Origin of the sequence: Holdemania sp. 1001302B_160321_E10, assembly GCF_015552275.1 — a bacterium.
Classification (GTDB): domain Bacteria; phylum Bacillota_I; class Bacilli_A; order Erysipelotrichales; family Erysipelotrichaceae; genus Holdemania.
Genome location: NZ_JADNEM010000003.1, coordinates 1 through 57,412, shown reverse-complemented (window position 1 = coordinate 57,412; position 57,412 = coordinate 1). Strand labels below are relative to the sequence as shown.

Annotated in this window: 56 protein-coding genes, 1 other RNA gene, 1 pseudogene and 1 other annotated feature (1 of these 59 cut by a window edge); of the genes and pseudogenes, 36 read left to right on the top strand and 22 right to left on the bottom strand. The window is 48.4% G+C overall.

Features of this window, described 5'->3' with window-relative positions; all coding sequences use genetic code 11:
* The 19 genes from mnmG to dnaA all read right to left on the bottom strand — a co-directional run.
* A protein-coding gene (mnmG, locus tag I2D94_RS02500; RefSeq protein WP_195395493.1) for a tRNA uridine-5-carboxymethylaminomethyl(34) synthesis enzyme MnmG crosses the window boundary here: on the bottom strand, positions 1–1,480 show its 5' portion. Its footprint begins 389 nt before the window's first position; the window shows 1,480 of its 1,869 coding nt (coding positions 1–1,480); its start codon is at positions 1,478–1,480; its stop codon lies beyond the left edge, outside the window.
* A 6-nt stretch (positions 1,481–1,486) separates the two neighbouring features.
* Positions 1,487–2,437 (bottom strand): hypothetical protein, encoded by a 951-nt coding sequence (locus I2D94_RS02495; protein WP_195395492.1) that lies wholly within the window; start codon positions 2,435–2,437, stop codon positions 1,487–1,489.
* Positions 2,438–2,769: 332 nt separating this feature from the next.
* Positions 2,770–4,437, bottom strand: coding sequence for a formate--tetrahydrofolate ligase (locus tag I2D94_RS02490; RefSeq protein ID WP_072685166.1), 1,668 nt, complete (start codon positions 4,435–4,437; stop codon positions 2,770–2,772).
* A 16-nt stretch (positions 4,438–4,453) separates the two neighbouring features.
* Positions 4,454–5,047 carry a recombination mediator RecR gene (gene recR, locus I2D94_RS02485; RefSeq protein ID WP_072685167.1) on the bottom strand — a complete coding sequence of 198 codons (594 nt, stop codon included), beginning with the start codon at positions 5,045–5,047 and terminating at the stop codon, positions 4,454–4,456.
* A gap of 4 nt (positions 5,048–5,051) precedes the next feature.
* Positions 5,052–5,360, bottom strand: coding sequence for a YbaB/EbfC family nucleoid-associated protein (locus tag I2D94_RS02480; RefSeq protein ID WP_072685168.1), 309 nt, complete (start codon positions 5,358–5,360; stop codon positions 5,052–5,054).
* 3 nt (positions 5,361–5,363) lie between these two features.
* Positions 5,364–7,205 carry a DNA polymerase III subunit gamma/tau gene (gene dnaX / locus I2D94_RS02475; RefSeq protein ID WP_072685169.1) on the bottom strand — a complete coding sequence of 614 codons (1,842 nt, stop codon included), beginning with the start codon at positions 7,203–7,205 and terminating at the stop codon, positions 5,364–5,366.
* Positions 7,206–7,295: 90 nt separating this feature from the next.
* Entirely contained in the window at positions 7,296–7,841 is a 546-nt protein-coding gene (gene tadA / locus I2D94_RS02470) for a tRNA adenosine(34) deaminase TadA (RefSeq protein WP_072685170.1), read from the bottom strand.
* A gap of 16 nt (positions 7,842–7,857) precedes the next feature.
* Positions 7,858–7,955: signal recognition particle sRNA small type (ffs, locus tag I2D94_RS02465), an RNA gene on the bottom strand.
* A gap of 185 nt (positions 7,956–8,140) precedes the next feature.
* The gene (locus I2D94_RS02460; protein ID WP_072685171.1) at positions 8,141–8,440 is read right to left on the bottom strand and encodes a hypothetical protein; all 300 of its coding nucleotides are present in this window, start codon (positions 8,438–8,440) and stop codon (positions 8,141–8,143) included.
* Positions 8,441–8,574: 134 nt separating this feature from the next.
* The gene (locus I2D94_RS02455) at positions 8,575–9,564 is read right to left on the bottom strand and encodes a C45 family autoproteolytic acyltransferase/hydolase (RefSeq protein WP_195395491.1); all 990 of its coding nucleotides are present in this window, start codon (positions 9,562–9,564) and stop codon (positions 8,575–8,577) included.
* Positions 9,565–9,749: 185 nt separating this feature from the next.
* Positions 9,750–10,175 carry a GNAT family N-acetyltransferase gene (locus I2D94_RS02450; protein WP_195395490.1) on the bottom strand — a complete coding sequence of 142 codons (426 nt, stop codon included), beginning with the start codon at positions 10,173–10,175 and terminating at the stop codon, positions 9,750–9,752.
* Between the two features lie 47 nt (positions 10,176–10,222).
* On the bottom strand, positions 10,223–11,506 hold the full coding sequence (gene serS / locus I2D94_RS02445; protein WP_072685174.1) for a serine--tRNA ligase: 1,284 nt from the start codon (positions 11,504–11,506) through the stop codon (positions 10,223–10,225).
* A 38-nt stretch (positions 11,507–11,544) separates the two neighbouring features.
* Positions 11,545–11,746 (bottom strand) — a binding site (T-box leader).
* Positions 11,747–11,887: 141 nt separating this feature from the next.
* Complete coding sequence (locus I2D94_RS02440; RefSeq protein WP_229056726.1) at positions 11,888–12,781, bottom strand: helix-turn-helix transcriptional regulator; 894 nt, start codon at positions 12,779–12,781, stop codon at positions 11,888–11,890.
* A gap of 368 nt (positions 12,782–13,149) precedes the next feature.
* Complete coding sequence (gyrA, locus tag I2D94_RS02435) at positions 13,150–15,711, bottom strand: DNA gyrase subunit A (RefSeq protein WP_195395489.1); 2,562 nt, start codon at positions 15,709–15,711, stop codon at positions 13,150–13,152.
* A 12-nt stretch (positions 15,712–15,723) separates the two neighbouring features.
* Positions 15,724–17,652 (bottom strand): DNA topoisomerase (ATP-hydrolyzing) subunit B, encoded by a 1,929-nt coding sequence (gene gyrB, locus I2D94_RS02430; RefSeq protein WP_072685177.1) that lies wholly within the window; start codon positions 17,650–17,652, stop codon positions 15,724–15,726.
* A gap of 2 nt (positions 17,653–17,654) precedes the next feature.
* The gene (gene recF, locus I2D94_RS02425; protein WP_072685178.1) at positions 17,655–18,761 is read right to left on the bottom strand and encodes a DNA replication/repair protein RecF; all 1,107 of its coding nucleotides are present in this window, start codon (positions 18,759–18,761) and stop codon (positions 17,655–17,657) included.
* Positions 18,758–18,961 carry a S4 domain-containing protein YaaA gene (yaaA, locus tag I2D94_RS02420; protein ID WP_072685179.1) on the bottom strand — a complete coding sequence of 68 codons (204 nt, stop codon included), beginning with the start codon at positions 18,959–18,961 and terminating at the stop codon, positions 18,758–18,760. The genes recF and yaaA overlap by 4 nt, the downstream gene beginning before the upstream one ends.
* A gap of 101 nt (positions 18,962–19,062) precedes the next feature.
* Positions 19,063–20,184 carry a DNA polymerase III subunit beta gene (gene dnaN, locus I2D94_RS02415; RefSeq protein ID WP_072685180.1) on the bottom strand — a complete coding sequence of 374 codons (1,122 nt, stop codon included), beginning with the start codon at positions 20,182–20,184 and terminating at the stop codon, positions 19,063–19,065.
* Between the two features lie 146 nt (positions 20,185–20,330).
* Positions 20,331–21,707, bottom strand: a complete 1,377-nt coding sequence (gene dnaA, locus I2D94_RS02410) for a chromosomal replication initiator protein DnaA (protein ID WP_072685181.1) — start codon at positions 21,705–21,707, stop codon at positions 20,331–20,333.
* 511 nt (positions 21,708–22,218) lie between these two features.
* Between dnaA and I2D94_RS02405 the strand changes: the two genes are divergently transcribed.
* The 3 genes from I2D94_RS02405 (at position 22,219) to I2D94_RS02395 (ending at position 24,680) form a co-directional block, all read left to right on the top strand.
* Positions 22,219–23,052, top strand: coding sequence for an HAD family hydrolase (locus tag I2D94_RS02405; RefSeq protein WP_195395488.1), 834 nt, complete (start codon positions 22,219–22,221; stop codon positions 23,050–23,052).
* Positions 23,046–23,813: a M15 family metallopeptidase gene (locus I2D94_RS02400; protein WP_195395487.1), complete on the top strand. Its 768-nt coding sequence runs from the start codon at positions 23,046–23,048 to the stop codon at positions 23,811–23,813. The genes I2D94_RS02405 and I2D94_RS02400 overlap by 7 nt, the downstream gene beginning before the upstream one ends.
* A gap of 72 nt (positions 23,814–23,885) precedes the next feature.
* Complete coding sequence (locus I2D94_RS02395) at positions 23,886–24,680, top strand: HAD family hydrolase (RefSeq protein WP_195395486.1); 795 nt, start codon at positions 23,886–23,888, stop codon at positions 24,678–24,680.
* A 378-nt stretch (positions 24,681–25,058) separates the two neighbouring features.
* On the opposite strand, the gene I2D94_RS02390 is transcribed toward I2D94_RS02395, so the two are convergent.
* Positions 25,059–26,975 carry a sensor domain-containing diguanylate cyclase gene (locus I2D94_RS02390; RefSeq protein WP_195395485.1) on the bottom strand — a complete coding sequence of 639 codons (1,917 nt, stop codon included), beginning with the start codon at positions 26,973–26,975 and terminating at the stop codon, positions 25,059–25,061.
* Positions 26,976–27,493: 518 nt separating this feature from the next.
* On the opposite strand from I2D94_RS02390, the gene rpmH reads away from it, so the two are divergent.
* The 19 genes from rpmH (at position 27,494) to I2D94_RS02295 (ending at position 44,549) form a co-directional block, all read left to right on the top strand.
* Positions 27,494–27,628: a 50S ribosomal protein L34 gene (gene rpmH / locus I2D94_RS02385; RefSeq protein WP_072685186.1), complete on the top strand. Its 135-nt coding sequence runs from the start codon at positions 27,494–27,496 to the stop codon at positions 27,626–27,628.
* A 37-nt stretch (positions 27,629–27,665) separates the two neighbouring features.
* A complete protein-coding gene (gene rnpA, locus I2D94_RS02380) occupies positions 27,666–28,004 on the top strand; it encodes a ribonuclease P protein component (protein ID WP_072685187.1) in 339 nt (112 codons plus the stop codon).
* 22 nt (positions 28,005–28,026) lie between these two features.
* Entirely contained in the window at positions 28,027–28,896 is an 870-nt protein-coding gene (gene yidC, locus I2D94_RS02375) for a membrane protein insertase YidC (protein ID WP_072685188.1), read from the top strand.
* A gap of 15 nt (positions 28,897–28,911) precedes the next feature.
* A complete protein-coding gene (locus tag I2D94_RS02370) occupies positions 28,912–29,538 on the top strand; it encodes a R3H domain-containing nucleic acid-binding protein (protein WP_072685189.1) in 627 nt (208 codons plus the stop codon).
* Positions 29,539–29,646: 108 nt separating this feature from the next.
* Positions 29,647–30,060 (top strand): BlaI/MecI/CopY family transcriptional regulator, encoded by a 414-nt coding sequence (locus tag I2D94_RS02365; protein ID WP_083538605.1) that lies wholly within the window; start codon positions 29,647–29,649, stop codon positions 30,058–30,060.
* On the top strand, positions 30,053–32,329 hold the full coding sequence (locus I2D94_RS02360) for a M56 family metallopeptidase (protein WP_195395484.1): 2,277 nt from the start codon (positions 30,053–30,055) through the stop codon (positions 32,327–32,329). The genes I2D94_RS02365 and I2D94_RS02360 overlap by 8 nt, the downstream gene beginning before the upstream one ends.
* Before the next feature lie 67 nt (positions 32,330–32,396).
* Positions 32,397–32,978 carry a hypothetical protein gene (locus I2D94_RS02355; RefSeq protein ID WP_195395483.1) on the top strand — a complete coding sequence of 194 codons (582 nt, stop codon included), beginning with the start codon at positions 32,397–32,399 and terminating at the stop codon, positions 32,976–32,978.
* 230 nt (positions 32,979–33,208) lie between these two features.
* Positions 33,209–34,429 carry a peptidoglycan bridge formation glycyltransferase FemA/FemB family protein gene (locus I2D94_RS02350; protein ID WP_195395482.1) on the top strand — a complete coding sequence of 407 codons (1,221 nt, stop codon included), beginning with the start codon at positions 33,209–33,211 and terminating at the stop codon, positions 34,427–34,429.
* The gene (locus tag I2D94_RS02345; RefSeq protein ID WP_195395481.1) at positions 34,423–35,433 is read left to right on the top strand and encodes a peptidoglycan bridge formation glycyltransferase FemA/FemB family protein; all 1,011 of its coding nucleotides are present in this window, start codon (positions 34,423–34,425) and stop codon (positions 35,431–35,433) included. The genes I2D94_RS02350 and I2D94_RS02345 overlap by 7 nt, the downstream gene beginning before the upstream one ends.
* Positions 35,373–35,675: a peptidoglycan bridge formation glycyltransferase FemA/FemB family protein gene (locus tag I2D94_RS18470; RefSeq protein WP_255524725.1), complete on the top strand. Its 303-nt coding sequence runs from the start codon at positions 35,373–35,375 to the stop codon at positions 35,673–35,675. The genes I2D94_RS02345 and I2D94_RS18470 overlap by 61 nt, the downstream gene beginning before the upstream one ends.
* Positions 35,676–36,048: 373 nt before the next feature.
* Entirely contained in the window at positions 36,049–36,246 is a 198-nt protein-coding gene (locus tag I2D94_RS02335; protein ID WP_195395480.1) for a hypothetical protein, read from the top strand.
* A gap of 107 nt (positions 36,247–36,353) precedes the next feature.
* Entirely contained in the window at positions 36,354–36,740 is a 387-nt protein-coding gene (locus I2D94_RS02330) for a GntR family transcriptional regulator (protein ID WP_072685195.1), read from the top strand.
* Entirely contained in the window at positions 36,721–37,434 is a 714-nt protein-coding gene (locus tag I2D94_RS02325) for an ABC transporter ATP-binding protein (RefSeq protein ID WP_195395479.1), read from the top strand. Before I2D94_RS02330 ends, I2D94_RS02325 begins: the two co-directional genes overlap by 20 nt.
* Positions 37,428–38,228: a hypothetical protein gene (locus tag I2D94_RS02320; protein ID WP_195395478.1), complete on the top strand. Its 801-nt coding sequence runs from the start codon at positions 37,428–37,430 to the stop codon at positions 38,226–38,228. Before I2D94_RS02325 ends, I2D94_RS02320 begins: the two co-directional genes overlap by 7 nt.
* Positions 38,229–38,500: 272 nt before the next feature.
* Entirely contained in the window at positions 38,501–38,695 is a 195-nt protein-coding gene (locus tag I2D94_RS02315; protein WP_006058322.1) for a DUF378 domain-containing protein, read from the top strand.
* Positions 38,696–38,764: 69 nt separating this feature from the next.
* The gene (locus I2D94_RS02310; RefSeq protein WP_195395477.1) at positions 38,765–39,562 is read left to right on the top strand and encodes a hypothetical protein; all 798 of its coding nucleotides are present in this window, start codon (positions 38,765–38,767) and stop codon (positions 39,560–39,562) included.
* Positions 39,563–39,968: 406 nt separating this feature from the next.
* Positions 39,969–40,532 carry an aminoacyl-tRNA hydrolase gene (pth, locus tag I2D94_RS02305; protein ID WP_195395476.1) on the top strand — a complete coding sequence of 188 codons (564 nt, stop codon included), beginning with the start codon at positions 39,969–39,971 and terminating at the stop codon, positions 40,530–40,532.
* Positions 40,529–43,972 (top strand): transcription-repair coupling factor, encoded by a 3,444-nt coding sequence (gene mfd, locus I2D94_RS02300; protein ID WP_195395475.1) that lies wholly within the window; start codon positions 40,529–40,531, stop codon positions 43,970–43,972. The genes pth and mfd overlap by 4 nt, the downstream gene beginning before the upstream one ends.
* A gap of 52 nt (positions 43,973–44,024) precedes the next feature.
* On the top strand, positions 44,025–44,549 hold the full coding sequence (locus tag I2D94_RS02295; RefSeq protein ID WP_072685201.1) for an AbrB/MazE/SpoVT family DNA-binding domain-containing protein: 525 nt from the start codon (positions 44,025–44,027) through the stop codon (positions 44,547–44,549).
* A gap of 304 nt (positions 44,550–44,853) precedes the next feature.
* Here the strand turns inward: I2D94_RS02295 and I2D94_RS02290 are convergent, their stop codons facing one another.
* On the bottom strand, positions 44,854–45,285 hold the full coding sequence (locus tag I2D94_RS02290; RefSeq protein WP_072685202.1) for a cupin domain-containing protein: 432 nt from the start codon (positions 45,283–45,285) through the stop codon (positions 44,854–44,856).
* A gap of 259 nt (positions 45,286–45,544) precedes the next feature.
* Between I2D94_RS02290 and I2D94_RS02285 the strand changes: the two genes are divergently transcribed.
* From I2D94_RS02285 to I2D94_RS18640, 14 genes and pseudogenes are all read left to right on the top strand, one after another.
* A complete protein-coding gene (locus I2D94_RS02285; RefSeq protein WP_195395474.1) occupies positions 45,545–45,871 on the top strand; it encodes a hypothetical protein in 327 nt (108 codons plus the stop codon).
* Between the two features lie 5 nt (positions 45,872–45,876).
* A complete protein-coding gene (locus I2D94_RS02280) occupies positions 45,877–46,104 on the top strand; it encodes a helix-turn-helix transcriptional regulator (protein WP_072685204.1) in 228 nt (75 codons plus the stop codon).
* Between the two features lie 44 nt (positions 46,105–46,148).
* The gene (locus I2D94_RS02275; RefSeq protein ID WP_072685205.1) at positions 46,149–46,412 is read left to right on the top strand and encodes an RNA-binding S4 domain-containing protein; all 264 of its coding nucleotides are present in this window, start codon (positions 46,149–46,151) and stop codon (positions 46,410–46,412) included.
* Positions 46,413–46,459: 47 nt separating this feature from the next.
* Positions 46,460–46,765 (top strand): sporulation protein YabP, encoded by a 306-nt coding sequence (yabP, locus tag I2D94_RS02270; protein ID WP_072685206.1) that lies wholly within the window; start codon positions 46,460–46,462, stop codon positions 46,763–46,765.
* On the top strand, positions 46,762–47,301 hold the full coding sequence (yabQ, locus tag I2D94_RS02265) for a spore cortex biosynthesis protein YabQ (protein ID WP_072685207.1): 540 nt from the start codon (positions 46,762–46,764) through the stop codon (positions 47,299–47,301). The genes yabP and yabQ overlap by 4 nt, the downstream gene beginning before the upstream one ends.
* 156 nt (positions 47,302–47,457) lie before the next feature.
* Complete coding sequence (locus I2D94_RS02260; RefSeq protein WP_229056725.1) at positions 47,458–47,796, top strand: septum formation initiator family protein; 339 nt, start codon at positions 47,458–47,460, stop codon at positions 47,794–47,796.
* A gap of 246 nt (positions 47,797–48,042) precedes the next feature.
* Positions 48,043–48,741 (top strand): AT hook domain-containing protein, encoded by a 699-nt coding sequence (locus I2D94_RS02255; protein WP_072685208.1) that lies wholly within the window; start codon positions 48,043–48,045, stop codon positions 48,739–48,741.
* A gap of 250 nt (positions 48,742–48,991) precedes the next feature.
* Entirely contained in the window at positions 48,992–49,255 is a 264-nt protein-coding gene (locus I2D94_RS02250; RefSeq protein WP_195395473.1) for a hypothetical protein, read from the top strand.
* Positions 49,256–49,406: 151 nt separating this feature from the next.
* On the top strand, positions 49,407–49,817 hold the full coding sequence (locus tag I2D94_RS02245; RefSeq protein ID WP_195395472.1) for a GNAT family N-acetyltransferase: 411 nt from the start codon (positions 49,407–49,409) through the stop codon (positions 49,815–49,817).
* 185 nt (positions 49,818–50,002) lie between these two features.
* Positions 50,003–51,568 carry a flavocytochrome c gene (locus I2D94_RS02240; protein ID WP_195395471.1) on the top strand — a complete coding sequence of 522 codons (1,566 nt, stop codon included), beginning with the start codon at positions 50,003–50,005 and terminating at the stop codon, positions 51,566–51,568.
* A gap of 235 nt (positions 51,569–51,803) precedes the next feature.
* Positions 51,804–53,519, top strand: coding sequence for an ABC transporter ATP-binding protein (locus I2D94_RS02235; RefSeq protein WP_072685212.1), 1,716 nt, complete (start codon positions 51,804–51,806; stop codon positions 53,517–53,519).
* Positions 53,512–55,248: an ABC transporter ATP-binding protein gene (locus I2D94_RS02230; RefSeq protein WP_083538609.1), complete on the top strand. Its 1,737-nt coding sequence runs from the start codon at positions 53,512–53,514 to the stop codon at positions 55,246–55,248. Before I2D94_RS02235 ends, I2D94_RS02230 begins: the two co-directional genes overlap by 8 nt.
* Before the next feature lie 154 nt (positions 55,249–55,402).
* Complete coding sequence (locus tag I2D94_RS02225) at positions 55,403–55,963, top strand: hypothetical protein (protein ID WP_072685214.1); 561 nt, start codon at positions 55,403–55,405, stop codon at positions 55,961–55,963.
* A 1,025-nt stretch (positions 55,964–56,988) separates the two neighbouring features.
* Positions 56,989–57,054 (top strand): annotated as a pseudogene (locus I2D94_RS18640) (hypothetical protein); the annotation flags it as partial.
* Positions 57,055–57,085: 31 nt separating this feature from the next.
* On the opposite strand, the gene I2D94_RS18165 reads toward I2D94_RS18640, so the two are convergent.
* Positions 57,086–57,412: hypothetical protein (locus I2D94_RS18165; RefSeq protein ID WP_229056724.1), on the bottom strand; the 327-nt coding region annotated here is incomplete at its 5' end.

The window sequence follows — 57,412 nt, the reverse complement described above, 5'->3', positions numbered from 1 at the left end:
CCGCTTCTAAAGCATCCTGAATCGGACTTTTCGGCGTCAGCCGGCAGGTCTTCAGCTGCTCCTTGAGTTGTTCAACCTGAGCACGGCGGCGTTGATAATCCTGCCAGCGTTGCTCGCTGATGCTGCCAAGTTTGTAGCCGTAGTGCATCAGGCGCTGATCGGCGTTGTCGTGGCGCAATAGCAGGCGGAATTCGGCCCGGGATGTCAACAGCCGGTAGGGTTCCTGCGTGCCTTTGGTGACCAGATCGTCGATCATCACGCCGATGTAGGCTTCATCCCGCCGCAGCACCAGCGGCGGTTGATTGCGCAGCTTGAGCACGGCGTTGATTCCGGCCATCAATCCCTGCGCGGCGGCTTCCTCATACCCGGATGTGCCGTTGATCTGACCGGCCGTAAACAGATTCTCCACAACCAGCGTTTCCAACGACGGTTTTAGCTGAAGGGGGTCGATCGCGTCATATTCGATTGCGTAGGCGTATTTGCGGATGACAGCGTGTTCCAGTCCCGGCAGTGAATGGACCATCTGTTCCTGCAGATCGCGCGGCAGCGAGGTGGAAAAGCCCTGGACATACGTGGTATCCAGTGATTCCGATTCCGGCTCCAGGAAGATCTGATGGCGCGGTTTATCGGAAAACCGCACGAGCTTGTCCTCAATCGAAGGACAATAGCGCGGGCCGACGCCTTTGACAACGCCGGAATACATGCTCGACTTTTTCAGATTCGTCAGAATCAGTTCATGGGTCTGGGGTGTCGTATAGGTCAGATAACAGAGCTTCTGATCTTCCGGTCGGCGGATGGTGCGGGTCGTCGTGGAAAAGGCGACGAACTGATCGGTGCCGGGCTGCGGTGTGGTCTTGGAAAAATCAATGGATTCCGTCAGCACCCGCGGCGGCGTTCCGGTCTTTAACCGGAAGGTTTTTAAGCCAGCCTGACGCAGCGATTCGGAGAGCTTGTTGGTGGTTGGTTCCCCATCCGGACCGCTGGGCGTCACTTCGCTGCTGATCATGACCGAGGAACTCATGTATGTGCCGGTGGTCAGAATAACAGCCCGGGCGTCTATTGTCTGACCGTCCTCCATGGTAATGCCGGTAATTTTCCCGTTTTCAACAAGGATCCCGGTACAGATTCCCAAAATCAGCTGCAGGTGCTCCTGATGCAGAATTTCTTCCTGCATCTGTCGGGCATAAGCAAGCTTATCCGACTGCACCCGCAGCGACTGCACCCCCGGGCCTTTGGTCGTATTTAACATCTTAAACTGTAAGGCTGTCTGATCGGCAGTGATGCCCATCTGACCGCCCAGCGCGTCGATCTCCCGGACGACGATGCCCTTGGCCGGGCCGCCGACGGAGGGATTGCACGGCATCTTGCCGATATTTTCCAAACTTAACGAAATCAGCGCCGTTTCACATCCCAGACGAGCCGCGATCAGCGCCGCTTCAATTCCGGCATGGCCGCCGCCCACAACGATGACATCCAGCATGTTTGATCAAATCCTTTCTTCTCCCTGATTTAAAGCGTCGATTGCCCGCGTAACCTCATCAGGCAGCGGTTCTTCACCGACGATCTCAAAATGCAGCGGAATGTGATATTCACTCCACCGGGAAAACTCCAGCTTCATCAGCGCGCAGTGGCCGATCAGATACTGCAGCTTCCGGTAGAAGTCTTTTGAAGTATAGACGAATGGGATCAGGATTTCAATCCTTTCACCCGTATAACAGACCAGTTCGGTTTTACTGCCCTTGATCAGCTCGATAATCTTTTTTTCTTCCGCTTTCTGATCCATCGTCTGACGGGCTAAGCGGCGCAGCCGCTTTTTCTCACTTTCGGTGTAGAAGGAATCGCCGGCCTTTTCGATGATCTGCGACAGCTGGTGCTTGATCTGTTCTTCTTCAAGGTTGAAGTTTTGACCGAGTGTCTCACTCATCGCTGCCATCCACATATCGACGCCGGTTTCCTTGGCTTTGTTCAGCACCTTGGAGGTCGCCTGCGGATCTTCCTTATCCAGATAGATATAGCTCTCCACTTTATTGGAAATGGCAACGCCAATCTCGCTTAAATAAATCGGCGCCTGAAAAAACACAACATCGGTGAGATACAGGCAATTCATCAGTTTTGGCATTTTCTTATTTTTGGAAACCTTGACGATCGCGTCATACAGTTCATCTTCGCTGGCATAGCCGTTTTCTGTGCCATAGACGTTCCACATCTGACGAAAACTGAGGGTATGGGCTTTTTGAAACCTACCGTAGCCCACGATTCCTTTCTCGCGATGACGTCCGCGCTCGCTGCCTTTGGCCAGAAAAAACAACAGGTCGCCCGGTTTGAAATCAGTAAATTTTTTGGAATTGCTGGGACGCCAGAAATTCATCGTCCGGTTTCCGTTCAGGCGATGAAATTCGATCATATTCCGGTCTGTAATGTATGCGATGGATGCCATGAAAACTCACCTCTATGCCTATTATTTTACCATTTTCCTGAGCCTGTGAAAAGAAAACAAAGTTGAACAAGCCCGGAAGTTGCAGGAATTTTTCAACGGTTTTCATATCCAGAAATCACAGATTCCTAAATATCCTGTTTTATTCTCATTTTAATCAATTTATTCGTGCCGCATTGCTTTGTAAAAAAGTTTAGATGAATATTATTCAAGTTCATTTGTTTGTTTTTGATGATCCTGGCAAAAAAAGATGAAGCTATTTTTAACGGCTTCATCTTGATTGAAATTCAATTTTATCCGAGGTTTCCGGTATTTCTGACCGCCTATTTTAAGACTTAGAAAATACCGTAGGAAATACCCTTTTCGTTGATCCCCATGTGCAGTGCTGCCGGATCCTTCGGCAGACCTGGCATCGTCATGATGTTTCCCGTCAAAACAACGACAAAGCCCGCGCCGGCGGAAATCCGCAGTTCCTGAACGTGAATATCAAACCCTGTCGGACGGCCGACGATTTTCGCGTCGTCTGTCAGAGAGTTCGGGGTTTTCGCCATGCAGACCGGCAGCTTATCCCAGCCTGCCCGTTTGTATTCTTCCAGCTGAGCTTTAGCCCGATCGCTGAAGATGACAGACCGCCCGCCGTAAATCTTTCGAACGATCGTGTCGATCTTTTCTTCCAGTGACAGATCGAGATCGTATAACGGTTCAAATTTGGAGTCTTCTTCACACATTCTGACAACTTCCTGCGCCAGATCGACAGCGCCCGCTCCGCCGCTGGCCCAGGCGTCGGATAAGACAACGCGGTGGCCATTGTCTTTGCACCAATTCAGAATCGCATTGACTTCCGCCTGCGTATCGGCGCTGAACTTGTTGATCGCGACGATATACGGCACGCGGTACTGCCTGATGGATTCGATATGCTTTTCCAGATTTTTAATTCCTTCCAGAATTGCCGGAACATTCTCTTCTTTCAGCTGATCTGCCGGCACGCCGCCATGCAGCTTCAGCGCTCTGGCCGTTGCGACAATGACGACGGCGTTCGGTTTCAGTTCGCCGTAGCGGCATTTGATATCAAAGAATTTTTCGGCCCCCAAATCTGCGCCGAAGCCTGCTTCAGTAACAACATAGTCTGAAAGCTTCAGTGCCATGCGGGTCGCGATCAGACTGTTGCATCCATGCGCGATATTCGCAAACGGACCGCCGTGGATGAATACCGGCGTTTTTTCCAGAGTCTGAACCAGATTTGGTTTCAGCGCTTCCTTCATCACCAGCGTGACCGCGCCTTCGACCTTGAGATCGCCGACCGTGACCGGCTGATCGTCATAGGTATAGGCAACGACCGCCCGGCTGACGCGTTTTTCAAAGTCCTGCAGGTCTTTGGACAGACACATGATCGCCATGATCTCCGTTGCCACGGTGATGATGAATCCATCTTTGCGTTCTACGCCGTTTGTTTTTTTATCCTGAGCGATCGTTATGCTGCGCAGCGTCCGATCGTTCATATCCAGACAGCGCTTCCAGACGACCTTCGTCGGATCAATGTTCAATTCGTTCCCCTGATAGATGTGATTATCCAGCACCGCGCTGATCAGATTGTTTGCCGCGGTGATCGCATGCATATCGCCGGTAAAATGCAGGTTGATTTCCTCCATCGGCACCACCTGGGCATATCCGCCGCCGGTCGCACCGCCCTTTAAACCGAAAACCGGGCCCAGAGAAGGCTCACGCAGACAGCCGATGACCATTTTGTTGATCTGAGCCAGACCGTCGACTAAGCCGATCGTCGTTGTCGACTTGCCCTCGCCGGCTTTGGTCGGATTGATCGCCGTGACCAGAATCAGCTTGCCGTTGCGGTTATCCGCAATCTTGTCCATGATTTTCAAATCGATCTTCGCTTTGTTTTTGCCGTACACTTCAAGGTAATCAGAATCAATCTTGGCCTTTCTTGCAATTTTTTCAATATTGTCCATCGTGTTTTCCTGTGCGATTTGTAAATCTGTTTTCATGTTAATCCCTTCTCTCTTATTTAAGACTTTTGCGTCCTTCGAACGCTTTGATCAGCGTCAGTTCGTCGGCATAGTCCAGATGGCCGCCCATCGGCAGACCGTGCGCGATGCGGGTGACAAGCACCCCTTTTCCGGAAAGCAGCTTGTCCAGATACAGCGCTGTGGTTTCACCTTCGATTGTGGCGTTGGTGGCGATGATCACTTCTTCAGTTTCCGGGCTGATTCGCTCCAGCAGCGCGTCGATATTCAGATCTTCCGGCATGATTCCCCTGGATGTGGAAATCAAACCGTTGAGGACATGGTAAACGCCGGCGTATTCCTGCATTTTTTCCATGGCGATCACGTCCTTCGGCGACTGCACGACGCAGATCATCCGCGGATTGCGATTTTCATTCTGACAGATCGGACATTCGTCCTGATCGCTGATGTTGCCGCAGATCCGACAGCGCTTGATGTCATTCTTGCAGCTGATTAACGCCTGAGCGAACAACTCAACTTGTTCCTGCGGCGCATCGAGCATCATAAAGGCGTAGCGTTCGGCTGTCTTGGCGCCGACGCCCGGCAGCAGCTGAAAGCATTCGATCAGTCGTTCAAATGACTTCGGATACATGCAATCAGAAAGCTCCCGGCATCTTGACGCCCTGCGTGATTTTATTCATCCGTTCTTCTTTATCTTTTACCGCGGCGGCCAGGGCTGCGTTCACCGCGATCATCACAGTATCCTGAAGCATCTCTTTGGAGTCTGCGGACAACAGATCTTCGCTGATCTCAATGCCGGTAACTTCCATCTTTCCTGTCAGCGTCACCTTTACCGCATCGCCGCCAGCTGTGGCCGTGTATTCTGTCGCTTCAATCTCTTTTTCTACCTTACCGATCTGATTCTGCATCTGCTGCGCCTGTTTTAATAAATGTTGAATGTTCATTTGTTATTCCTCCTCGATGATTTCGACATTTTCGGCTCCGAACAAATCGCACAGTTTTTCAACCACGTCCTGTTCTGGTTCCGTTTTCTCTGTTTTTCCGACTTCCTCGTCAATTTCTACCGGTGCGACCTGAGCCGGTTCCGGCAGTGTTCCGCTGCGCGAGCGGGCGAGGAAATCGTTCGTTTCTATTTTAAACTGTTCCTGCGTAATCGCAAAGAGTTGTTTTTTGATTTTCAAGCTTTCATAACAGAATTGATTGATCTGCGATTTCATTGCCGGATCGTTGATCTGATTGGCCAGCGCCTGATAGGATACGCAGATCAGGATATAGTTTTCTCCGCATGCAACAATTTTCCCATTGCGCAGCAGATTGGCAATCCGCGCACAGTTGAGATCACGGTCACGGCACTTCTGATCAATCAGTTTCCACTGACTTTCATCTTTCATCCGCATTTCTTTATTCGCGCCGGCCAGAAGCTGCATGACAAATTCATAATCCAGCGGCAGAATTTCGAACTCCGGATGGACCTCCGCCGGTTTTTCCTGAACAACGCTTATGTTTTCTTCCGGCGGCGTCGGTATGGACGGCGCTATTTCTATCGGCGGTGCTTCTTCCGTCAGATCGGCTTCCTCGTCTGTTCCCTCAGGCATGTTCGAAATTTCAATCTGCGGTTTAGCCGGGGACGCCGGCGCCGGAGCGGGTTTTACCGGCGCTGCGGCCGGTTGGGTATAAACGGTCTGAACCGGTGCGGCCGGGCGTTGGCTTGAATCCAGTTCAGCCATCATTTTCAATACCGCGACTTCAAAATACGATGCGGCGCTGCTTGCGGTCCGGTATTTTTCCAGAGTTTCCATCAGAATGTCAATCAGCGCTAATAACTCGCGCGAACTTTTGCCGCTGATGATCGTATTGGCTTCTTCTTCGTTAATCTTATTTAAAAGAGTCACGTCCTGCGTATAGATGAAAATTACGCATTCCTTCAAAATTTCGATGAAATCGGAGGTCAGACGTTTAATATCGACGCCTTTTTCATTAAGCGTGCGGATTTTTTCCAATAACAGCTGAGCTTGATGCTGAAAAATCCATTGCAGCATCTCAATTTTCTCACTCACTGTCGTAATTCCATAGATTTCATTGACATGTGCGGCGGTGATATGATTTTGAGCATAGGCGATACATTGATCCATAATGCTCAAAGCGTCGCGCATTCCGCCGTCAGCCAGTTGGGCAACCAGACGCAGCGCTTCATCGTCGCATTCAATATGTTCCTGTTCCAGAACACTGCGGACACGGGCCATGATTTCATTCTGACTTACTTTTGAAAAATCATAGCGCTGGCAGCGTGAAATAATGGTCGGAAGCACCTTCTGCGGTTCTGTCGTCGCCAGAATGAAGATGACGTGAGACGGAGGTTCTTCCAAAGTTTTTAACAGCGCGTTGAAGGCGCCGGAGGACATCATGTGAACTTCGTCGATAATATAAACTTTATAGCGTCCTTCCAATGGGGCATATTTTACTTTTTCAATGAGTTCCCGGACTTCGTCGACGCCGTTGTTGGATGCAGCGTCAATTTCCACGATATCGGGATGATTTCCCTGTTGGATTGCCAGACAGCTGCGGCATTGATTGCACGGTGCATTCTGTTGATCCTCGCAATTCACCGCTTTGGCCAACAGCTTGGCAATGGTCGTCTTCCCGGTCCCGCGGGGACCGCAGAACAAATATGCATGGGCGATTTTATTTTGCTTTACTGCGTTTTTCAGCGTCGTGACAATGTGCTGCTGACCTACGACTTCTTCAAAGGAGGATGGTCGATAGGTTCGATATAGTGCTTTATAACTCATGCCTGATTCCTCCTTCGCTGACTTACTTATTATAACAAAAATGAGTCGTCATTAAAATGAAAACCCATCTTTTTACGATATTCGTTTCTGTTATTTTCTGGCGTTTTCGCTGGCCTGTTCCGGATGGGAAAAATCTTTTGATTTTTCTTCTTTCAGGCCCTTTTTCTTGGCCCTTTTTTGTTTAAAGAACGTTTTTAACAGGGCTGCGCAATCCTCGCCAAGCACGTCTTTCGTCACTTCGGGATAGTGATTGAATCCTGGGATATCATAAAGGTTAAAACAGGTTCCAACACTGCCGCCTTTGGGATCCGCAGCGCCGTAAACCACCCGGGCAATGCGCGACTGAAGAATGGCTCCGGCACACATCGGACATGGTTCCAGCGTCACATAGAGAATACAGTTTTCCAGCCGCCAGGAATTCATTTTCCGGCAGCCTTTCTCAATAGCGATGATTTCCGCATGAGCCAGCGCAGACTGCTTCTTTTCGCGCAGATTATGTCCCCGGGCAATGATCTTTCCCTCATGGACAAGCACCGCTCCAATGGGAACTTCGTCGATCAACTCTGCTTTTTTTGCTTCTTTGATCGCCTGACGCATGAAATACTCATCATTTTTATCTTGTTTGTTCTCTGCCATGTTTTGAACCTCGATTCAAGAAAATAAAAAGGGTACACACAAACAGAGATTCTTATGGCTGCTACCTTCCGGTCCTGACCAGGTTCAAATATGTTTGTTGTACCGTTTATTATTATACTCAATCCTTGCTTAAACCGCAAGTGACTGTCTGTCTTTTTTGACACAAACTCTTTTCAAGTCTTAATGAGGAAATTATGAATGTTTCACGTGAAACACTCCAGATGAATTCAAAGAAATATCCTGTTGTTTAATAAACCATGACACATCTATCGGCTTCTTATGATTGTTCTTGTTGGGTTTTAGTTTCTTACAACGCGGATGACTTTTCCCAATCCGACAGCTTCTCTTCCTTCCATGATCTGAAACATTTGACCTTTCCTCACCTGATCATAGTGACTGTCCTGAAAAGTGAATTGGATTTTCGCTGTCGACCATGTTTCAAATTCTGATATGGAACAATCAATAAATGTTATACCCCAGTATTCATCCGGATTCTGCCCTTCAAATAAAGCATCAGGCCGATATCCAATGACAGGCAGATGTCGGCGCTTACTGGAATAAAAGAACACTTCTGACAGGATGACTTTGTTATCTTCCATAAGTATACCTTTCCTTTGTTATAAACTAAAAAGTTCGTATTGTTTTTAATTTAACTTTGTTTTACAAAACAATTTACACAGAAAGCGATTGAACAAAGCGCAATCTTTTAAATGTCTTCATCTTTATTTTGAGATTATAAACCAGTTTTTATTGTCTGATAACCCTCTCTTGATGGATTGCCATCGCAAAACTGGATTTTATCATCATTGAGATCATAGATCACAGACCAGACTGTATCTCCGCCGCGTCGACGGTCATATTGACATAAAAATCCTTGTTTTCCTTTTAATACCTCTTTTAAATATTCCATACTCAGCACATTTTGATGTTGAAAAGCTTTCTGACACGTTTTTAATCGCAGCCCTGATTCCATATCATCAATATTTTCTGGATTAGCTGGTTTCATGGCGTCGCTGACAAACTGATTTACTGAATATAAGATGGAATGAGATTGAATAATCTCGATATGCTGCGCACTGCATTCGACAACCGCTTTGTTGCCTGTGCTGTCAGCCATCGTTAAGATCTGAGATGAGCCGATCTTCATTTTCTTTAGCCTGGTAATTGCTTCATTTACGTTTGCACAGTGTTCTAATAAGATCCTGACGATCATTCCGGCGTTTAAACCAAAATGCTTTTGTGCGCTGTATACGAAAGTCAGCCCAACTGCGAGTCCTTTTTCATTCATGCCGTCTTCCATTTCAACAAAACCTGTTGTGTTTCCTGTAAAAGCATAGCCTGACGCAGGTTTAATTACGCAATGACTATACATTGGCTGCATCGCAGTCAAAAAATCACTGTTTCTTCCTAATAAGAGATGCCCGCGGTGATCTAATCCTGTAATGCAGGTACAGAAATTCATCGCCGTATAAACATACATGCTTAACAAGAATTGAGTCAGTACCTCCGCATCACATCCATTTCCTTGCGCCACTCCTTCAATTTCTTCCAGAATCGCCGGATAATCAGATTTATACAGGAATTTTACTGATTCACTGTATTCTTTTCGTTCTTTCGTTCCGGGAGGCAACGTTGCGGACAGATTAACGCCCAGTTCTGCAAAATATTTTCCATATTGAAAACCAATCTCTCGTGGAGTTCCAACTAAGTTTAAATTGTTCATCTTCTATTTTCTCCTGATTTCAGGAGCTGGCGCCAACCCCACAATTAGGATAACTGAATAAAAATTACTTGTCTATGCTTAAATTTTATTCTTAATTTTCTTTTTCCTTTTTCAAAGCTCACCTGTTTAATCTTATGTTTCACGTGAAACATTTGATATGGCTGTTATTATTTGATGTTACTCAATTACATTCTTTTCCACTGCATAAGAAGCTCAATTTCGCCTGTTTTCTGATCCATAAGCCGTTCACCAATAACAAAGCCTTCCTTAAGATAAAATTGCAACGCTCTTTGATTCTTTTGATATACGCTCAGCGTCAATTCTTCATTTCCTGTCTTAGCCCATTCGATTAAAGAATGTCCAATCCCTCTTGATTGAAAATCAGAACTTACAAATAAACCTTCAATTCTTGTTTCATTCATTCCAATGAAACCGACGATATGTCCATCAATTTCCGCGACTTGAATAAGACTGTGAGGGAGCATTTTTCTCACTTCTTCTTTATTCTCCTTCCAATAATCTGATTCAATAAAAGAATGAGCCTGAATATTGCTTTCCAACCAGATCTTAACAACATAATCAAGATCGTCTGTTCTCATAGTTCTTAACATATTTCCTCCAAAGTAATGAAAAAGGAGAGTTATCTCCCCTTTTCATACTATTTCTTCTCGATTTTTGTCTTTCCGCCCATATACATTCTTAACGGTTCAGGAATATTCACCGTTCCGTCAGCGTTTAAATTGTTTTCCAGGAAAGCAATCAGCATTCTTGGCGGAGCTACGACTGTGTTATTCAGCGTATGGGCAAAATACTTCCCTTCCTTGCCCTGAACACGAATGCCTAATCGGCGAGCCTGCGCATCGCCCAGATTAGAGCAGCTGCCTACTTCAAAATACTTCTTCTGACGCGGAGACCAGGCTTCTACGTCGCAGCTCTTTACTTTCAGATCTGCCAGGTCGCCAGAGCAGCATTCCAGCGTTCTGACAGGAATATCCAGTGAACGGAAGAAATCGACCGAGTTCTTCCACAGCTGATCATACCAGTATTTTGAGTCTTCCGGCTTGCAGACAACGATCATTTCCTGCTTTTCGAACTGATGAATTCGATAAACGCCGCGTTCTTCAATGCCATGCGCACCCACTTCTTTACGGAAGCATGGGGAATAAGACGTCAGCGTCTGCGGAAGCTGTTCTTCATCAATAATCGTATCAATGAACTTGCCAATCATGGAATGTTCGCTGGTACCAATCAAATACAGGTCTTCCCCTTCAATTTTATACATCATGTTTTCCATTTCCGCAAAGCTCATGACGCCTGTGACCACGTCGCTGCGGATCATAAATGGCGGGATGTAGTAGGTAAAGCCACGGTCGATCATGAAATCCCGCGCATAGGACAAAATTGCAGAATGCAGACGGGCAATATCGCCTTTTAAATAGTAGAAACCATTTCCACTCGTTTTTCTGGCACTGTCCAGATCAATTCCATCAAACGACTCCATGATCTCCGTATGATAAGGAATCTCAAAATCAGGAACGACAGGCTCGCCGAATTTTTCAATTTCCACGTTTTCACTGTCATCTTTGCCAATCGGGACTGTTTCATCAATGATATTCGGCAGCACAAGCATAATCTTTTTGATCTCCGCTGCTAATTCTTCTTCCTTCACTTCCAAATCAGCCAGCTGCCTTGCAATATTGGCAACCTCTTTCTTTGCTTCTTCCGCTTTTTCTTTTAAGCCCTGCTTCATAAAGCCGCCGATCTGCTTACTGATGGCATTCCGCTGTCCCCGCAGACTATCGCCGTCGGTTTTCGCCTTCCGGAACTGACGATCCAATTCGACCACCTTATCGACTAATTCCAATTTTTGATTCTGAAACTTCTTTTTAATGTTTTCTTTGACTACTTCTGGATTTGTACGCAACAAATTGATGTCCAGCATGACTATTTCCTCCTTTTAACATAAAAAAGGCCCGCCCACTCAGGGACGATGCCTCGTGTTGCCACCCTAATTACCAATGTTTCACGTGAAACATCAGTCACTTGAATCGTTAACGGCGATAACCGGAAAGGTTCACTTTCACTCCGAGGTGGATTTCAGCACGGATTGACAACAGTTTTCACCAACCACTGTTTCTCTAAAGAAAATCATGTACTTACTTATCCTCATCTACGTTTTAACACCTTCATTTTAATCAAGCCCCATTTTTTTGTCAATGGATAAAACGAAACCAACGTAATTCCGATTTCATTCCTTCTTCAGTTTGACCCGAAAGAAAGAAAATAAACGAGAAATTGAGATATTGAATCCGCAAAACGAAAATTAATCTGAAAACTTACGAACTGGGCGGATATATTTCCAGCACCGCTCAGGATTAAAATAGAAATAAATTAACCGTCCTGGAGTCGTTGTATCATAACCATATCCAGTGTCTTTGAAATCAAAATCAGCCATCGCCTTCTCAACTTTTTCCTCAACGCTGCGATTTTCCTGTTCATAATCAAACGGGCCATGCTCAAAAACGAGGTATTCGCCCTCAGGAATTTCTGTCAGCTGCATCCCTGTGGGAATTTCTCCTTGATACTCGTTGGGAAGCCGGACTCCGTAACACTCTGTACGGGGGAAGCCCCAGTCGCATAGCCGTCCTGACGGATCATTACGATAAGCCATAATCTGACCTCCGCCGCTGTTCGCTTCGCTTCCGCCCTCATCATCTAATTTTCCTTTGATACTGTCGAGCAATCCGCAAATCGTTGCCTGATCCTGACCTGGAATCTGATTTTGTTTCTGCCAGAAATCCCAGTATCCGTTACTCTCTTTATTTTCAACATACAAAAATTGATGAGCTGGAATCGTAACGAAATAAATTTTTAAAGCTTCTGATGACTTAACCATACCAATCTCTCCTTGTCCAAAAAAGTAGCGATCAAAAGGATTGATTTTCGTACGTAAAATAACTGGCACAGGATGTCTCCGATAATCGCTGGGCGTTATGCCATACAAGTTTTTAAACGCCCGGGTAAAGGCTTCATGGGAAGAAAAGCCATAATCCAGAGCGATTTCCAGGATTCCTTTCTCACTGTCACGGACTTCCTTTAAAGCAAAGGCCAGTTTCCGCCGGCGCAGATAATCCCGAAACACCATTCCCGATATTGCCTTAAATTTTCGCGCTGTATAAAACTCGGAATAGCCCAGCTGATCGGCCAAAGCATTCAAGGTCAGAAATTCGTCCTGATGCGCTTTGATACTCTCGTCAATCACATTAACGACGTACTGAATCTGTTTTTGCCATTCAAGCATAAATCTTTCCTCCTTTCGCTGCTTACTTTGCAATTATAGGCCACCCCCTGCTTCGCCGCTTGATCAGACTTGCCTTTTTCGTTTTTCACTTTCAGGAATTGAAGATCTTGATTTCAGCTTGAATATTATTCTTATTAAAATTGAGAACGCTTCTCTTCTCTGTTACATCCTATTCTTTATCCTGTTCTAAAAATTATTAAAGTGAATGTGAATTCCGAAAAAAAGCTATAATCTTAATCGACTATAGCTTTTTCATTACTTTTTAAAACTAGTTCTATTTCAGTCTATTCCTGAATCTCAGATTCAGATGCGTCACCTTGAACTTCGCTGCTCTGATCCCCGGTTTCATCCGTTTCTACCGTTGAATTCAGTTCGCTGTTTCCGGCTTCGTCCTCTGTTTCCTCATCGTCTTCCGACTTGTAAACGATGGCAACCGTTGAAACACTCTGGCTGTCTTCTACGGAAATCAACTTCACACCCTGCGTATTCCGGCTGTATACCGAAACCTTTTCCAAACTGATTCGAATGACGATTCCTTCGTTGGTCATAATCAGGCAGTCTTCATCGCCGTTGACCGCGCGTAAGAAGACTAACGGTCCGTTCTTATCGGTAACCTGAACGGTCTTTACCCCCTTGCCGCCGCGGTTGGTCATTCGGTAATCCTCCAGTTTGGATTTCTTACCATACCCCTTTTCCGTAACGGACAGGATGTACTGACCTTCAAAGTCGGTCGTCATGCCGATAACCCGGCTGCCGTTGACATTGAAGCCCTTGACACCGGTTGCGGTCCGGCCCATCGGACGGACGTCGGTTTCATCGAAGCGAATTGCCTGTCCATTCGCCGCCGCAATCAGAATCTGACTGCTGCCGGTCGTCGGTTTCGCGCTGATCAGCTCGTCGCCCTCGCGCAGATTGATCGCAATCTTACCCGATTGCCGGATATTTTCGAATTCTTCAATCGGGACACGTTTGACAATGCCCTGCGCTGTGACAAAGAACAGGAACTTCGCCGGAGAATTCTCGCGTTCTACCGGTACCATTGCCAGTACCTTTTCATCCTTGTCCAGATTCAACAGGTTGACGATTGGAATGCCCTTGGAAGTCCGGGAAGCCAGCGGGACCTGATAGCCCTTGATCCGGTACACCTTGCCCTGATTCGTAAACATCAAAAGGTAATCGTGCGTCATCATCGTCAGGAACTGATCGACGATATCATCCTCATGCATGCTCATGCCCTTGATACCCTTGCCGCCGCGATTCTGCAGCCGGTAGGTATCGACCGGAATCCGCTTGACATAGCCGTTGACCGTCATCGTGATCACGACGTCTTCCTGCGGAATCAGATCTTCATCCTGCATATCAATTTCAGCGTCGATGATTTCGGAACGACGCTTGTCGTTGTACTTTTCTTTAATCTCCGTCAATTCCGAACGGATGATTTCCAAAACGCGGCTGTGATTGTTCAGAATATCCTTTAAATCGGTAATCTGCGCCATCAAACCGTCATACTCTTCTTCAATTTTCTGCCGTTCCAAGCCGGTCAACCGTCTGAACTGCATATCCAGGATCGCCTTCGCCTGAATTTCGCTCAGGCCGAAGTTTTCCATCAACCCGTTCATCGCAATGGATGTGTCCTTGGAACTGCGAATCAGGCTGATGATGGCATCAATGTGATCCAGCGCAATCTTCAAGCCTTCCAAGATATGCGCACGGTCTTCCGCTTTCTTCAATTCAAAGCGTGTCCGGCGCACCGTGACGTCGATCTGGTGATCAAGATAGCATTTTAAAACATCCTTCAATCCCAGCTGCTGCGGGGCGTTGTCGACCAGAACGATCATATTTACGCCGAACGACGTCTGCAGCGAGGTCATGCGGTACAGCTGGTTTAAGATAACGTCGCTCTGGACGTCCTTACGCAGTTCGATCACGATGCGGATGCCTTCCATGTTGGATTCATCGCGCAGATCAGTAATGCCCTCAATAATCTTCTCACGGACCAGACTGGCGATCTTTTCAACCAGCGCCGCCTTGTTGACGACATATGGAATTTCCGTTACGATGATCTGTTTCTTGCCGTTAGGCATATCCTCAACCTTGACCTTAGACCGGATCATGATGGATCCGCGGCCGGTTTCATAGGCCTGCTTGATGCCCGCACGGCCTAAGATATACCCGCCTGTCGGGAAATCCGGACCGCTGATGTAATCTTCCATCAGTTCCATGACCGTGATATCCGGGTTCTCCATCAACGCAATGACAGCGTCGATCGTTTCTCCGAGGTTATGCGGCGGAATATTGGTCGCCATGCCGACCGCGATGCCGGTTGTCCCGTTGACTAACAAGTTCGGGAAGCGGCAAGGCAGAACCACCGGTTCGTGTTCCTCGCCGTCGTAGTTATCCATCCAGTCGACAGTATCTTTATTGATATCGCGCAGCAGCTCCATCGAAATCTTGGACATGCGCGCTTCGGTATATCGCATAGCCGCCGCTCCATCGCCGTCAACCGAGCCGAAGTTGCCATGGCCGTCGACTAACGGATAACGATAGCTGAAATCCTGAGCCATTCGGACCATCGTTTCATAAACCGCGGTATCCCCATGCGGGTGATATTTACCGATAACTTCACCGACGATACGCGCCGATTTCTTATGCGGCTTATCCGCAACGATGCCCAGATCGTTCATCGCGTACAGAATGCGGCGGTGGACCGGCTTCATTCCATCCCGGACATCCGGCAGCGCTCGCGCCACGATAACGGACATGGAGTAATCCAGAAAGGATGTCCGCATTTCACTGGAAATATTCGTTGTTTTTATATTTCCGTGATTAAAGTTGTTCTCATCCATCGACGATCCTCCTTAAATATCCAAATTCTTCACGAAATGGGCGTTTTCCTGAATAAAGTTGCGGCGCGGTTCGACTTCGTCGCCCATCAGCATCGAGAACACGGCGTCCGCATCCATCGCGTCTTCAATCGTCACCTGAATCAGGGTTCTGACTTCCGGATCCATTGTCGTTTCCCACAGCTGTTCCGGATTCATTTCACCCAAGCCTTTGTAACGCTGAATATTCAGCCGGTCGCCCAGCTCAGCTTTGACATGATTCAATTCGTCGTCCGAGTAGGCATAACGAACCTGTTGGCCCTTCTGAATCTTATACAGCGGCGGCTGCGCAATGTAGACGAATCCGCCTTCAACCACCGGCCGCAAATAACGATACAGGAATGTTAACAGCAGCGTGCGGATATGTGCGCCGTCGACATCGGCATCGGTCATGATGACAATTTTATGATAGCGCAGCTTCGTCACGTCGACTTCCTCGCCGACCCCCGCGCCGAAGGCGGTGATCATCGAACGGATTTCGTTGTTGTCAAAAATACGGTGCAAACGGGCTTTTTCAACGTTTAAAATCTTACCCCGCAGCGGCAGGATCGCCTGAAACTTGGAATTTCTTCCCTGTTTTGCGCTTCCGCCGGCGGAGTCCCCTTCCACCAGGTAAATTTCGCAGATTTCAGCATTCTTACTGGAACAGTCAGCCAGTTTTCCCGGCAGTGAACTGATTTCCAGCGCGCTTTTCCGACGTGTCAGTTCACGGGCTTTTTTCGCCGCCAAACGTGCTTTGGAGGCCAGCTGCGCTTTTTCGATGATCAGCTTCGCGCTGTTCGGATTTTCCAATAAGAACCGTTCCAGCTGTTCGCCCAGAATGTTGGAAACGATCTTGCGCACTTCGACGTTGCCCAGCTTGGTTTTCGTCTGGCCTTCATACTGCGGATCCGGATGCTTGACGGAAATGATCGCGGTCAGCCCTTCGCGCACATCGTCGCTCTGCAGCCCTTCCTCGTCCTTTTTCAACAAGCCCGCCTCCTTGGCGTAGTTGTTTAACGTGCGGTTGAGCGCCAGCTTGAAGCCTTCCTCGTGCGTGCCGCCCTCGCCGGTATTGATGTTGTTGCAGAATGAATACACATTAGGCACATAGCCGTCATTGTACTGCATCGCAATTTCAACCTGGATGCCGTCCTGCTCGCCTTCCACGTAAATGATTTCTTCGTGGATCGGCGTCTTGTTTTTATTTAAAAACGCGATGTATTCCTTCAAGCCGCCCTCATACAAAAACGTATGCGTCCGCTTGACTTCATCTTCCATTCTCTCGTCCGTAAACAACAGCTTAATGCCCTTGTTTAAGAAGGCGATCTGGCGCAGCCGGTCATATAACACGTCGTGGTTGTAAGCGACGGTTTCCGTAAAGATCGTCGAATCCGCTTTGAAACGGACTAAACTGCCATGCTTATCCGGATCGCAGGTCCCGATCTGCTTCAGCGGCGCAACCGCCTTGCCGCCGTTTTCGAAGCGGATAAAGAAGACCTTGCCTTCCTTGTAGACCGTGACCTCCAGCCATTCGCTCAGCGCGTTGACGACGGAAGCGCCGACGCCGTGCAGACCGCCGGAGACTTTATACGCTCCGCCGCCGAACTTGCCGCCGGCGTGCAGAACAGTGAAAATCGTTTCTACCGTTGAAATTCCCGTCTTTTCATGAATTTCAACCGGCATGCCGCGGCCGTTATCCTCGACCGTGACGATATTTTCAGGATCGACAGTGACTTCAATATCCGTCGCATACCCGGCCAGCGCCTCGTCGATCGAGTTGTCGACGATTTCCCAGACCAGATGATGCAGGCCCTTTTCCGAAGTCGAACCGATATACATGCCAGGCCGTTTTCGGACCGCCTCTAACCCCTCCAGCACTTGAATATCATGCGAGGTATAAGAATGCTCTACTGGTTTTTCCATATTCAATTCATGTCCTCCTTCCAAGGTCGTATCTGACCGCTGTCTATTTCTGCAATTTTAACTTTTCGCGACAGAAACGGAAGCAGATCCGCAATTTCCGTCGTCGTAATAAACGTTTGGATTTCCGGGGAAATCAAAGAAAAAAGGTTTACCCTTTTTTGTTGATCCAGCTCCGACAACACGTCGTCCAAAAGCAATACCGGCAGTTCGTGAAGCTGATCTGCAATGAAGTCGATCAGCGACAGTTTCCACGCCAGTACAATCATTCTCCGCTGACCCTGGGAAGCATAGCTCAACACATCCCGTCCGTTGAGCTGAAAGCTCAGATCGTCGCGGTGAACGCCGCTGGACGTCGTCTTCAAAATCCGGTCGCGCTCGCGGTTTTCCAACAATTTGCGGCTGATTTCTTCCCGCATCGCCGCCGGCCCGGTTTGTTCCGTGATCGTATGGTAGGCCGCCCTGACCTGCGCTTCTTCTTCGGCCAGCGTGCTGTACATCCGGCTTAAACTTTCATTCATCCTGGCGATGAATTGCCGCCGCATCGTGATGATTGTCAGCTGCTGCTCGATCATCTGCTGATCCAGAACCTCCAGCATCGCGTTGTCGACGTGTTCGCGTTTCAAAAGGCTGTTGCGTTCTTTTAAAAGCTTCATCATCGCGCTCAGCGCCTGCATGTACCGCGGCGAAACCTTGCCGATCTCCACGTCCATCAACCGTCTTCGTACCTTCGGCGGCGCTTCAAAAAGCTCCAAATCCGAAGGCGCAAACAGCACCGCGTTGAGCTTGCCGATGAATTCGCTGGATCGGGATATCGGCTTCTGATGGATCATCAGCGTTTTTCCTTTTCCGTGAATCACCGCCGACAGCACCATCTCCGGCTCAGTATCCAGCCGGCATTCCGCCTTGCAGAAGTCCTGGCCTTCCCGGATCATATCCTGATCCCGCACAGCCCGGTGAGATCGTGTCGTCGAAAGCAGTACGATGCTTTCCAGAAGATTGGTTTTGCCCTGCGCGTTTTTCCCGATGATCACATTCATGTGCGGATCCGGGATAAACTGGCAGGAATCATAGTTTCTGAAATTTTTCAGGCGGATCTGATTGATCTTCATCGTTCGATCGTATAACGCTTATCCTCGATCCTGATTTCATCACCGGGATAAAGCTTGCGGCCGCGCCGGTCTTCTTTTTCACCGTTGACCGTAATCTTGAGTTCTTTCACTGCCAGCTTTGCTTCGCCCCCGGAGGAGATCCAGTCCGTCATTTTCAGCAGCTGCCCCAAGGTAATGAATTCCGTATCGATTTTGATCATTGTCAGAGTCCTTTCCTGCCTGTGGCCTATCGTATAGATTATACCACAAAAGCAAGCAAAAAGCACCGTCTGGGTGCTTTTATTTCGTGTTTCAGAAAGATTTAAGAATAGGTTCTGACCGGCAGAACCAGCTGCAGAATCGAGTCATCGTCAGTGTTGCGGATGACGAAGGGTTTCATCTCGCCGCTGAACAGAATTTTGATCGTCGTTGCGGATAAAACGCGGATCGCTTCAAACACATATTTGCCGCTGAATGAGATTTCAAGCGGATTGCCTTCATAGCCAAGGATGTTTAAATTTTCAACCGATGAACCGACTTCCTGTGATTTGCTGGAAATGACGACTTCCTCGCTGTTGGCACTCAGCTTGACGATGGAAATGCCTTCATTTTTGATGAACGACGCACGGTCGATCGCATTGAGCATGTCGCGGGAATCCACGGTCAGCTCATGCGCGAATTCTGTCGGAATTAAACGGGCGGTTTCCGGATAGGCGCCGTCGATCAGACGGGTCTGAATCACGGTTTCACCAATCCAGAACTGCGCTTTCTTATCCGAGACGGCGATCAGCACGCTGCTGTCCTGAGCGATCGTCTTGGACACTTCATTTAAGCTCTTGGCCGGGATGGTAATGTTAAAGTTGTTTTCGGAGGTCAGATCGACGATCTTGCGGGCCAAGCGGTAGCTGTCGGTAGCGACGCATTCCAGCCGCTTGCCGCTGCACTTCATGTTGACGCCGGTTAAGACCGGGCGGGTTTCCCGATCACTGGTCGCAAACGTCGTCTGGCTGATGACCTTTAATAAGACGTCGGCATCCATTTCAAACTGCTGACCCGGGCGGGTAAAGTCGATCGCCGGATAGTCCAGGGCGCGCATCCCGTTGATCCGGAATTCTGCCGACATCCCGCTGATCTTGGTCAGCGAACCGTCGACGATTTCCAGTTCGATTTCGTCGGCGTCGATCTTTCTGACGATTTCGAGGATATATTTGGCTTCAATCACAATCGAACCGGTTTCTTTGACGATCAGATTGGTTTCTTCATCGCTGCCATTTAATGTGGTCTGGATGGAGATATCGGAATCACTGCCGGTCAGTACGATGGAATCCTGATTCACTTCAATTTTGATGCCGGATAACGCTGGTAATGGCGAGTTGGAAGAAATCGCTCTGGATACGGTATTGAGGGCAGAGTAGAAAACTCGCTTGGAGATTTTGAAATTCATGGTGTACCTCCCTTGTGTTTTTATTAAGTATTCAAGTTCAACATCATTAGGACTGTGGAAAAGTGGATAACGTTTCAAAAAGCCTTATATTACAGGTCTATTTTATCACTTTTGACGGCGGAAATAAAGTGGAAAGCAGTGGTTAACTATTTGACCTGCATGAGCTTCTCCAGCTCGCCGACTGCCTGCCGGTAGGTCTCGTCGTTCTTTAACCCCTTCTCAACTTTCTCGCAGGCGCTCATCACCGTCGAGTGATCACGCTTGCCGAATTCATCGCCGATTTTCACGTAAGGCATGTCGAGATGCTTGCGGCACAGATACATCGCCATGTGCCGGGCGGTCGCGATGTTTTTCGTGCGCGTTTTGGAGACCAGCTGCAGTTTGGTCAGGCCATAGTAATCGGCGACGCAGCGGATGATCTTGGAGGCGGTCAGATCGTTTTTATCAATCGTCTGGGCCTGGCCGCGGAACGCGGAAACCGCCGTTTTGAAATCGATCCGGGTGCTGTTGGAGAAGTTGATTGAATAGAATAATAAACGGTTGAGCGCGCCTTCCAGCTTGCGCACATCCTGCGAAAAATTCGAAGCGATGTATGCCAGCACATCGTCGTCGATGATCGCCGGATCGACGCTCTGCTTTTCCAGCTTGACCTTTAAGATCGCAACGGACGTTTCAAATTCCGGCGAGTCGACGCCGACGGACAACCCGGAAGAGAAACGGCTGATCAGGCGTTCTTCCAGTCCTTTGATCTCGGTCGGATGGCGGTCGGAGGTCAGGCAGATCTGCTTCTTGTTGTTGACCAGTTCGTTAAAGATGTAGAAGAACGTTTCATGGCTCTTTTCCTTGCCGGCCAGAAACTGGATGTCGTCGACCAACAGGACGTCCAGATCGTTCATTTCTTCTTTGAATTCCTGAATCTGGCCGTTTTTGATGGAATTGACGACGGCGTTGACGAAGTCTTCGCTGGTCGTGTAGTAGACTTTTTTGTCCGGCGCATGGGCGCTGACGTAGTTGCCGATCGCGTTTAACAAATGCGTCTTGCCTAACCCGGAATTGCCGTAGATGAACAGCGGGTTGAAAAACTGTCCGGGATTGTAGGCACAGGCCAGCGCTGCGGAGTGGCTTTCGCGGTTGCTTCCCCCGACTACGAAATTGTCAAAAGTGTAATCCGGGATCAGGTTGGTCGTGTTCAATCCAGTGATCGCCGGCGCTTTCTTTTTCGCCGCCATCGGCCGGATTTTCTGCAGCTGGCTTTCCATGATAATCTCGCAGCTGATCTTCCGTTCCTGAACTTCGCTGATCGCTTCTTCAACGATCTCTTTGTTCTGCATCATAATCGTTTGCTGGATATACCCGGGCACGACGACCAGAGCTTTCTTTTCATCAAGGTCCATCAGCTTGGAATCGGAAAAAAACTGATTAAAGATCAGATTGTCCAGTTTTTCCTGCTGTTTCCCCTTTTCCAAGATCAGCGTCAGGGTTCGTTTCCAGATATCGGATAAGTAAGAATCCATTACTGTCATTTTTTATACAACTCCCATTCGTGGATAAGTTTCCATAGCACTACTAGTTTAGCTAATTTATCAGCATTTTTCCACGATGATTTTCTTCCAAAAAAAGTTTTCCACAGGATAAGTGTCCTTAAATCGGTGTTTATTGTTTGTTTATGCCGGGTTATCCACTGTAATCCACATCTTTTCCATTGTGGAGAAAGTGGGGAAAAGTGGACATGGATAACTTTTTTGGGGAAAATGGGGATAAAACCGGTGGAACATAAAGTTATCAATAGTTTATCCATATCAAAATAGCCTTTTATAAAAGTCTTTTTGACATAATCCACCATTATCCACAACTGTGGATAACTATTGAATGTGGAATGCGGAGAAGGCGTGGATAAAGAATTATCCAACCGCGGGAAAACCCCGAAAATCCGCGGGTTGGACAGAAGCTGCGGTTTTTCCTGTGGATATCTTGGGATTTGCTTACCATTGCCGCGATGGTATAATTACAATACGATAAAGTGAGGATTAAAAAATGATACGTTTGATCTTTTGCGACGTGGACGGAACGCTGGTTCAGGATAACGAGCAGGGGGAATACACGATTTCGGTGGAAAACCTCCGGGAAATCAACAAGACGGTGAACTCCGGCGTACACTTCGCACTGGCGACGGGGCGTCCCGCCGACTTTGTTCCGCGGACTTATGGCCGGCAGTTCAGCTTTGATACGGTCGCCTATTCCGGCGCTTACGTCACATCGCGCCAGAAGCTGATTTACGAAAGTGTATTTACGCTGGAAGAAGCGCGGCATGTCCATGCTTTGTTGGAAAATCAGCCGGCGGAACTGTTGTGCATCACGAATCAGAATGATTATTGCTTTGCGGATCGGAAACCGGAATACATCGACGAATTTTCCGATCCGGACAATGTGCCGGACCATCGGGAAATCCTGCCGTGGACACTTGCGGAGCTGAGCCATCGCAAACCTGAAATAACCTTTGTTTCGCTGGTGATTCTTTGCCATCAGCCGGAAACGTTAGCGCTGCTGGCCAGACAGGCTGCGCGATTGGGCTATGATCCGGTCATGACCCGCCATGATGGATACTCGATGATGAAACCCGGCGTCAACAAGGCCAGCGGAATTCAGAAGATCGCCGCACTCGACCATGTGCCGCTGTATGAGATCGCCGTTTTAGGGGATTCTATCAATGATCTGGAAATGTTTGAATTGATTGAAGAAAGCTACGCGATGGAAAAAAGCAATCCGGAAATCCTGGCGCGGGCTAAATATATTGTGCCCGACGTTGCTGAGGCGCTGCGCCGGATTCAGGAGAAAAACCGGGAAGAACAGGAGATGAGCAAGTGTTGAAAATAACGAAAATACTGATTGCCCTGATGCTGGTCATGACGATCGACGGTTGTGGAAAAAAGGCAAAGACGCCGGCCGAGGATCATTCTGCCCCTGCCGAAACGACCTCGCCGCAGCCAACTGATGCACCGGAGGAGACTCCGGCGTCGGGTAAGGAGGATGGGGAAGGAGATATTCTTATGGAAGTTCCAGATCTGACCAGTCTTGAAAGCATTACGCTGATCGTCAACAAGCAGCGTCCCTTAGGCGAAGATTATGAACCGGCCGACCTGGTGAAACCGGATGTGCCGCTGGCCAAGTCTTCCGTCACGCTGCGTCAGGAGGCGGCGGACGCGATGAAAATCATGTTTGACGCCGCAAAAGAAGACGGCATTTCTTTAATGATCGGCAGCGGCTACCGTTCTTATGATTATCAGAAAAATTTGTATAACAACTATGTCGCCCGCGACGGCGAGGAAGAAGCCAGCCGCTATTCCGCCAAACCGGGCCAGAGCGAGCACCAGACCGGACTGGCCGCCGATTTATCCGGAACGAACGGCAGCTGTTATCTCAAAGGCTGTTTCAAGGATACCGACGAAGGCGTCTGGCTGAAAGAAAACGCCTGGAAATACGGCTTCATCCTGCGCTATCCGGAAAGCAAGGAAGAAATCACCGGTTATATCTTTGAACCGTGGCATTACCGCTATTTCGGCACGGAAGAAGCGCAGAAAATCTATGAAAGCGGTTTAACCGTAGAAGAATATTACAATTTACTGGATTAGGCTTTTCAATTTCTAATTCATCTGCTATAATAGGGCTGTTTTTGAGCCAATGAAGAAGATGAAGGAGCAGCGATGAAGAAAAAATGTCTCTTTTTTGATATTGACGGTACGCTGGTGGATGAACAGACGCACCAGATTCCGCAAAGTACGATTGAAGCCCTGCACGCGGCCCGGCGCAACGGCAGCGTTGTATTTATCAACACCGGCCGGCCCTATTCCCACGTTTCAGCGAGGATCAAAGCTTTGAATTTTGACGGCTACTGCTGCGGCTGCGGTACGGAAATTCTGGTTCAGGGAAAACCCCTCTACCGTCATCAGATTCCACAAACCGTCTGCCAGCAGATCAAGGAAAAAGCCGACGCGTGCCGGATCGACGTATTCGGTGAAAATACGCCGACCTGTTACGTCAGCCTGGGACATGTGGAGAACGGTTTTGTGAAGTCGATGGAGATTCTGCACAGCGAAGGCTTCAACAACATTGTTCCCTGGATTGACCACCGCTCCGAATTCGTAAAGTTCTGCATCGCTTATGATCAGCGCAGCGATCTGGAAGACTTCAAACATTTTTTGAAGCAGAAAGAATTTGCGTTTATCGACCGTTTCGACGGATTCGCGGAGATTGTCCCTCAGGCTTGCAGCAAAGCAATGGCGATTGACGTCGTGCGGGAAAAATACAATGTTGATCTGCAGGACTGCTACGTCTTCGGCGACAGCACGAACGATCTGCCCATGCTCAAACATGTGCCGCACAGCGTTTTAATGGGTAACGGTACGCCTTCCCTGCAGCCTGTCGTTGAAAAGGTCACGGCCCCGATCGATCAGGATGGCATTGCGAAAGCACTGAAAGAATACGGCTTGATCGGCTGAATTGATATAAAAAAGCAGAAACCTTCCGGCTTGCAAGATGTCGGAAGGTTTTATTCTGAAAAACGCATGAAATTGAAGAAGGTTTCTGGAAAAATAAGTTTTCTGTAGGAGCTTTCGATTTGAACGCGTGATTTCAGCGCTGTTTTAATCCGCAAATCCTGTTTTATTCTGGGCGGTCACAACGACTGCATGCAGGGAAAAACAGGATAGACAAACGATTATAAAATGATTTTCGTCTATCAAATCAATAAAAAAACCGGCCGCAGTGCTTGCAAGTTTGGATAATCGCTGAAAAGCGGGGCCGGAAATTTATGATCAAAAGGATGTCTGAAAAAAGATCGGTGCCCATCCTGCCGCAGTGACTGTCTGATCAGGACGCTAGTGTTGCGCCGGAGGATCTTCCCGATGAACCGGGCGGTCCAGATCCTTTGCCGTTTTAGAATCCACAGGCGAGGTCCGCAGGTAAAAACTGTTTTTCCCCTGCCGTTTTGCCTGATACATTGCTATATCTGCGGCGTCATACAGCTGATCATAAGTCGTGCCGTCGATGGGCGCGTAGGCAATGCCGATGCTGACGGAAAAAGTTCCGGCTTTTTCCGCAGCGAGCCGTTTAAGAATATGCGAAGCTTTCTGAACCGCAATCATCGGATCGCGGGTTTGTCCCATGAAAACCATGAATTCATCCCCGCCCAGTCTTCCGATCACGTCGTTCTGGCGAAATTCGGATTTAAGCAGCTCTACGAGGTCAATCAGGATCTGATCGCCGATCCGGTGACCCCGCGTATCGTTAATCTCTTTAAAATTATCAATGTCCAGTAAGAACAAAAAGCCGGTTTCCTCTTCATTCAGATGTTCGGTGATCTGCGCTTTGGTTGCTTCCCGGTTCAAGGCGCCGGTCATCGCGTCAGTGGAAGATTTTTCGATCAATCGTTCCTCCTTGGATTTCTGATCCTGAATGTCGGCGATCTTTCCGATAATGGATAACGGCCGCCCGCCGCGCTCGCGCAGCGTTTGTCCCTGGCAGGAAACCCAGCGGTAATTCCCGGCACGGGTCTGGAAACGAACGTCGATGCGGTATAAGGTATCAACGGCGGCCTGGGACGCTGTTTTCAGCATGGTGATCAAAGTGGTCTGGTCATCCGGATGGATCAAAGGCATGGCCCCCGGATAATCCATGGGGTAAAGAATCAGATCAGCCGGCACGTTAAATCGTTCCGCAATGTTGGGCGTAAATGTCAGCCGCTGTGTTTTACAGGAATATTCAAATAAAATGGTATCCGAGAATTGTGCGAGCAGATCGTAGCGCGCCTGATTGTGCAAAATTTTCTTCCGCTGCCAGATAAAAATAGTGATGATCATTCCAGCGAGCAAAATCAGAAAGAGAATCAGCGAAGCAGTTAAAACCGCGGCGTTTTGGCTGATCAGCTTGGAATATCCCTTAAATTCGTAAGGATAAGCGATCGTCAGCAGCAGCCAGTCGTTATAGCCCAAAGCGGAAATCGTGAGATACAACGCGCGGTTTTTCGTGCCTTTGACCAGCAGCATATCGCTTTCGCCCCGGTTCAGCGCCGCTTCCACATGGGCGATCGCATCTTCAGAAACGCCGATGTTCTCCAGTTCCGACTGAAGCTGATAAGGAATTTCCGGCCATCCAAACGGCTCAAGAATAATTTCGCCGTCGCGGCGGATCAGAAAATTCTGGGCATATTCTTCATTTCTGGCATTGGGAACACTGACGAACAGATTGGCGTTAAGAATGCTGTGGAAGGCGCCGATCACCTGACCTTTCTGGATCACCGGGACAGAAACGCTGATCAGGGCGTCCGTCCCGTATTGTTTTTGGCGGAACAGATCCGAAACGTAAGGATGGCCGTCCAGCAAGTTTTGGATCCCCTGCGGATCAGTTCCCGGCACCGGCGTATTGACCATGGATTGCAGCGTCTGAGCGGAAACATATTGAATATCCCGAACCGTATTGAAGTTTTCAATGGCAGTCAGATAGGATTGCGTCCAGGGGCTGTTGGGATCGGTGTCGGACGTCTGGTAAATTGCCGCGATGGCTTCCAGACTGCGCTGGGTATCTTCAATGGCATTGATCGCTTCTAATTCCTGCTGCTGATGAGAAACGCTCAGGATTTCACTGATCAGTTTCTGAAAAACCTCTTCATTGCGCTTTTGATTGATCTGAAGCAGACCGGCAATCACCAAAAGCGACACGATCAGACTGCCGGCGATCAAAAACCAGCTTGTACGGAAAACCGTCTTTTTTTGAGAGAAATTCGTTTTGTGTTTCATGGATCTTCACCCGTTTTCTAAGGAGAAAAAGTCGTCTTCTGACCTTGTGCACGTGAAAAGCAAATATTACCGACGTTTTAATGAAACAAAGAAGAAGAAAAACGGAAAAAGAATTCCGGTTTATATTTCTTCCGGAAATCAGCGTTATTGATTTTCAGGTTTTGTTTTTCTGGTTTGTAATTGCGGAATTATCCCTGGGATAAACTGGTAAAATGATAAATTGAATTCAGGAATAAAGAGTATCTTTATTGTATAGCTTTCAATCGGGAGAATCAAGAACAGGGCTTAAAAAGGTGCGCCAGAAGCGCCGAGAAATTCAGTAAAAGAGATGCTGAGGAAGCGGCCGAAATTGCCTTGATCTGAGTGAAAATAAAAAAAACTTCTTTCATTTTATCAAAAAAGGAGAAATCAGAGGGGGAAGTCGGCGGAGTTTAGTTGACTTTTACAGAAAAACTATTGTATAATGTACCAGCAATTGCTCATTATTGTATAAAAAGAACTGGAGGTGGCTCTTTAATATGAAAAGAACTTATCAACCGAGCAAAAGAAAACACCAAAAAGTCCACGGTTTCAGAGCCCGCATGAAAACGGTCGGAGGACGTAAAGTTTTAGCCCGCCGTCGTGCTAAAGGCAGAAAGATCTTGTCGGCATAAAATAGTCACCCACAGGTGGCTTTTTTAATAAATCAAGATGAAGAAAAAATATCGGATCAAAAAAGCCGGCGAATTTCAAACGATTATTGAGCATCGGAAATTTGTCAGCTGCCCTTCTTTCGTACTGTATGTCAAAGCACGCAAAGAGGAGCACAGCCGGATCGGAATTTCTGTCGGCAAGAAATTGGGCAATGCCGTGGTCAGAAACAAAACCAAGCGTCAGGTGCGGATGATGTTTCAGGAAATTTATGATTTTGATGAAAATTTTGACGGAATTTTAATCGTCAGGAAAAAGTTTCTGGAACAAAGTTATGCAGACAACAAAAAAGACTTGGAAAGCCTTATTAAAAAAGTTAAAATAAAGAAGTACGCATGATTATTCAGTTAAGGAGAGTTCAATGAGAAATCGTAAAAAACAGTTGCTTCTGCTGTTGGTCTTCGTCGCGCTGCTGTTTTTGGCAAGCGGATGCACATCACCAGTAGATCCGGAAACAAAAGAAGTTATTCAAATCACATCAGAGACGACGTTTAAGTATATGATGGCCAATGAAAACTGGTTCAACGCATTCTTCGTCTTCCCGTTATCGAAGTTAATTAACTTCCTGACGCCGTATGTCGGAGTCGCGCTGTCCGTTTCCATCGTCACCCTGCTGGTTCATCTGATCACGCTGATCTTCACGATCAAGTCGACGGTCATGACTCAGAAGATGCAGGTCATCCAGCCGGAAATGAACCGGATCACGAAAAAGTACGAAGGCAAGACCGACGAGCGTTCCCAGATGGCGCAGGCTCAGGAAATGCAGCGCTTATACAAGGAAAACGGCATCAATCCGTTCGGCGCAATTATTTCCTCTTTCATTCAGCTGCCGATCATCATGGCGGTTTACATGTCGGTTCAGCGTGCTGAATCCGTCGTTAACGGCACGATGTGGGGCTTAAGTCTGAAAGAAACGCCGCTGCATGGCATTATGTCGGGACAGTGGCTGTATCTGGTATTGTTTGTCATCATGGCGATCTGCCAGATCGGTTCGATGATGCTGCCGCAGTTCTTAGCGACGCAGAAAGCGAAGAAGGAAGCCGCCGCACATCATAAAAAGTATGAAAAGACCAAGCAGCCAGGCGGCAATATGATGATCTACATGATGGTCTTCATCCTTGTCATCTCCGTTAACTGGCCGGCAGCCATGACGATTTACTGGGCTGTTTCTTCGCTGGTTATGATCTTTAAGACCTTGTTCGTTCAGTTTATCTATATCGATAAGAAATAGAAAAGAAGGGACTTTATGAAGAAATACACAGGAAAAACATTAAATGACGTACTGAATTCCGCAGCGAAAGAAAAAGGCGTGTCCGTCGAGGAACTGACTTATTTCGTTACCGAAGAAAAACAAGGATTCCTGGGAATCGGAGCTTCAGTCACCGCTGAGGTTTATGCTTCCTGTGATGTCAAAGAGTTTCTCTTCAATTATATCGGCGAGTTTTTCACCGGTCTGAATCAGGATGTCGAAATTGAGATCTTTGAGGAAGACGGCGGTTATCGGATCATGCTGAACGCGGAAAACAACGCGGTGATCATCGGCAAGAACGGCCAGACGCTGCAGGCGTTGAATACCGTGGTGCGCGGAGCTGTCAATTCAGCGTTCCGCAAGCGTTTCTCAGTCATGATTGATATCAATCATTACAAAGAAGAACGGTATGAAAAGGTGAAGTCGATTGCCGGACGAATTGCGAAAACGGTGCAGCGCACGAAAGTGGATGCTTCACTGGATCCGATGCCGAATGATGAACGGAAAGTCATCCATCAGTATTTGTCGGACTGGCCATACATCAAGACGGAGAGCGAAGGCGAAGGCAGCCGGCGTCATCTGAAAATCATGTATGACCGCACAAAGACTGCGGGAAAGAAATAAATTGAAGAAAGAGCTGTAACGCAAAAGGAAAAAACCAAGCGTTACAGCTTTTTTTGTGTTCACGGGTTGAAGCGAGAGAACACATTGACATTTGTAAAGGAAATCGTTATGATTATATTGACAAATGTAGAGGTGATAATCATGGGCGGAGAGAAAAGGCTGCCGGACACGGAGCTGGAAGTGATGACGGCGATCTGGCAATGCGAGATTCCGGCAAAAACATCGGAAATTGCCAGACACATTGAACGGGACTGGACGATGTCGACGATTCAGGCGCTGTTGGCGCGTCTGGAAGAGAAAGGGTTTGTACACGTCGCCAAGCAGGGACGGTTGAAAACCTATGTTCCGTTGATCAGCGAAGAAGAATATCGCGATCAGGAAACAGTTCGATTCTTTGAGCGGTTTCACCGTAAGTCGGTGCGCAGTTTATTTATGACGCTGGTTAAAAATGAAAATCTATCAGAAGCAGATCTGGAGGAACTGGAAGAAATCATTCGGAAAGAAGAAAAAAAGCATGGTTGATTTGTTCGGACAGGTCATTGAAATTTCTCTTTCCATGTCTGTGCTCATTCTGCTTCTGTTTATTTTTTCCAAAGCTTTGCATAAACGCTACCGGGCTTCAGCGGCAGTGTTCGCCTGGCTGGCAATCGCTTTGCGGCTGATTCTGCCATGGAATATATCCTTGCCTTCCGCAGCGGTTACGATTCCCATTCCGCAGACCATGGTGCAGCCGCATCCCGTTGCTTCTGTTTTTACCGAAACTTTGCTTCCGGAGATGACCGAGGAGAACGCCGTCCCTCAGATTCCGCAGAATGCGCCTGCGGATAATCCTGAAAAAAACAATGAAGAAAGTCTTTCACCCGCGTCCGGGTTTTCCCTTTCTGCCGTGCAGATTCTGACGGGAATCTGGATCCTTGGCATGGGATTTTCCCTCCTTCGCTTAATTCTTGACTATCATCAGGTAAAAAAACTGTTGATGGCCCGCGGCCGGCGAATTTCCAGGCAAAGTCCGCAAGGCCGTCTGCTGCGCCAGCTGTGCCGGAAAATGCAAATCAGGAAAATACCGCCGCTGATGGTCAGCCGGTCAGCACCGACGCCGATGGCAATCGGTTTTTTCAATCCGTCAATCGTTTTGGCGCCGGAATTGTTGGACCATGAAAATCTGGATCTGATTCTGATGCATGAATTAATTCATTTAAAACAAAAGGATTTGTGGAAGAAAGTGCTGCTCAGCGCAGCGCAGACGATCCACTGGTTTAATCCGCTCGTCTGGCTGATGAACAATCAGGCGGAAAATGATATCGAGATGGCGTGCGATCAGCGCCTGTTAAAAGACCAGCCGAAAGAAGTCAGAGCAGTCTATGGCCGGATGATCGTCGATGTCATCCGTCAGACCCGTCTTCCGATGACGGCATTCTCCACCCGCTTTTCATCAGGAAAACCGCTGAAAAAAAGAATTCAGGCCCTATTTGATTCCTCAAGGAAAAAGAAAGGGACGCTGATCTTAACGTTGATCCTGTTATGTGCTGGCATGGGTTCCATGTTGATTGCCTGCGGCGTTCAGGCTCAGCCAGGCCAGCAGGAAGAACAGTTGCTGCGGATCAGCCGCAATGAAGACAACGCGGAACTGATGGTTCAAAGCGAAGATCCGGCTGTTCTGGAAACGATGCAGAAGGTGATTGAGCGCCAGCGAGCGCCTATCAGCGAACCTTATTATTATGATTTGAAAATCCATTTTAACGGGAAAGACTATTTGGCTTGGACCAATCCCCAATGGCTTTATCTCAAGGATCAACAGGGAAAGATCAGTTATACTGACGATCCTTACGCACTTTATGATTTCTATGCTTTGATCGGTTATGAACAGCCGGAAATCAAGACGGGAGAATTAACGATCAATCCAGTGGAGGGAGAAATCGCAAAAATCACAGTAGCTGATATAAATTCCAGACTCCAGCCTGAAAAGGAAGTCAACTGGCAATGGATTCAGCCGCATCAATATACTTATTTTGATGTGTTTTCTGATCTTCATGGAGAATATGTGGAATTGGGAAAGAATACGTGGACAAATCAAAATCCTGAATTCAAAAATGACTGGTTATTAACCTTCGTCATTCATCCTGGAGATCAATATACAAGCTATCCTTTCCCGGAAGTAATCCATATCTGTTTCCTGAAAGGAGACCTGGCGTTGATCAACGACTGGCTGGTTCAGCTGGATCATGATTACACAGAAGATATCCGTGAACTTTTGAGTAATCTTGGTGAAACAGGATCTCACTTTGAAAGCACAGAAGACGAAGCCAAACTGAAAAAAGAGAGGATCCGAAATAATTTTCCATGGGCTTCAATTATTGAACCTGTGAAAGCAGAATCGAACTATATTTACAATATACCGCAAATGAACCTGCGGATTACCATTGATCAGGAAGTGCCGGCCGATGTGTTTATGATTTATGATAAGCTGTCAAACGAAGTGGGCTTCCAGTATTATGAATGGCCGATCGAAGACTGGATGAGTTCAGATTATACACATGGTTCATATGATGGCTATTATGTTTTCGGTTTATTTGACGAACCCCCGGTTGACGGCGGTTACTTTGGCGACGGCGCTTTGATCGCAACGGAGGTCATGCGATTCAGTGATACGGAAATTCTTTGCATCACTTCGGATTTGGGTTTAAATCTGACGAGTGAAGGAACGGATTATCTGAAATCAGTTGGTTTCTGGCCATCCGACGAGAAATCCATGCCTTTATTGAATCATCTGACTTTTGAAAAAATTCGATAGCTAAATAAAGTTTATATGTTTTTGATCTGGTTTTTTTGATATTTGACAGAAGAAAGGAAGACATCGAATGAAAAAGTTTGCACTAATTTTGGCCTGTTTCGTATTGGCAAGCTGTGCGGCGCAGGAAATAAAAGAACCTGCCGAAAATTCGCCGGCGGCACTCCCTGCAGAAAGAACGCCGGAAGCCTCGGCAGAGACAGTGCCGACACCTTCTTCGGAAACGATTGTGTTGGCGGAAGGCGTAACTGCGAAGAAACAGGAAGGAAAGTTGATCGTCAGCGCATTTGATGGAGATGTCACGTTTGAAATGACCGACCCGCTGCCTTCCGAGCTGAAATCCAGCTTTCAGATGAGCGAGGATCAAACTACGTTACAAATTGAGCTGGAGTTCAGAGCAGAGGGATGTACAGGAGATGACGAAACCTGCAGGGGTCTCTTTGAATCGTATTCCATTGCCCGGGAAGCCGGAGAAAATCCGATGGGTACGATTAACGGCTATACCGTATCTCAAAACATCATTATGGATTCGCTGCTGACGGAGCAAAATTTAAAACGGTATCTGGAATTACAAGGCTATCCCGAGGGTGAATGGAGCGAAGGCATTGAACCAGTTAACTATTTTCACTGGTCTTTTGATAAAGAATCCTGAACAGACAAATTAAAAGCGACAAAAAAAGAATGGGCGACTGTTCTTTTTTTGAAACCTGAAATTCCAGGAAAAAAGGAAATGTTGCGAAATCTTGAAGAAAAACACAAGTAGAATTTGACAAAACAAAACTACAAATGTAGACTTATATTGGAACTACATTTGTAGACTCTCTGCTTATTCGATCATTTTAGAAACAGATCGAGGTTCAGGGATAGAAGGAGAGAATCGCTATGATCGCAGACGAATATGTTTTTGATGAACATCCCAAACCTCAGGAAATCGAAGATTTTCTGGAAGGCCATCCGCAGAACAATTTACTTCAACATGCCCGCTGGAGCCAGGTCAAGGAAAACTGGTCGATGAAACAAGTCGTCGTCCGCCGCGGCGGAACAATTCGGGCTTATGCGATGATTTTGATTCGTCCGCTGCCGCTGGGGCTGAGTTTGTTTTATATTCCCCGTGGTCCGATCGTCAATTATCAGGATGAACCGTTAATTCGTTTCTTCTTCGCAAAGCTGAAGAAGCTGGCGCGCCGCAGCCATGCGGTCACGATTCGCTTCGATCCGAATCTGATCGACCGGACATACCCCTATGTTCAACGCAATCAGGAACACGGCGAGCATCGTCAGGCTCCCGTTATCCGGCAGCTGACGGAAATGAAATGCCGTCATAAAGGATATACGCTGTACCTGCGTGAAGCCACGCAGCCGCGCTTTCAGGCGGTGATGCTGCGGGAACAAATGGATTGGGCAGCGCTAAGCGCCAAGACCCGGCGAAGTATCCGGCATGCTGAAAAATGCGGTGTGACGATCCATGAAGGCGAAAGCGAGCTGGAACATTTTGCGGAAGTGATGAAACAAACTGAACAGCGGAAAAAAATCCATCTGCGCAATGCGGCTTACTTTAAACGGTTGACAGCCCTGTATGGCGAACGTGCCGTACTGATCACTGCCCGGCTGGATTTGAAGCAACGGCTGGACAGAATCACAAATCAGTTGTCTGAGCTTCAAGGAAAAACGGAAGACTTAAACAAAGCAGAAAAAGAACAGATCATCAATCTGAACCGGGAACAGGAATTTCTGGAGAAAAAATTCAGCGAAGGTTCTTCCGTTGTGACGCTGTGCGGATTATTGGCTTTGATTCAGGATGATCAGATGGAAGTCCTGTACGCGGGCACCCACAGTGAATTTCTCTCCTATCGCGCGCCGTATTCCGCACACTGGCGATTGTTTGAAAAGGCGCGGAAAATGGGCATTCAGCGCTGCAATCTGGGCGGCGTGGAAGGGACGCTGGACGATGGACTCAGCGTCTTTAAAGGAAATTTTCCAATTCAGATTGAAGAGATGATCGGCGAATTTGATCTGCCGGTCATGCCGGTTCTTGCCTGGACGCTGGATCGGGGTATCGCCTTGATCAAAGCGGTGCGGCGATGGAGGGTGAAGACATGTTAAGACTGATCGAACATGAACAGTCCCAGCCCTTCGACGCCTTCGCGGCCAGCGGGAAAATTCCGCACTATACGAAAACCCATTTTTATGGCGAACTTTGTCGCCGAAAGGGGATTGAGGTTCAGCGGGTCTCCGCCCGCAATGAAAAGGATGAAATTGTGGCGACAGCCTTAATCCAATGGGAGAAATGCGGCAGGAAGGAGTATGGTTATCTCTGTTATGGGTTCAATCTGGATTATACGAACTCAGAAACCTTGCAATTCTTTGCCAGCGCTTTAACGGAATTGGCCAAGCGGCGCGGTGCGGCGTATTTGCGGATGGAGCTGAATATTCCGCGGATCGAGCATGAAAAAGATGGCCGGATTAAACCGGAGGGATTTAACAATGAATTTGTGACGGCGCAGATGGAAGCCTGCGGTTATCATCATCTGGGGTATACCTATGGTTACAGCGGCAACCGGATGTCGCGGTTTACCTATTGTCTGAATCTTGATCAGCCGCTGGAAACGATCCGGAAACAGATAAAGCATTACACCGCCTATCAGAAGAAAAATATTCAGCGCGCGGTTTCAGTAAAATTAAGTGATGAGCGAGATCTGTCGATCTTAGTCGAAGCGGAACGGGAGCTGGCGCATAAGCTGCATTTTCTGCCCAAAAAAGAAAAGGATTTCCGGCAGCTGATGGAATGTTTCCCTGATCAGGCCCGTTTGTATGTTGTCAGCGCAAATGTCGATCAGGCTTTGAGTCATCTGAAACTTCTGCGCGAACAGCTTATTTGTCAGCAGGGAAAGTTGATCAATGCTCAACGCCTCGCTGAAAATCAGAAACAGATTGCGGCGCTGGATCAGGAGATTGCGGAACTGATGCGGGATTATCAGGGACTGGGTGAATCAAACTGGGCGCTAAACTCATCATTCAACAAGGCGAGCATGTCTATAACGTCAATATGTATACAAAGAAAATTCTGCCGAACTTCCGCGCCGCTTTTGCGCTGCACAGCGCGGTGATCGAGGATTGCTGGAAAAGGGGAGCGAAGACCTATGATTTTGAAGGCGTATCCGGCGCGCTGAATCCGGAGGATCAGTACTACGGTATTCATGATTTCAAGAAAAGCTTCGGCGGAGAATTCATTGAGTTCCTCGGTGAGTTCGACTATATCCAAGATCCGCAGGCGTATCAGAGAATCTTAAAGCGGCAGCGCCGGCACAGAAGACTGCGGCAAGGTCTGGCCCGGGTGCTTTACCGTTGAGATCAAAAGCGTGAGTTGACTTCCAAGGACGAGAAGCGGGAGAAAGCGCGGTATCAAACAAACGACTTCCCGATAAAATAAAAAAATCATAAAGGAACATAAAAATCCACCTTCCTGGCAGGTCTGCGGGCAAAAAACAGAGAGATGGATTTTTTAGGAATTATTCAAAAGGGGAAATAATCAACTTATCAGGATTTAAAACAAGTCCATCAGAAATTTCGTTTCAACACCGATTTTTGACAAAAAAAGTAGGCATTTTGCTTCATCCTAAATTGTAAGGATAAGCCTTTATATAAAGGCTTATTTGAAGGTTAAATTCATTATAAAACAGCTGTCACAAAAAGACTACATTATGTGACAGGAGGAAAAAAGAATGGATGAAGGCCGCAGAAAAGAACTGGAAAAATTATTTATTATGGATCTGGATGATGCGTGGCGAACGCGGTTGTCGCCCGAGGAAGCTCTGTTGATCGCTCTGTGGGATCGTCAGTTTGCGGAAGCTCAGCTTCGCCTGCAGCAGGGAAAAAATCGGAAAGCTTCCCAACGTGCAAGCACAAAAGAATGCGAATGAGATTTTTCACACGAAAAAACAAGGCGAAGACTTTGTTTTTTTTGTGTTGACAGAAGTATTAGACGGTGTTATTGTATTAGTGTACTAATACAGAGAGGAGAAAACCTATGGCAATCGATTTTGATTCCAACCTTCCGATTTATATCCAGGTCATGGATTATATCAAAAAAGAGATCGTATCCGGACGGTTAAAGCCTGGCGATCGGGTCGATTCCGTACGGGATCTGGCTCTGCACTTCGGCGTCAATCCCAATACCGTGCAGCGCTCGTTATCCGAGCTGGAGCGTGAAGGGCTACTGAAAAGCGAACGAACCGCAGGTCGTTTTATCTGTGAAAATGAGGAACTGATCAGTCTGGTTCGCGAGCAGATGGCGACTTCCTGCATCAGCCGCTATGTGAAAGAGATGGAGAATCTGGGATTTGAGGGGGAAGAAATTCTCACCCAGACCGCTTATTATGTAAAGGAGAGAGACAATGACAACGGAAAACACTAAACCTTTGATTCAGATCCGGGGCTTGACGAAATCTTACAGTCAGACAACGGCGTTAAAAAATGTAGATCTGGATCTGATTCCAGGTCAGATCATCGGGCTGCTGGGTCCCAATGGCAGCGGTAAGACGACCTTAATCAAGATTATGAACGGCCTGCTTCGGGATTACAGCGGCGAGATTCTGATCGACGGGCATAAGCCGGATGCTTATACCAAAAGCATGATTTCCTATCTGCCGGACGAGAGCTATTTCAGCGACTGGATGAAAGCCAGCGATGCGCTGAAGATGTTTGAGGATATGTACGCAGACTTTGACAGTACAAAAGCCCGCCTGTTGATGAAGCGTCTGGATTTGAATGCGAACATGCGGATCAAGTCAATGTCCAAGGGCATGAAGGAGAAATTTCAGCTGTGTCTGGTCATGAGCCGCAAAGCCCGGATCTATGTGCTGGACGAGCCGATCGGCGGAGTCGATCCGGCGGCACGCGAATTGATTCTCGATATTATCCTGAACAACTATGCCGAAGACGCAATCGTTCTGATCTCCACGCATTTGATCAGCGATATCGAAAAAATCTTCGATGATGTTATCTTCTTGAAATATGGAGAGCTGGCCATGCATGAGAATGCGGAGCAGCTCCGGGCGGAAACAGGAAAATCGGTAGACGAAGTTTTCCGGGAGGTCTTCAAATGTTAAAACTCTTAAAATATGAATTGATTCATGAATGGCGCAGCTATGGGATTATCTATCTGGTCTTCATCGCCGCCTGCGGTCTGTCGCCGATCTTATTTAAAGATCAGATTATGATGAATCAGGCGATGGTTCAAACGGACTCGACGATGAACATGCTGGGCATGATTTCCATTCTTGTGATTAGTATTCTGACAATGGCGATCATCATCAGCACAGCGATCAACATTGCGCTGAATTACCGGAATTCCATGTTTAAACGCCCGGGTTATCTGACCCTGACGCTGCCGGTCACAACGCATCAGCTGATTTTAAGCAAGGTAGTGGCGGATATTCTGTGGATTTTGATCGCCGGTTTCGTATTGATGTTCGGTTATATGCTCATGGTTCTGGTTGCCGGGATTCTGGTGGGGATGGACTTGCCAAGCTGGTCGGAATGGATGCGCTTATTCTCTCATCTGCATATAGATCTGTCAGATCTGGTAAGATCGATCTTGGCACTGGTTCTGATTTTCTCGGGCATGGCGGAAATGATTCTGTATGTTTATATGGTCATTACGCTGCCGCAGACGAAGTTTACGCCGCGGCATAAGACGGCGATCTCCGTGACGCTGTTCTTCGCAATTTCGATCGTGCTGGGGATGATTCGCGACAGCTTTTCCGGCCCGCTGACTCAGCTGATGCACGGAATGCCGACCAATGGAATCCTCGCGGTGGAGATTCTGATCGCCTTGCTGACCTGTGCTTTGTTCTACGGCGTCATCTACTTTATTCTTGAAAAGAAATTGGAAGTGGAATAAACAAAAGAAATTCTCATGGGCAGACCGTGGGAATTTTTTATTTAAAACCAAAAGCAGGCAGCGAAAAGTTCGGATTTACGGGATAACTTTTGAAATGTGATTGGCAACCAGCGACTTCTGCTTGCGGAAAGTTCCTGTAAAAACCAAGGTTGAAATAGAGGGAAGGAAAAAAATTTGAGGCTCAGAGAAACGGTGCGAAGTTTTCCAATTTCTGTTTAAAGTTATAAAATGGTTCGAGGCTGGCCATACTAACGACCAGGAGGATCGATGAGATGAAAATGATCAATGGAATTGCCTTGCTTCTGGTCATCGTCGGCGCAGTCAACTGGGGTCTGGTCGGAGCTTTTGAATTCAACCTGGTTTCCTTCCTGTTTGGTCCAGGCACGCTGTTTTCACGGATTATCTACAGTCTGGTAGGGATCAGTGGCCTGATCGCGCTGACCTTCTTCGGAAGACTTGGCGACTGACAGAAACCGGCAATGCTTTTTTTCCTGAGCTAAATCAGGTATAATGTCACCGAAGAGGTGACTTTTTTTATGAGTCTTGTAATTACGATTGTCTGCTTCGCGATTTCAGCGGGCATGTTGATTTCCCTGCTGACGTTGCTGAAGCGTTCCAAGAAAATGAAAAAACTGATTGCCTGCGTCGATCAGATCGGCGATGAAGCCCAATTTTTTCCGGTAATTGATCAGTTTATTACGTCGATTCAGGATTCAGAGTTTGCGGCAAAAGGTGAAATCCTGAAATTGTGGGGATTGATCAAGTATTATCATGAGTTGTCTGAAATTGAAGCATGTCTGCAGCGGATTGATTTAAGTAAAATCATCATTGATCCGAAGCATCGCCGGCGCAATAAGATCGGCTTAAACGAAGATAGTTTTTATTATCTCTGTTTCGCGTGCAGTTTCAAAGCGTACAGCCAGAACAAGACCGAGCTGTTAAACCGCCTGCATGAAAAGGTGCTGGAAAAGGAAGATTATTTTCAGGATCAGCTGTTCTATCAGCTGTATACCGCCAGCTGGAACTGGTATACGAAGCAGGGCGACCGCGGGGAAGCCGTATTTCTGGATCTGGCGCAGGGCCTGATCAGGAAAATGAAATGTTCCCGACAGATGCTGGATATTTACCGGAATATCGCCGCGGCTTTCCTGGCGGGAATCGCGCAGGATCGCGGCGATGCGGAATTAGCGCAGCGGGTGGAAAAGCCGGTGTCCAGCTGGGCGGCAACGGAAATGGGCGGCAACATCCTGCGGGATCTGGGAATCCGCGAAGTGAGTCCGATGCAGAGCTGGTCGAAAACGGAAGCGGCAGAAGAAGAAAAGCCGGAAAAATAACAAACCGGATTTTGTATTAACCCGAATTTTTTTGAAATCAGGAGAATAAAACATAAAATGTCGCAAAAATGATGGATAAAACTGTTATCCTGCGTAAAGCTGTAAATAGCAGAAGGAAACTTCGTCTGCGAAAAGTTGAAAGTCCCTGGTCTGAAACGGGAGTTAAAAATATTTGGCAATCTCAAAAGAGGTTGCCTTTTCATTTGAGAAAAAAGAAAAGACGAAAAATCGAGTCTGCGGATAGGACAACCGGGCAGAATTCTGATATAATGATCGCGCACGAAAAGACCGGGATGAATTGAAATCCGGTCATTTTGCGTCTTGTTGACACGGTAAGCACAAAATGGTGCACCCCTTCAACAAGAGGCTGAACTACGCTTCTATGAAAAGACAGGAGGAATGATTTATGAAGTTAATCGTCGGCTTAGGCAATCCCGGCCGAGAATACGAACATACCCGTCACAACGCCGGCTTTGATGTGCTGGACCGGCTGGCCGATCTGTTGAACACCGGCATCAGCCAGTCCAAGTTCAACGCGCTGATCACAACAGTGCGCACCGGACAGGAAACGATCCTTTTGATGAAACCCCAGACCTACATGAACAATTCCGGGGAAGCGGTGATCCAGGCCGTCCAGTTCTATAAAATCCCGGTCGATCAGATTTTGGTAATCCACGACGACCTCGATCTGCCTGTCGGCAAGATCCGTATCCGTACCTCCGGCAGCGCCGGGGGCCAGAAGGGAATGAAGAACATCATCGACCATCTGCATACTCAGGATATCGCCCGGATCCGCGTCGGAATCGACAAAAATCCTTTGATTCCGATCGTCGATTATGTGTTGGGCAAAATCCCGGCCGATCAGCGCGAGGACTATCAGGCGGCGATCAACCATGCGGCGGAAGCGGCCAAAGCCAGTATGACGATGCCGATCAGCGACGTCATGAACCGCTTCAACCGCAGCCGATGAATTTCCTGTTAGGCCGGCTGGCAAACAATCCAGCCGTTTTGGCCTGCACGGAGCAACAAGCCTTCCTCTCCGCGTCTTCCCTCACGGAAGAAGCGCTGATTCTGGCCGCCAGCTACGCGCAACATCCGCGGCCGATGTTGATCGTCAAGAATAACTTATATACCGCACAGCGTCTGGCGGAGAAGCTCAAATCCCTGCTTTCTCCGCAGGTCTGCGCGCTTTTCAGCGTGGAAGAATCGCTGCGCGTGGAAGCCATCGCCGCTTCGCCGGAAGCCACGGCGGAAAAAGTCGAAACGCTGAACCGGCTGCTGAACGAGGATCAGCTGATCTGCGTCACCCACGCGTCGGCGTTGGTTCGCTATCTGCCCTCACCGGCCCAGTTTAAGCTCTGTACGATCGTCTTGAAGACCGGTATGGAAGTGTCGATGAACGAGCTGAAACGCACGCTGATCGCGGCCGGTTATCAACAGACCGCCCGCGTCGACCAGCCGCTGTGCTTCGCCAGCCGCGGCGGGATTATCGACATCTACTCCATCAACAGTGAAACCCCGGTGCGGATTGAATTTTTCGATACCGAGATCGAGAGTATCCGCACCTTTGATATCGCCACCCAGCGCACCGTCGAGGTCAAAGCCGAAACTGAAATTGTCCCGGCCTCCGACCTGCTTCTGGATGACGAGCAGATAAGCTTGATTCAGCAGCGCGTCCGCCGCCATCTCGAGTCGCTCAAAAGCCGCTATACCCATGGCGAATACGAACAGATCGAGGGTATCATTGACCTTGATATGGAAACGATGCGCGCTCATCTGCGGGAAAGCCGGCTGTATCCTTATCTGAGCTATCTTGATGACAACAGCTCGCTGATCGACTACTGTCCTAAAGCTCAGGTTTTCCTGTCCCATCCCGATCAGATTAAAACCCATCTTCATCAACTGAGCGAGGAAACGACGGCGTATATTCAGGAAATGACGCTGGAGCTGAAAATGCTGCCGCGCTTCACCGTCCAGCATGAATTAAACACCGTGCTCGCCGGACGCAAGGTTACGGAAATCGACAGCTTCGATTCGCTGCGCAGAGTTCCGCACGCGATGATCCGCGAGGTTGCGCTGCCCAACGAAACGCTGGAAATGAAGCTACAGATCGCCCTGAAGGAAGGCCGCGGACGTCAGCTGTATTTCTTCTTGCAGGAACATGAGCTGAAGGAAATCGTGCCGATCCTCAAAGGCAAGGAAATTCCGTTTCTGCTCAATGATCGTAAGCCGCATGACGAAGGTCTGGTCTTGATCAATCAGTCATTGGACGAAGGGTTTGAGGCGCTTAAGGAAAACATTGTCGTTTACACTTCGCACGAACTATTTAAGAAAAAGACCAAGCTGGGCCGCTACGCCTCCAAGTTCAAGGAAGCCGAAGCACTCAGCAGCTATCAGGATTTACAGCCGGGCGATTTTATCGTTCATTCCCAACACGGCGTCGGGCAATACCTTGGGATCGTGACCCGCGAGTTCAACGGTGTTCATAAGGATTTCCTGCGCGTCGTCTACAAGGGCAACGACGAGCTGTTAGTTCCGCTGGAACAATTCCGTCTGGTGCGTAAATTCGTCTCCCGTGAAGGGGTTGTGCCGAAACTGAATAAGCTGGGCAGCCATGATTGGGAAAAGACCAAGCAGCGCTTGAAAGACAATGTCAACGAGATTGCCGACCGCCTGGTCAAGCTGTATTCCCAACGCGAGGAAAATATCGGCTACGCCTACGGGCCGGATTCTCCGCTCCAACAGGAATTTGAAGACGATTTCGATTACGAGCTGACGCCCGATCAGGCACTGGCCGTGCAGGAGATCAAAAAAGACATGATGCAGTCCAAACCGATGGATCGTCTGTTGTGCGGCGACGTTGGCTTTGGCAAGACCGAGGTCGCGCTGCGGGCTGCGTTCAAGGCGATTACCGAGGGCAAGCAGGTCGCGTTTTTGTGCCCGACCACGATCCTTTCCCTGCAGCACACCGCCACGGCCATGAAGCGCTTTGAAAACTTCCCGATTCACGTCGAGGTCCTCAACCGGTTTGTCGTGGAGTCCAAACAAAAGGAAATTCTGCGCGAACTCAAGGAAGGAAAGGTCGATATGATCATCGGCACGCACCGGATTCTGTCCAAAGACGTGCAGTTTCACGATCTCGGGCTGTTGGTCATTGACGAAGAACAACGCTTCGGGGTTGAACATAAGGAAAAGATCAAGGAAATGAAGGAATCCATCGACGTGCTTTCGCTCTCCGCCACGCCGATTCCGCGCACCTTGCAGATGTCGCTGATCGGCATCCGCTCCTTGTCCCAGCTGGAAACACCGCCGAGCAACCGGATGCCTGTGCAGACCTATGTCATTGAGAAAAACCGGGCGTTGGTCAAGGAAGTCATCGAGCGCGAGCTGGCCCGGCAGGGACAGGTGTTCTACCTGTTCAACAACATCCAGGAAATCTACAATGTCGCCCGTCAGATCAAGCAGGACGTGCCGGAAGCGGAAATCGCCGTCGCTCATGGCAAGATGAGCCGCGATGAAATTGAGGAAGTCATGATGCAGTTCACGGATAACGAAGTGAACGTGCTGATCTGCACGACGATTATCGAAACGGGCATCGACATTCCCAACGCCAACACAATTCTGATCGAAAACGCCGATACCTTCGGTCTGGCACAGCTCTATCAGATCAAAGGCCGGGTCGGCCGCAGCGACCGCATCGCCTATGCCTATCTGATGGTGCGTCCGCGCAAGCAGGTGAACGAGATCGCTCAGAAGCGCTTGCAGGCGATCAAGGAATTCACGGAGCTGGGCAGCGGTTATAAGATCGCGATGCGGGATTTGACGATCCGCGGCGCCGGCGATTTGTTAGGCCCGAGTCAGTCCGGCTTCATCGACACCGTGGGGATTGATATGTATATTGAAATGCTGCAGGAAGCGATCGCCGAGAAGAAAGGCGAAGTCAAGCCGGAGGTCAAAGAACCTGTCCGCGCGCAGGTTCAGGTCGACGGCTACATTCCGAAGCAGTTCGCGCCGCTGGATTTTGAGAAAATCTCGCTTTACCAGCGGATTGATGCAACGGCGGATGAAGCGCAGCTCATGGCGCTGAAAGAAGAAACCCAGGATTATTTTGGCAAAATGCCGAAATCCGTCGGCTTGTTGTTTGAGAAGAAACGACTCGATATCCTGCTGAACGAACCGCGGATCGATTCTTTCCGCGACGTTAAAAACCAGATGGAAATCGTCTTCTCCAAAGCCTTTTCCGATCATATCGACGGCGTGAAATTATTTGAAACCTTCACGACGATCTCCAAGGATATCCAGCTCCGGTATGTGCAGGGCAAGATTATTGTCCGGCTGCCGAAAAAAGGAAATGAACTGGCGCTGGCCATCGAAGTGTTGGATCAAAGTAAGAAACTGGAAGTTTCATAGAATAATCCGGGGCCGGCTGTCCCATACTATTTGTACGTAAAGGAGAGTCGGCATGAAAGCAACAGGTATAGTTAGAAGACTGGATGACTTAGGGCGTTTGGTCATCCCGAAGGAAATCCGTAAAATATATAAGCTCAAGGAAGGGGATTCGATTGAATTCTTCGTCAACGAGGATTCTGAAATCGTATTGAAGAAATTCTCCGTCCTGAGCGATGAAACGGAGTCGATTACGCGGATGTGTCAGACGCTGCAGGAAGTCACGGAACATCCGGTCTTGTTTGTAGAGGACGATCAGATCTTATGCGTCGGTCAGGCGAAGCTGGATGAATGGCGCAGTCAGTCGTTGTCGGTGGAATTTCAGGAGTGCGTGAAGGCGTATCATGTCCGTCCGTTTGATCAGGTGCGCTTATTCGCCGCTAAGCCGGAAACCTTTAAGGGAACGATCTTCCCGGTTGCGGTGTACGGCGACTGGCTGGGAGCGTTTGTCGTGCTGGAAGAGGAGACGCCGCTGCAGCCGCAGCATCTGGATATCGCGCAGGCGTTCAGCCGGCTGCTGATCCGCAATCACGAACATTAACTCGTGTAACGGCATTGAATGAGAAACGGGCGGCGGATGACCAGACGGTATCGAACATAGAATCTTTATTTTTGGCAAACTGCAGTACAGAATCATAAGATCGTCCAATTTAAGCAAAAAATGAAAAAACAGGCGTCTGCCGCTGTCTTCGGGTTTGCGAAGTGCGGAAGACGTCTGTTTTATGTTGGAAAACGGAATAAAAAAACCTTTAATTTATACAAAAATATAGCGAATGTCCATGGAACGATGGCGGATGTAGTCAGATCTGGAATTTTGGCTTTAGAAGGATTCCTTTTACAGAGCCTCAGCCGATAAAAAACGTTTTGCCGTCAAACGTTTCCCGGCGCAGCTTGTCATCCAGCGCCGGCGCTGCTTCCCAATCGGAATCCGAACAGCCATATTTTATCGTGTGCAGCACCGTGCCTTCAAAAAGATAGACATTATGCGGAAGTCCCGGCGGAAGCATAAAGCACTCGTCAGGATCCAGGCGGCGGAAGGTCAGCTGTTCCGACTGCCACAAGGCGATCACAATCCACCCTTGTTCTACAATGTAAAACTCCCGCTTCCGATGATGGATGTGGCTGGACTGCCATCCACTCTGGTTTGTGCCCAGCGTCAGAATATAACTGCTTCCCGTTTCCCGGGTCAGACGAAACCGCAGCTCGCCGTTATTCATTTGATGATGCACAGGCTGGACGCCGAACTCCAGCGCCTGATCGTTCGTCAGTTTTCGCATGGCGATTCCTCATTTCTTTCTGATCAGTATAAACCGGGAATAGATTTATGAACAGAGCCAAACGGATATTTGATTTTGTGAAACTGAATCTTTTAAAATTCTGCAGAAAAAGGAAAACTCCGATTCAGAGGACAGGGGATTGATAAGAATAAGCTATGTGAAAATGTTAAAATGTCTTGACATTACAAAAGCAGAGATTATAATGAAAATGTAAAAAGAGTTTAACATTAAAGAACTCTCAGATAAGGAGGCATCAAGGATGAAAAAGAGAGATGAAATGGATCGGAACATTCAGCTTCGCTCGGAAGCCTGGGGCTACAAAGCCGTCTTGCTTGCTTTGTGTGCAGCAACCTTATGGAATTGCGGACAGACCTGGCTGAACTATAGCCAATATCATCCATGGCCCTCGCTGGTCTTAGGCATGGCCGTCTGTGTCCAGGGATTTTCACAGCTTGCCTTAAAACGGCGGATGATCGCCGGCGACGACGAATATCATGAGCCGAATAAGCTGTTATGGACAGCTGCGGCAGCGTTTGTCATCCTTGTCCTGGCGGTCGCTCTGGGCGTGGGTCTGATGCAGGGATAACCTGAATGCGAAACCGGGTCAAAGAACTGCGCAAGCAGGCGGGACTGCGTCAGGAAGATCTGGCGAAGGAATTAGGCGTCAGCCGCCAGACGATCATCGCGATTGAAAACGATAAATACAATCCGACGCTGGAGCTGGCAATGAAACTGGCGCGGCGGCTGGGCTTGCACGTCGACGAAATATTCTGGCTGGAAGAAGACAGTCCCGGAAGGGCAGAAACGCCGCGAGCTTAAAAAGAGAATCAAACTATGGTATGATAAGAAGCAGAGGTGATGGAATGCGATTGGATAAATATTTAAAGGTGGCCCGGATCTTAAAACGCCGCACGGTTTCAAAGGACCTGGCGGATCATCAGCGCGTGCTGATCAACGGCAAAGTGGCCAAACCGGCCAGCGAAGTCCAGGCTGGCGACCTGATCACCGTGATTTTCGGCCAGCGTCAGCTGACGGTGCGCGTGACGGAAACCACTCAGTACACCCGCAAGGAAGACGCGGCTTCCATGTATGAGGTCGTGGAGGAAAAACGCGTCGAGCTGGAATAAACGAAACCTTCTGTTCATAGGTTGATAGGGAACAGGAGGTTTTCTTTATGAGTGAAAGTCTGTTATCCAATCCCTTGAAATTCGAAACGAATCCCTATCATAACGTGGTGATGAAAGACCGCAAAAGTCTGGATCTGACGGGAGTGAAGCAGATCGACAGCTTCGACAGCAATGAGTTTCTTCTGGAAACCAGCCAGGGCTGGATGCTGGTGCAGGGGAAGGATCTGACATTGGGCAAGCTGGATACGGAACGCGGCGAGGTCAGCATCCGCGGCCTGATCGACCGCCTGGAATATATCGTAAACAAAAAAGGACCGGGCAAGGAATCCTTTTTAGGTAAGCTGCTGAAATGATTCTGCTTCCCCAGCAGTTTCAGGCGCTGGTCTATCATTTTTTCAGCGGCTGGGTATTCGCCCTGACCTGGAGCGGCATGAACCGGCTGACGTGGCACTATCGACGCCATTTTGTGCGCTGGGTGATCGAAACGCTTTACTTTTTTCTTTTCGTCACGCTGATGTACGCCGGCCTGCTGCCGATTACCGGCGGGCAGACGCAGACGTATCTGATCGCCGTCTTCGTGCTGGGCGCCGCAGTTTACCTTAAATTTTACGCGATGACCTTTTCTCCCTTATTTGAAGGGCTTGTGCGCGGTATCGTCAGGCAGCTGACCGGATTTAAGAAACAAAAAGCGAAAAGTCAGGCGGCTTTTAAACATCGCCAGGAAATCCGGCATAAGAAAAGGGACGAAAAGCGGCAGAACAAAAAGTTGAAGCATCAGAAAAAACATCACGAAAAGCAGCTGAAGCGGCAGAAGAAAGAGGAAAAACGGCAGATCAAACGAAGCCGGAAACATCCCGGCCGTGTGCCGCCGAAGGAAGAATCTGACTGAAGTGCGGATTCTTTTCGTATTTTTTCATTTCAAGCGGTTGTAGCCGCAGTCAGTTCACCGGAGTTTCACTTGCGTTTAAATGAATTTTCAGTATAATAAAGATGCACCTAAATTTTTATCATTTTCGCAAGAAAACAGGCGAAGGAGGAATTGAACTTGACAGCTGAAAATAAAAATGAGCCGAAAACCGTCAAACCCAAAGGACGGAAAAAACGGAGCATGCTTGCAAAGTTCATCAGTCTGGTCGTAATCTGTTTTTCCCTGTTTATGCTTTACGGCGTAGTTAAGGAAATCTTAACGACGATGGAATTGAAGCAACAGATCTCCCGAGTTGAGGAAGAACTGAAAACACTCCAGGAAGAAAATAAATATCTGACACTGCAGCGGGATAAACTTGAAGATCCTGCTTACGTACAAAGCTATGCGCGGGGAAGCTTTATGCTTTCCAAGGAAGGCGAACAGATTTTCTATCTGCCGTCGGACGATAAGAAATAGCCAGGAAATACGCAATCACAGCCGGGTCTTGAAGACCCGGTTTTTTTGTTTTCCACCGCCTGGATCCCGTTGCGCCTGAAAGAATGATGTAGGATTACCTGAAAAACAAAGGAAAAATAAGCGATTTCCAGAGGTTAAATCCTTATAAATCAACTATTTTTCATACAACGACACGTTACGCGGGATTTCGACAAACCCCAACCCCTATAATGACGCTGTCAAGGTAAAGAAAGTGAGTGAATAAGGATGAAGGGTCCGGGAATCAACGATTATTTAAGAATACTTCAACAGAAGAAGCAGGAGGCGCATGATCGAGGGGAGAAATGGATAGAAATTAGTTCCAAAGAGCTGCATCAGGAGGTGTCGCCGGAACATGCGACAATGCCGACCTGTTGTCAGGCAATTTACAAACTGTTGTATCAGGGTGATGAAATTCTGCAGCGGCCGAAGGGACAGACCGGTTTTGGTTCGCATTTGCGCGTGCGGTATTACGTCGATAATCTGAATGACCGGGAAGCGATGTTCCCGCCGAAAAAACGCGGCCGGCCAGCCAAGAGCGAGGAACAGAAACGCCGCGACCGAATGCTGAAAAGCAGCCGGAATACGGAAGATCTGCGGCGGATTTTAGCGGCCTGGCTGAATGAACGCGGCTGGCAGACCACAGAGTTTCCCAACAAGATTCAGGCGGAAAAAGACGGAATTACCTGGATTATCGAAGTGCAGGGAACGCATCGCGGCCGCCGGCAGCCTCTGCCGGTGAAGATCAACGCGATTCTGAAAGACATCAGTGAGGATACGGCCAGTTCCGTTCGATACAGCGTCGCTTTTAACGATTCTTCAGTGTACCGCAAGCAATGGAGCGAGATTCCGAAGGTGGTCAAAAACAAGCTGAATGTCAGCGTCATTCTGGCGGATAAAAGCGGGAATATTCAGGAAGTCAAATAATCGTCAGTTCAGGACTGAGCGAACCTCCTTTAAAACAAAACGAAGAAAGATCCGGGATCAGAAAACGGATCTTTTTCTATGAAATCGAGAAAATTCGTGCATATTTCCAGGAAATGGATGAAAAAGTAGACTTTACCTGACGATTGAAATATAATTAGAATTACTGGAAAAACCTCTCATTTTTGACATAATCAGGACTGGTGCATAAAGTCTACTTTTTGAGACAGACAGGGAAAGACAGGTGAATGGCATGGAAGTTTTCGGAATCAACAGCGCGATTGAGCATATTCTGATCTTTTTAAAAAATGAAGTGAACGCCGCGGAGCTGACGGATTTACGAAAACCGGCTTATCAGGAATCGCTGCTTGCGGTGCTGATCGAATGTCCGCTCGGTTTATATCGCCTGGAAACCTGGCAGGAAGTCTTCCGCTGGCTGAACTGGACGTTGGTCTTTTCGGATTATGATGAATTGAAAGCGGCTTTGGAAAGCGCGCAGAGGAAAATGGAAAACTAAGAACTGCGGGCGCGGTTCTTTCTTTTACTTCTTGCGGGAAACCGAAGCGGCAAGCATAAACTGAAACTGGCTGTCCAAACGCCAAAGCAATCCAACCGCCAGCGGTCAAACTGATCGGCGTTGTTGGATTGATAAGAAAAGGAGGCTCGCCATGATCATTCAAAACCTGCGTTCAGGCCGGGAAAACGAAATTCTGAGACTGTATGAAGCTGTCGGCTGGACGGCCTATTTAAGTCAGCCGGAACGGATAAAACCCGCTTTCGATCACTCGCTCTGCGTGCTTGAACTCTGCGATGAACAAGACCGGCTGATGGGGTTTGTGCGGGCGGTGGGCGATGGTGAAACAATCCTCTATATTCAGGATCTGATCGTCGACCCGTCGATTCAGAATCAGGGATGGGGAACTCTGCTTTTAAAAACCATGTCGGACAGATACCCGCAAGTCCGTCAGAAAATCCTGCTGAGCGACGACGTTGCAGAAACGCTGCGCTTTTATCGTCGGCTGGGCTGGCAGCCGGTAACGGAGCTGCATTGTCAGGCTTTGATCAAAATCATTCGTTAGCAGAACGTCGTAAATTCGAAGATTAATAACTCAATAATCCGTTATTAATTTCCTTTCGTTATGAAAGAAAGCTGCGAAGCAACAGGTTTTAGTAAATTGTGTATAATTTGTGAAAAATTTCTTGATTCTCCGGCTTAAATTGATTACTATAAAAACGCAAAAGCATTTGCAAAGGAGAGAATGAAATGAAAAAATTAGTTGCTCTTACTCTTGCCAGCTTGATGCTTCTGGCGGGCTGCTCCAGCACGCCGAAGAACGACGGCAATGAGGCAACACCGACTCCGGAAGCGGCAGCGACAGAAGCTGATGTTATCGTCGTAGGCGCCGGCGGAGCGGGCATGACAGCGGCGATTGAAGCTGTAAACGCAGGCAAGTCGGTTATCGTGATCGAAAAGGCAGCGATGACTGGCGGCAACACCACGCGTTCTACCGGCGGCATGAACGCGGCGAATACACCGGAACAGGATCTGCTTGACTTCGCGGAAGACGCGGGCGTCGAAAAGATGCTGGCGAGCGCGAAGGAAAACTATCCGGATTTAGCGGAGCTGACAGCCACGGTTGAAAAGCAGTATGAAGAATACAAAGCCAATCCGACAGGTTACTTTGATACCGAAGAGCTGTTTATGCTGGATACGCTGGTCGGCGGCAAGAACCTGAACGATCACGCTTTAGTTGAAGTTCTGGCGAATGAAGCGAAGAACGGCATTGAATGGTTAAAGACAATCGACGCGAACCTGTCGCAGGTCGGCAGCTTCGGCGGCGCGAGCGTCAAGCGGATTCACAAGCCGGTCAACGACGAAGGCAAGACAGTCGCAGTGGGTTCTTACCTGGTTCCGAAGCTGACAAAAGCAGCGGAAGACAAAGGCGTTCAGTTTGTAATGGAAACGGCGGCGACGGAATTAGTCGTTACTGACGGCAAGGTTACCGGCGTTAAGGCTGGCGATACGACGTATACCGGCAAAGCAGTTATTCTGGCGACCGGCGGTTTTGCGGCGAATACGGAAATGGTTCTGAAATACAAGCCAGATTATAAAGGCTTTGTCTGTACGAATGCTCCGGGCATGACGGGCGACGGCATCGTGATGGCAACGGCCATCGGCGCAGATACCGTGGATATGGAACAGATCCAGATCCATCCGACAGTTTCTCAGGAAACCAGCGCGTTGATCACAGAAGGTCTGCGCGGCGACGGTGCGATTCTGGTCAACAGCGAAGGCAAGCGTTTCTTTGACGAAGTCGGCACGCGTGATGCGGTATCGGCAGCGGAAGTTGCGCAGCCGGGCGGATTTGCATGGCTGATCGTCGACAACAAGATGGTCGAAGCTTCCAGCGTTATCGCGGGATACATCAAGCAGGGCCTGACGGTGGAAGGCGCCGACGTTGAAGCGTTAGCGGCGGCAATGGGCGTTGACGGCGCGGCGTTAGTTGAAACAATGGACAAGTGGAATGCCTGCGTCGAAGCCGGCAAGGATGAAGAATTCGGCCGGACCAGCTTCGCGAACAAGCTGGACGAAGGTCCTTACTATGCGATCAAAGTGGCTCCGGGCGTTCACCACACGATGGGCGGTCTGAAGATCAACACAAACACGGAAGTTCTGGATGCTTCCGGCAATCCGATTCCGGGTCTGTTCGCAGCGGGCGAAGTCACCGGCGGCGTGCATGGCGCTAACCGTTTAGGCGGCAACGCGGTGGCGGATATTATCGTCTTCGGACGGATCGCCGGCCAGCAGGCGGCGGCTTACGCAAACTAAGCAAGATTAACAATATCGAAGAAAGAGCGGATGTTCAGGCATGAATGTCCGTTTTTTTATGAATTTACCGTTAAAATAGGAAGTTTGAATTCTTTGTTTCATTTATTTTCTTTTGATGAATGCTATTTTTGAACTGGAAAGTTGATCGCGGACTGGTATAATGATAGAGAAAAGCTTAGCTTGCTAACTGTTGATAAAGGAAACTAAGTATGTGGAGGGGGAATGGGAATCTGTTATGGAACTCTTGAAGAAATACTTGAAACCGCTGCTGAAAGAGATGTCGATCAGCTTTTTGATGAAGACGCTGGGGGCGCTGGCGGTTTTGCTTCTGCCGTATCTGTTGGCGTATGTGATTGATACGATCGTGCCGACGAAGGACATTCAGCGGATTGTAGTTTACGGTCTGATCATGATCGCCGTGTCCATCGCGGGCTGGATTTTTGACATTAAGGCCAATCGGCTTGCCTCGCGCGTAGCCCGGGACGCCACGATTCACATCCGGCATGATCTGTTTGAAAAAACGATCCGACTGTCGTGCCGCAAGGGGGATGAATTTACGATTCCATCGCTGGAAAGCCGTCTGACCAGCGACACCTACAATGTCCATCGGATGATCGGCATGATTCAGCGAATGGGCGTCCGCGCGCCGATCCTGCTGATCGGGGGAATTGTGATCACGCTGATAATGGAGCCGGTGCTGGCGCTGGTGATGCTGGCGACGCTGCCGTTTATCACGCTTTTGGTTTACTCCAAAGCGACCAAGGGTATTCCGATGTTTACCAAGGTTCAGCGGGCACAGGACCGGATGATTTCCGTCGTGCGGGAAAACGCCCAGGGCATTCGCGTGATCAAGGCACTGTCCAAAGCGGATCATGAAAAAAAGCGTTATGAAACAGTCAATATGGGACTGGCGAACGAAGAACTCAAAGCCAATACCCGGATGGCCGCGATCAATCCGCTGATGAACCTGTTTATGAACCTTGGACTGGTCGGCGTCATTCTCGTCGGTGCGTGGCGGGTCAACGGGGGACTAAGTGAAACCGGCAAGATCATCGCCTTCACCAATTACTTTACGATCATTACCAACGCGATGATGTCGATCAGCCGAATCTTCGTCATGGTCTCCAAGGGCATCGCCAGCGCAAACCGGATTGAGGAAGTGCTTCAGGCCCACGATGAAATGGAAATCATCGCCGACGATTCTCCGCTCAATGACAAGATCGTTGAATTTGATCATGTCAATTTCTCCTATCTTGGCGTAAAGGATAACGTCGAGGACATCACGTTTGAATTGAAAAAAGGCCAGACGCTGGGGATTATCGGCGCAACCGGTTCCGGCAAGTCGACGATTCTGCAGCTGCTGATGCGCTTTTACGACGCAGACAGCGGCACGATCCGGATTCACGGCCGCGATATCCGCAGCTATGATCCGAAGGATCTGCGGAAGGAATACGGCATCGTCATGCAGAACGATTTCATCTTTCAGGATTCCGTGCGCGAAAACATCGCTTTCGGCCGACCGATCGACGACGAGCTGCTGGATGAAGCGACGCAGATTGCTCAGGCCCGGCCATTTATCAAGAGTCTGACCGATGAATTTGATTATAAGCTGAACTCCAAAGGCACCAACCTTTCCGGCGGCCAGCGCCAGCGGATATTCTTATCCCGAGCGTTTGTCAACAATCCGAAGATTCTGCTGCTGGACGATTCCAGCTCGGCGCTGGATTATGAAACCGACGCCCGGCTGCGCAAGGCAATCAATACGCACTTTGCCGATACGGCCAAGGTGATCGTTGCCCAGCGGGTTTCCAGCATCATGCACGCGGATGAGATTCTCGTGCTGGATCAGGGAAAAATCGTGGCCCGCGGAACACATGACGAGCTGATGCAGACCAGTGAGATTTACTCGTCAATCAGCGACAGCCAGATGGGAGGTGCGCTGCTTGAATAGAAAAGCGACAATCCGACGGTTGATCGGATATTTAAAGGAATCTCAGTTTCTGCTTTTACTGGCATGTGTGACGACGATCGTCGCCAACGTGCTCGCATTGTACGGCCCGAAGCTGACCGGCGTCGCGATCGACGCAATCGGCGGTCCGGGACAAGTTAATTTTGACAAGGTTCTCTATTACTGCGTTCTGATGATCCTTTTCTATGTTATATCCAGCGTGCTGACCTACATCCTGCAGATCATTCTGCTGCAGGTATCAAAGAAGATCACGCACCGGATGCGCAGGCAGGTGTTCGAGCATCTGCTGGAGCTGCCGGTCAGTTATTTTGACCGCAACCAGACCGGCGATATCGTATCCAAAATTTCCTATGATATCGACACAATCAACACCTCGCTGTCCAGCGATATTCTGCAGCTGGTCACCGGGGTGATCACGGTTGTCGGCTCGTTGTTGATGATGTTGTCCATCGCGCCAATATTGGTGCTGGTCTTTGTCATCACCGTCCCGATCACGCTGGTGTTTGCACGCTATCGGATGATTAAAGTCAAGCCGCTGTTCCGCCGGCGTTCCCGCAAGCTGGGTGAGCTGAACGGTTTTACGGAAGAAATGTTGTCAGGCAACAAGACGATCAAGGCGTATGGTCAGGAAGATACGATCATCACGAAGTATGACAGCCGCAATGAGGACGCCAGCCAGGCCTACTACACCGCGGACTATGAGGGTAGTATTATGGGGCCTTCCGTCAACTTCGTCAACAACCTCTCGCTTTCCTTAATCAGTATGTTCGGCGCGATTCTGTTTCTTCTGGGCAAAATCACGATCGGCAACATTTCCTCGTTTGTCATGTATTCGCGGAAGTTCTCCGGTCCGATCAATGAAACAGCCAACATCATCACAGAGCTGCAGACCGCGGCGGCTGCGGCGGAGCGGGTGTTCCGGCTGCTGGATGAGCCATCGGAAATTCCGGACGCTCCGGACGCCAAGGTTCTGATCGACACGAAGGGGATGGTTGATATTGATCATGTCAAATTCGGATACACACCGGAAAAAGAAATTATCCATGATTTGCGTCTGCATGCCGACCCGGGCCAGCTGGTTGCGATCGTCGGTCCGACCGGCGCGGGCAAGACGACGATTATCAATCTGCTGATGCGTTTCTACGACGTCAATGAAGGCGTGATCTCGGTCGACGGCTATCCGATCCGCAATCTGACCCGCGACAGTCTGCGCAAGGCGTTTACGATGGTGCTGCAGGATACCTGGCTGTTCCAGGGCACAATTGAGGAAAACGTCGCGTATGCCCGCGAAGACGCGACACTGGAGGAAGTGATCGCGGTCTGTAAGAAGGCGCATATCCATGACTTTGTGGAAACGCTGCCGCAGGGCTATCAGACCGTGCTGACCGATGACGGCGTGAATATTTCCAAGGGCCAGAAGCAGCTGTTGACGATTGCCCGGGCAATGCTGTCCAACGCACGGATGTTGATCCTGGACGAAGCCACCTCCAACGTCGATTCCCGCACGGAAATGGCGATTCAGGACGCGATGCTGGAACTGATGAAGGGACGCACCTGCTTTGTCATCGCGCACCGGTTGTCGACGATCAAAAACGCCGATGTCATTCTGGTACTGAAGGACGGGGACATTATCGAGTCCGGGACGCATGACGAACTGCTTCAGGCGCGCGGCTTCTATGCCAAGCTGTTTAACAGTCAGTTTGAAAGTTGAATTTCGCAGCGATCAGAAACTTAATTTCTGGTCGCTTTTTTTTAGATCGCAGGACATTGCTTCCGCGATTCCGCTCAGTTATAGGTTTTAAAATTTGACTTCTGAGTGAAATTCAAGGAAAGTATGCGACAATGAAGACAAAGAAAGTAATGTCATGACCCGCAAGGAATGGGGACAGTCCTGTTTTAAGAATGTTTTCAGCCGATTCCGGTTTTATCTGATCACTTCTGTACTGATATCGTTGGTCATCACCGGCGCGGTACTGAAATGGAAGGAACCGGTGCTGATCGGGATCGCTGTGATTTTCTGGCTGGTGACACTGGGCGTTTTGCTTTTGCTTCTTCTGGAATGGAGAGGAATCCAGCGGATGATGCAGAACTTGCCGGAGTCGCTGGGACCTGTGCGGCAGCTGAATACACTGTGGCTGGGAGAAGATACTGTCTATTTCTGGTACCGCCGTCAGGGACATGTCATTCCGATTCGAGAGATTGTGTCCTGCAGCGTCGCATCCGTTACGGAAAGTCCGTATGCCAGCGGCAGTGCCCGCAATAGCATGTTGATTCTGGGCTTGAAGGATCGAAATCTGGGTGTAAATGTCAGCGACCGAAAGAACGCAATCCAGGCTGCGCAGTTTCTGAAAACAAAAAATCCGCGGCTGACGCTGATGGATATTGAAGAAAAAAAGGTGTCTTTGACAGAAATTCACACTGAATAATAATCAGAAAGTTGAGACGTTGGACTGGAAGCAAGATTCAGAAAGACTTAGTTCTCTTAAAGCCATCGCTATTCAACGAAAGTTTGGAAAGGTTTTTGAGCTTGAAGTAAACTTTGGCTTATGAGTATGAGTTCACGGAAAAAGTATAATGAAAAACAGGAGAAACAGACTGATTGAGAGGGATATCCCTTGTCAGCAGGGTAAAACTCCTGTTTTTCTTTCGCTTATTTTTGTCTTAAAAGCCATTTTGCTTGTGGAAAAATTAAGTTCAAAATAAAAGAGATTGGGATCAGTCCGTAATATCTGATTTGCTTTTTTGTGATGCACTTCATTTTACATTAAATTTCATCGATATTTCTTCTTGTCAGACAGGTCTGCTTATCCCTAAAAAGTGATAAGTAGAAAGAAGAAACAGAGCTCTTTTTGAATTCAGGAAATTTCAATTTTCAAAACAGCGATGCTGAAAAGGCGGCAAATAAAAAGAAGCTTTCGCGTTGACAGCGGCGCTTTTTTCCGTTATTTTATGGATAGAGAGAGGGCGGCTGTTTTGGCAGCTGTCTGAATGAGGAATTCCGCCCGGCCATGCAGGACGAGTTCACGAACCGAATTCTAATGAATGGAATAGACTAAAGAGAAGCCTGGAATCGACTTCTTTTTCCGTATTCTTAAGTGAAAATGACACAAACTAACAGAAAGGTGATGATGAATGTTTAAATTAGCGATTTTATTGATTGCGCTGTTGTATTGGATTCTGCATTAAAAAGTGACAGAGTGTTCAGTGAAAAACGAATGGGATTTGACTGAACAGCCTGATCGAAACGGAAAAACGATGTCGCATGACTTCCACAGGAGCTGCCGAAAATCCGGCAGTTTTCATTTTGCGCCGCAAGTGAATTGAAAAAGTAAACGCAGCCTTAAGACTAAAAGGAATTGCATTTACTTTTGCAAAGACGCGGACTGCATTTACTCGTGCAAATGAGTTATAGTCATCTTGTATCTCCCTGTCCAGATAGGAGTCCTCCATTATGAGCCACTTAACTTTGCAAGATCGGATTACGATTCAATCCGAGTTGAATCAGGGTTCTTCTTTCAACACGATTGCTCGTTTGATTTCCAAGAGTCCTACCACGCTCTCCCGCGAGATTCGAAATCATCTGCTGATTCGCGATCGTTCTTCTTACCCTCAGTCTCGCATGATGAACGATTGCCTCCATCGCTTTGAATGCCGGCTAAAATTTGTCTGTCAGCCTCAGTGCCATTTTCAAAAGGGGAATTGTCGTTTTTGTGGTCATTGTTTCCGGGTTTGTCATGATTATGAAAAAGAGTGCTGTCCTTCTCTCTCTCATCCTCCTTATGTTTGTAATGGCTGTCGGCAGCGTCAGCGCTGCTCCCTGGAACAACGTGATTATAAGGCAGCAGAAGCCCACCAGGAATATCGGCAGAGGCTCG

What these genes read in the sequence shown, in the direction of transcription:
- dnaA (WP_072685181.1), bottom strand. Translation starts at nt 21,707, where the DNA reads ATGACAGTAATGGATTCTTACTTATCCGATATCTGGAAACGAACCCTG.
- yabP (WP_072685206.1), top strand. Translation starts at nt 46,460, where the DNA reads ATGAGTGAAAGTCTGTTATCCAATCCCTTGAAATTCGAAACGAATCCC.
- I2D94_RS02320 (WP_195395478.1), top strand. Translation starts at nt 37,428, where the DNA reads ATGTTAAAACTCTTAAAATATGAATTGATTCATGAATGGCGCAGCTAT.
- I2D94_RS02455 (WP_195395491.1), bottom strand. Translation starts at nt 9,564, where the DNA reads ATGAACAATTTAAACTTAGTTGGAACTCCACGAGAGATTGGTTTTCAA.
- yaaA (WP_072685179.1), bottom strand. Translation starts at nt 18,961, where the DNA reads ATGATCAAAATCGATACGGAATTCATTACCTTGGGGCAGCTGCTGAAA.
- I2D94_RS02405 (WP_195395488.1), top strand. Translation starts at nt 22,219, where the DNA reads ATGATACGTTTGATCTTTTGCGACGTGGACGGAACGCTGGTTCAGGAT.
- rnpA (WP_072685187.1), top strand. Translation starts at nt 27,666, where the DNA reads ATGAAGAAAAAATATCGGATCAAAAAAGCCGGCGAATTTCAAACGATT.
- I2D94_RS02225 (WP_072685214.1), top strand. Translation starts at nt 55,403, where the DNA reads ATGACCCGCAAGGAATGGGGACAGTCCTGTTTTAAGAATGTTTTCAGC.
- dnaX (WP_072685169.1), bottom strand. Translation starts at nt 7,205, where the DNA reads ATGAGTTATAAAGCACTATATCGAACCTATCGACCATCCTCCTTTGAA.
- I2D94_RS02310 (WP_195395477.1), top strand. Translation starts at nt 38,765, where the DNA reads ATGAGTCTTGTAATTACGATTGTCTGCTTCGCGATTTCAGCGGGCATG.
- I2D94_RS02370 (WP_072685189.1), top strand. Translation starts at nt 28,912, where the DNA reads ATGAAGAAATACACAGGAAAAACATTAAATGACGTACTGAATTCCGCA.
- I2D94_RS02245 (WP_195395472.1), top strand. Translation starts at nt 49,407, where the DNA reads ATGATCATTCAAAACCTGCGTTCAGGCCGGGAAAACGAAATTCTGAGA.
- I2D94_RS02280 (WP_072685204.1), top strand. Translation starts at nt 45,877, where the DNA reads ATGCGAAACCGGGTCAAAGAACTGCGCAAGCAGGCGGGACTGCGTCAG.
- I2D94_RS02360 (WP_195395484.1), top strand. Translation starts at nt 30,053, where the DNA reads ATGGTTGATTTGTTCGGACAGGTCATTGAAATTTCTCTTTCCATGTCT.
- rpmH (WP_072685186.1), top strand. Translation starts at nt 27,494, where the DNA reads ATGAAAAGAACTTATCAACCGAGCAAAAGAAAACACCAAAAAGTCCAC.
- yidC (WP_072685188.1), top strand. Translation starts at nt 28,027, where the DNA reads ATGAGAAATCGTAAAAAACAGTTGCTTCTGCTGTTGGTCTTCGTCGCG.
- I2D94_RS02290 (WP_072685202.1), bottom strand. Translation starts at nt 45,285, where the DNA reads ATGCGAAAACTGACGAACGATCAGGCGCTGGAGTTCGGCGTCCAGCCT.
- I2D94_RS02365 (WP_083538605.1), top strand. Translation starts at nt 29,647, where the DNA reads ATGATTATATTGACAAATGTAGAGGTGATAATCATGGGCGGAGAGAAA.
- I2D94_RS02460 (WP_072685171.1), bottom strand. Translation starts at nt 8,440, where the DNA reads ATGGAAGATAACAAAGTCATCCTGTCAGAAGTGTTCTTTTATTCCAGT.
- recF (WP_072685178.1), bottom strand. Translation starts at nt 18,761, where the DNA reads ATGAAGATCAATCAGATCCGCCTGAAAAATTTCAGAAACTATGATTCC.
- recR (WP_072685167.1), bottom strand. Translation starts at nt 5,047, where the DNA reads ATGTATCCGAAGTCATTTGAACGACTGATCGAATGCTTTCAGCTGCTG.
- gyrB (WP_072685177.1), bottom strand. Translation starts at nt 17,652, where the DNA reads ATGGAAAAACCAGTAGAGCATTCTTATACCTCGCATGATATTCAAGTG.
- I2D94_RS02490 (WP_072685166.1), bottom strand. Translation starts at nt 4,437, where the DNA reads ATGAAAACAGATTTACAAATCGCACAGGAAAACACGATGGACAATATT.
- pth (WP_195395476.1), top strand. Translation starts at nt 39,969, where the DNA reads ATGAAGTTAATCGTCGGCTTAGGCAATCCCGGCCGAGAATACGAACAT.
- I2D94_RS02325 (WP_195395479.1), top strand. Translation starts at nt 36,721, where the DNA reads ATGACAACGGAAAACACTAAACCTTTGATTCAGATCCGGGGCTTGACG.
- I2D94_RS02250 (WP_195395473.1), top strand. Translation starts at nt 48,992, where the DNA reads ATGGAAGTTTTCGGAATCAACAGCGCGATTGAGCATATTCTGATCTTT.
- mfd (WP_195395475.1), top strand. Translation starts at nt 40,529, where the DNA reads ATGAATTTCCTGTTAGGCCGGCTGGCAAACAATCCAGCCGTTTTGGCC.
- I2D94_RS02235 (WP_072685212.1), top strand. Translation starts at nt 51,804, where the DNA reads ATGGAACTCTTGAAGAAATACTTGAAACCGCTGCTGAAAGAGATGTCG.
- I2D94_RS02345 (WP_195395481.1), top strand. Translation starts at nt 34,423, where the DNA reads ATGTTAAGACTGATCGAACATGAACAGTCCCAGCCCTTCGACGCCTTC.
- I2D94_RS02350 (WP_195395482.1), top strand. Translation starts at nt 33,209, where the DNA reads ATGATCGCAGACGAATATGTTTTTGATGAACATCCCAAACCTCAGGAA.
- I2D94_RS02495 (WP_195395492.1), bottom strand. Translation starts at nt 2,437, where the DNA reads ATGGCATCCATCGCATACATTACAGACCGGAATATGATCGAATTTCAT.
- yabQ (WP_072685207.1), top strand. Translation starts at nt 46,762, where the DNA reads ATGATTCTGCTTCCCCAGCAGTTTCAGGCGCTGGTCTATCATTTTTTC.
- I2D94_RS02355 (WP_195395483.1), top strand. Translation starts at nt 32,397, where the DNA reads ATGAAAAAGTTTGCACTAATTTTGGCCTGTTTCGTATTGGCAAGCTGT.
- I2D94_RS02330 (WP_072685195.1), top strand. Translation starts at nt 36,354, where the DNA reads ATGGCAATCGATTTTGATTCCAACCTTCCGATTTATATCCAGGTCATG.
- I2D94_RS02275 (WP_072685205.1), top strand. Translation starts at nt 46,149, where the DNA reads ATGCGATTGGATAAATATTTAAAGGTGGCCCGGATCTTAAAACGCCGC.
- I2D94_RS18470 (WP_255524725.1), top strand. Translation starts at nt 35,373, where the DNA reads ATGTATACAAAGAAAATTCTGCCGAACTTCCGCGCCGCTTTTGCGCTG.
- serS (WP_072685174.1), bottom strand. Translation starts at nt 11,506, where the DNA reads ATGCTGGACATCAATTTGTTGCGTACAAATCCAGAAGTAGTCAAAGAA.
- I2D94_RS02335 (WP_195395480.1), top strand. Translation starts at nt 36,049, where the DNA reads ATGGATGAAGGCCGCAGAAAAGAACTGGAAAAATTATTTATTATGGAT.
- I2D94_RS02395 (WP_195395486.1), top strand. Translation starts at nt 23,886, where the DNA reads ATGAAGAAAAAATGTCTCTTTTTTGATATTGACGGTACGCTGGTGGAT.
- I2D94_RS02255 (WP_072685208.1), top strand. Translation starts at nt 48,043, where the DNA reads ATGAAGGGTCCGGGAATCAACGATTATTTAAGAATACTTCAACAGAAG.
- I2D94_RS02295 (WP_072685201.1), top strand. Translation starts at nt 44,025, where the DNA reads ATGAAAGCAACAGGTATAGTTAGAAGACTGGATGACTTAGGGCGTTTG.
- tadA (WP_072685170.1), bottom strand. Translation starts at nt 7,841, where the DNA reads ATGGCAGAGAACAAACAAGATAAAAATGATGAGTATTTCATGCGTCAG.
- I2D94_RS02450 (WP_195395490.1), bottom strand. Translation starts at nt 10,175, where the DNA reads ATGTTAAGAACTATGAGAACAGACGATCTTGATTATGTTGTTAAGATC.
- dnaN (WP_072685180.1), bottom strand. Translation starts at nt 20,184, where the DNA reads ATGAATTTCAAAATCTCCAAGCGAGTTTTCTACTCTGCCCTCAATACC.
- I2D94_RS02240 (WP_195395471.1), top strand. Translation starts at nt 50,003, where the DNA reads ATGAAAAAATTAGTTGCTCTTACTCTTGCCAGCTTGATGCTTCTGGCG.
- I2D94_RS02315 (WP_006058322.1), top strand. Translation starts at nt 38,501, where the DNA reads ATGAAAATGATCAATGGAATTGCCTTGCTTCTGGTCATCGTCGGCGCA.
- I2D94_RS02390 (WP_195395485.1), bottom strand. Translation starts at nt 26,975, where the DNA reads ATGAAACACAAAACGAATTTCTCTCAAAAAAAGACGGTTTTCCGTACA.
- gyrA (WP_195395489.1), bottom strand. Translation starts at nt 15,711, where the DNA reads ATGGATGAGAACAACTTTAATCACGGAAATATAAAAACAACGAATATT.
- I2D94_RS02480 (WP_072685168.1), bottom strand. Translation starts at nt 5,360, where the DNA reads ATGAACATTCAACATTTATTAAAACAGGCGCAGCAGATGCAGAATCAG.
- I2D94_RS02285 (WP_195395474.1), top strand. Translation starts at nt 45,545, where the DNA reads ATGAAAAAGAGAGATGAAATGGATCGGAACATTCAGCTTCGCTCGGAA.